The organism is Stenotrophomonas sp. STEN033, from assembly GCF_056856655.1.
Genome location: NZ_JBXFWM010000004.1, coordinates 57672 through 115342, shown reverse-complemented (window position 1 = coordinate 115342; position 57671 = coordinate 57672). Strand labels below are relative to the sequence as shown.

The 57671-nt window shown below is 63.4% G+C and carries 45 protein-coding genes and 1 pseudogene (2 of these 46 cut by a window edge); 26 read left to right on the top strand and 20 right to left on the bottom strand.

The window, feature by feature from the left end; translation table 11 throughout:
* The 7 genes from AC1VXC_RS02915 to AC1VXC_RS02885 all read left to right on the top strand — a co-directional run.
* Positions 1–1648, top strand: the 3' portion of a protein-coding gene (locus tag AC1VXC_RS02915) for an ArnT family glycosyltransferase (protein WP_481538464.1). It extends 620 nt beyond the left edge of the window; only the last 1648 of its 2268 coding nucleotides appear in the window; its start codon lies beyond the left edge, outside the window; it ends in the stop codon at positions 1646–1648.
* Position 1649: 1 nt separating this feature from the next.
* The gene (locus AC1VXC_RS02910; protein WP_481538463.1) at positions 1650–4724 is read left to right on the top strand and encodes a glycosyltransferase; all 3075 of its coding nucleotides are present in this window, start codon (positions 1650–1652) and stop codon (positions 4722–4724) included.
* A 140-nt stretch (positions 4725–4864) separates the two neighbouring features.
* The gene (locus AC1VXC_RS02905; protein ID WP_481538462.1) at positions 4865–5269 is read left to right on the top strand and encodes a hypothetical protein; all 405 of its coding nucleotides are present in this window, start codon (positions 4865–4867) and stop codon (positions 5267–5269) included.
* 75 nt (positions 5270–5344) lie between these two features.
* Entirely contained in the window at positions 5345–5713 is a 369-nt protein-coding gene (locus tag AC1VXC_RS02900; protein ID WP_481538461.1) for a GtrA family protein, read from the top strand.
* The gene (locus AC1VXC_RS02895) at positions 5710–6696 is read left to right on the top strand and encodes a glycosyltransferase family 2 protein (RefSeq protein WP_482994997.1); all 987 of its coding nucleotides are present in this window, start codon (positions 5710–5712) and stop codon (positions 6694–6696) included. The genes AC1VXC_RS02900 and AC1VXC_RS02895 overlap by 4 nt, the downstream gene beginning before the upstream one ends.
* A gap of 87 nt (positions 6697–6783) precedes the next feature.
* Positions 6784–7638 carry a GNAT family N-acetyltransferase gene (locus tag AC1VXC_RS02890; RefSeq protein ID WP_481538459.1) on the top strand — a complete coding sequence of 285 codons (855 nt, stop codon included), beginning with the start codon at positions 6784–6786 and terminating at the stop codon, positions 7636–7638.
* A complete protein-coding gene (locus AC1VXC_RS02885; RefSeq protein WP_481538458.1) occupies positions 7628–8389 on the top strand; it encodes a PIG-L family deacetylase in 762 nt (253 codons plus the stop codon). Before AC1VXC_RS02890 ends, AC1VXC_RS02885 begins: the two co-directional genes overlap by 11 nt.
* A 338-nt stretch (positions 8390–8727) precedes the next feature.
* Here the strand turns inward: AC1VXC_RS02885 and AC1VXC_RS02880 are convergent, their stop codons facing one another.
* Positions 8728–9663, bottom strand: coding sequence for an electron transfer flavoprotein subunit alpha/FixB family protein (locus AC1VXC_RS02880; protein ID WP_481538457.1), 936 nt, complete (start codon positions 9661–9663; stop codon positions 8728–8730).
* Positions 9663–10409, bottom strand: a complete 747-nt coding sequence (locus tag AC1VXC_RS02875) for an electron transfer flavoprotein subunit beta/FixA family protein (protein WP_481538456.1) — start codon at positions 10407–10409, stop codon at positions 9663–9665. The genes AC1VXC_RS02880 and AC1VXC_RS02875 overlap by 1 nt, the downstream gene beginning before the upstream one ends.
* 225 nt (positions 10410–10634) lie before the next feature.
* Between AC1VXC_RS02875 and AC1VXC_RS02870 the strand changes: the two genes are divergently transcribed.
* The 6 genes from AC1VXC_RS02870 (at position 10635) to rfbD (ending at position 15536) form a co-directional block, all read left to right on the top strand.
* The gene (locus tag AC1VXC_RS02870) at positions 10635–11009 is read left to right on the top strand and encodes an EamA family transporter (protein WP_481538455.1); all 375 of its coding nucleotides are present in this window, start codon (positions 10635–10637) and stop codon (positions 11007–11009) included.
* A gap of 206 nt (positions 11010–11215) precedes the next feature.
* Entirely contained in the window at positions 11216–11989 is a 774-nt protein-coding gene (locus tag AC1VXC_RS02865) for a class I SAM-dependent methyltransferase (RefSeq protein WP_481538454.1), read from the top strand.
* 102 nt (positions 11990–12091) lie between these two features.
* Positions 12092–13147 carry a dTDP-glucose 4,6-dehydratase gene (rfbB, locus tag AC1VXC_RS02860; RefSeq protein ID WP_481538453.1) on the top strand — a complete coding sequence of 352 codons (1056 nt, stop codon included), beginning with the start codon at positions 12092–12094 and terminating at the stop codon, positions 13145–13147.
* Positions 13148–13198: 51 nt separating this feature from the next.
* The gene (gene rfbA / locus AC1VXC_RS02855) at positions 13199–14086 is read left to right on the top strand and encodes a glucose-1-phosphate thymidylyltransferase RfbA (protein WP_481538452.1); all 888 of its coding nucleotides are present in this window, start codon (positions 13199–13201) and stop codon (positions 14084–14086) included.
* A complete protein-coding gene (rfbC, locus tag AC1VXC_RS02850) occupies positions 14083–14640 on the top strand; it encodes a dTDP-4-dehydrorhamnose 3,5-epimerase (protein ID WP_481538451.1) in 558 nt (185 codons plus the stop codon). The genes rfbA and rfbC overlap by 4 nt, the downstream gene beginning before the upstream one ends.
* Positions 14637–15536, top strand: coding sequence for a dTDP-4-dehydrorhamnose reductase (gene rfbD, locus AC1VXC_RS02845; RefSeq protein ID WP_481538450.1), 900 nt, complete (start codon positions 14637–14639; stop codon positions 15534–15536). The genes rfbC and rfbD overlap by 4 nt, the downstream gene beginning before the upstream one ends.
* A gap of 99 nt (positions 15537–15635) precedes the next feature.
* Here rfbD and AC1VXC_RS02840 read toward each other — a convergent pair whose 3' ends face one another.
* Complete coding sequence (locus AC1VXC_RS02840) at positions 15636–17039, bottom strand: mannose-1-phosphate guanylyltransferase/mannose-6-phosphate isomerase (RefSeq protein WP_481538449.1); 1404 nt, start codon at positions 17037–17039, stop codon at positions 15636–15638.
* 8 nt (positions 17040–17047) lie between these two features.
* Positions 17048–18394: a phosphohexomutase domain-containing protein gene (locus AC1VXC_RS02835; RefSeq protein ID WP_481538448.1), complete on the bottom strand. Its 1347-nt coding sequence runs from the start codon at positions 18392–18394 to the stop codon at positions 17048–17050.
* 172 nt (positions 18395–18566) lie between these two features.
* Between AC1VXC_RS02835 and AC1VXC_RS02830 the strand changes: the two genes are divergently transcribed.
* Together AC1VXC_RS02830 and AC1VXC_RS02825 are read left to right on the top strand one after the other, a co-directional pair.
* Positions 18567–19298 carry a CoA transferase subunit A gene (locus AC1VXC_RS02830; protein ID WP_481538447.1) on the top strand — a complete coding sequence of 244 codons (732 nt, stop codon included), beginning with the start codon at positions 18567–18569 and terminating at the stop codon, positions 19296–19298.
* 1 nt (position 19299) lies between these two features.
* Positions 19300–19926: a CoA transferase subunit B gene (locus AC1VXC_RS02825; RefSeq protein ID WP_481538446.1), complete on the top strand. Its 627-nt coding sequence runs from the start codon at positions 19300–19302 to the stop codon at positions 19924–19926.
* An 18-nt stretch (positions 19927–19944) separates the two neighbouring features.
* On the opposite strand, the gene AC1VXC_RS02820 is transcribed toward AC1VXC_RS02825, so the two are convergent.
* The 6 genes from AC1VXC_RS02820 to AC1VXC_RS02795 all read right to left on the bottom strand — a co-directional run bounded on the left by AC1VXC_RS02820 (position 19945) and on the right by AC1VXC_RS02795 (position 27455).
* A complete protein-coding gene (locus tag AC1VXC_RS02820) occupies positions 19945–22020 on the bottom strand; it encodes a glycoside hydrolase family 99-like domain-containing protein (RefSeq protein WP_481538445.1) in 2076 nt (691 codons plus the stop codon).
* A 169-nt stretch (positions 22021–22189) separates the two neighbouring features.
* Entirely contained in the window at positions 22190–23371 is a 1182-nt protein-coding gene (locus AC1VXC_RS02815; RefSeq protein WP_481538444.1) for an FkbM family methyltransferase, read from the bottom strand.
* 579 nt (positions 23372–23950) lie between these two features.
* Complete coding sequence (locus AC1VXC_RS02810; protein WP_481538443.1) at positions 23951–24604, bottom strand: ABC-type transport auxiliary lipoprotein family protein; 654 nt, start codon at positions 24602–24604, stop codon at positions 23951–23953.
* A complete protein-coding gene (locus AC1VXC_RS02805) occupies positions 24601–25527 on the bottom strand; it encodes an MlaD family protein (protein ID WP_481538442.1) in 927 nt (308 codons plus the stop codon). Before AC1VXC_RS02805 ends, AC1VXC_RS02810 begins: the two co-directional genes overlap by 4 nt.
* Position 25528: 1 nt before the next feature.
* Positions 25529–26338: an ABC transporter ATP-binding protein gene (locus AC1VXC_RS02800; RefSeq protein ID WP_313172474.1), complete on the bottom strand. Its 810-nt coding sequence runs from the start codon at positions 26336–26338 to the stop codon at positions 25529–25531.
* 4 nt (positions 26339–26342) lie between these two features.
* Positions 26343–27455, bottom strand: coding sequence for an ABC transporter permease (locus tag AC1VXC_RS02795; protein ID WP_313172473.1), 1113 nt, complete (start codon positions 27453–27455; stop codon positions 26343–26345).
* Between the two features lie 83 nt (positions 27456–27538).
* Between AC1VXC_RS02795 and AC1VXC_RS02790 the strand changes: the two genes are divergently transcribed.
* The gene (locus AC1VXC_RS02790; RefSeq protein ID WP_313172471.1) at positions 27539–28810 is read left to right on the top strand and encodes a threonine/serine exporter family protein; all 1272 of its coding nucleotides are present in this window, start codon (positions 27539–27541) and stop codon (positions 28808–28810) included.
* A gap of 294 nt (positions 28811–29104) precedes the next feature.
* On the opposite strand, the pseudogene AC1VXC_RS02785 reads toward AC1VXC_RS02790, so the two are convergent.
* From AC1VXC_RS02785 to AC1VXC_RS02775, 3 genes and pseudogenes are all read right to left on the bottom strand, one after another.
* Positions 29105–29482: pseudogene (locus tag AC1VXC_RS02785) on the bottom strand (H-NS histone family protein); the annotation flags it as partial.
* 162 nt (positions 29483–29644) lie between these two features.
* A complete protein-coding gene (locus AC1VXC_RS02780) occupies positions 29645–31339 on the bottom strand; it encodes a proline--tRNA ligase (protein WP_481538441.1) in 1695 nt (564 codons plus the stop codon).
* A 263-nt stretch (positions 31340–31602) separates the two neighbouring features.
* Entirely contained in the window at positions 31603–31992 is a 390-nt protein-coding gene (locus tag AC1VXC_RS02775; RefSeq protein WP_481538440.1) for a DUF4124 domain-containing protein, read from the bottom strand.
* An 82-nt stretch (positions 31993–32074) separates the two neighbouring features.
* Between AC1VXC_RS02775 and pssA the strand changes: the two genes are divergently transcribed.
* The 3 genes from pssA to rimI are packed head-to-tail and all read left to right on the top strand — an operon-like array spanning position 32075 to position 33812.
* The gene (gene pssA / locus AC1VXC_RS02770; protein WP_313172666.1) at positions 32075–32854 is read left to right on the top strand and encodes a CDP-diacylglycerol--serine O-phosphatidyltransferase; all 780 of its coding nucleotides are present in this window, start codon (positions 32075–32077) and stop codon (positions 32852–32854) included.
* A gap of 56 nt (positions 32855–32910) precedes the next feature.
* Positions 32911–33330, top strand: coding sequence for an alanine acetyltransferase (locus AC1VXC_RS02765; protein ID WP_481538477.1), 420 nt, complete (start codon positions 32911–32913; stop codon positions 33328–33330).
* Positions 33318–33812 carry a ribosomal protein S18-alanine N-acetyltransferase gene (gene rimI, locus AC1VXC_RS02760; RefSeq protein ID WP_313172663.1) on the top strand — a complete coding sequence of 165 codons (495 nt, stop codon included), beginning with the start codon at positions 33318–33320 and terminating at the stop codon, positions 33810–33812. The genes AC1VXC_RS02765 and rimI overlap by 13 nt, the downstream gene beginning before the upstream one ends.
* Positions 33813–33834: 22 nt before the next feature.
* On the opposite strand, the gene AC1VXC_RS02755 is transcribed toward rimI, so the two are convergent.
* The 5 genes from AC1VXC_RS02755 to AC1VXC_RS02735 form a co-directional block, all read right to left on the bottom strand.
* A complete protein-coding gene (locus AC1VXC_RS02755) occupies positions 33835–34659 on the bottom strand; it encodes an EamA family transporter (RefSeq protein ID WP_481538439.1) in 825 nt (274 codons plus the stop codon).
* A gap of 598 nt (positions 34660–35257) precedes the next feature.
* Positions 35258–38113 carry a valine--tRNA ligase gene (locus tag AC1VXC_RS02750; protein ID WP_481538438.1) on the bottom strand — a complete coding sequence of 952 codons (2856 nt, stop codon included), beginning with the start codon at positions 38111–38113 and terminating at the stop codon, positions 35258–35260.
* A gap of 72 nt (positions 38114–38185) precedes the next feature.
* Positions 38186–38335 carry a YqaE/Pmp3 family membrane protein gene (locus AC1VXC_RS02745; RefSeq protein WP_481538437.1) on the bottom strand — a complete coding sequence of 50 codons (150 nt, stop codon included), beginning with the start codon at positions 38333–38335 and terminating at the stop codon, positions 38186–38188.
* A 12-nt stretch (positions 38336–38347) separates the two neighbouring features.
* Positions 38348–38773 carry a DNA polymerase III subunit chi gene (locus tag AC1VXC_RS02740; protein WP_313495938.1) on the bottom strand — a complete coding sequence of 142 codons (426 nt, stop codon included), beginning with the start codon at positions 38771–38773 and terminating at the stop codon, positions 38348–38350.
* 120 nt (positions 38774–38893) lie between these two features.
* Positions 38894–40366 (bottom strand): leucyl aminopeptidase, encoded by a 1473-nt coding sequence (locus tag AC1VXC_RS02735; RefSeq protein ID WP_313172460.1) that lies wholly within the window; start codon positions 40364–40366, stop codon positions 38894–38896.
* Positions 40367–40471: 105 nt separating this feature from the next.
* Between AC1VXC_RS02735 and lptF the strand changes: the two genes are divergently transcribed.
* The gene (lptF, locus tag AC1VXC_RS02730) at positions 40472–41557 is read left to right on the top strand and encodes an LPS export ABC transporter permease LptF (protein ID WP_313172458.1); all 1086 of its coding nucleotides are present in this window, start codon (positions 40472–40474) and stop codon (positions 41555–41557) included.
* On the top strand, positions 41554–42660 hold the full coding sequence (gene lptG / locus AC1VXC_RS02725) for an LPS export ABC transporter permease LptG (protein ID WP_313172456.1): 1107 nt from the start codon (positions 41554–41556) through the stop codon (positions 42658–42660). The genes lptF and lptG overlap by 4 nt, the downstream gene beginning before the upstream one ends.
* Positions 42661–42830: 170 nt before the next feature.
* Here lptG and AC1VXC_RS02720 read toward each other — a convergent pair whose 3' ends face one another.
* Complete coding sequence (locus AC1VXC_RS02720; protein WP_481528031.1) at positions 42831–43292, bottom strand: RDD family protein; 462 nt, start codon at positions 43290–43292, stop codon at positions 42831–42833.
* 70 nt (positions 43293–43362) lie between these two features.
* Between AC1VXC_RS02720 and xerD the strand changes: the two genes are divergently transcribed.
* Entirely contained in the window at positions 43363–44340 is a 978-nt protein-coding gene (gene xerD / locus AC1VXC_RS02715; RefSeq protein ID WP_482994996.1) for a site-specific tyrosine recombinase XerD, read from the top strand.
* 174 nt (positions 44341–44514) lie between these two features.
* Positions 44515–45294: a DsbC family protein gene (locus tag AC1VXC_RS02710; RefSeq protein WP_481528029.1), complete on the top strand. Its 780-nt coding sequence runs from the start codon at positions 44515–44517 to the stop codon at positions 45292–45294.
* A 76-nt stretch (positions 45295–45370) separates the two neighbouring features.
* On the opposite strand, the gene AC1VXC_RS02705 is transcribed toward AC1VXC_RS02710, so the two are convergent.
* Positions 45371–47524 carry a glycosyl hydrolase family 18 protein gene (locus AC1VXC_RS02705; RefSeq protein ID WP_481538799.1) on the bottom strand — a complete coding sequence of 718 codons (2154 nt, stop codon included), beginning with the start codon at positions 47522–47524 and terminating at the stop codon, positions 45371–45373.
* A gap of 320 nt (positions 47525–47844) precedes the next feature.
* On the opposite strand from AC1VXC_RS02705, the gene purL reads away from it, so the two are divergent.
* The 3 genes from purL to AC1VXC_RS02690 form a co-directional block, all read left to right on the top strand.
* Positions 47845–51726 (top strand): phosphoribosylformylglycinamidine synthase, encoded by a 3882-nt coding sequence (gene purL, locus AC1VXC_RS02700; RefSeq protein WP_481538798.1) that lies wholly within the window; start codon positions 47845–47847, stop codon positions 51724–51726.
* A gap of 33 nt (positions 51727–51759) precedes the next feature.
* Positions 51760–51903: a hypothetical protein gene (locus AC1VXC_RS02695; protein WP_482994995.1), complete on the top strand. Its 144-nt coding sequence runs from the start codon at positions 51760–51762 to the stop codon at positions 51901–51903.
* A 259-nt stretch (positions 51904–52162) separates the two neighbouring features.
* Positions 52163–57671 carry the 5' portion of an ESPR-type extended signal peptide-containing protein gene (locus tag AC1VXC_RS02690; protein WP_481538797.1) on the top strand. It continues 599 nt past the right edge of the window, so the window shows 5509 of its 6108 coding nt (coding positions 1–5509); its start codon is at positions 52163–52165; its stop codon lies beyond the right edge, outside the window.

Genomic DNA, 57671 nt, shown 5'->3' with positions numbered 1-57671 from the left:
AATTCCGATTCCGTGGGGGCTGCTGTGCGCCCTGTGGTTCGGTGCCACGCTGCTGCGCTACGTGGCGGCCCAGATGCTGCCGTACTGGTCCGGTGACGAGTACGTGTACAAGATGATCGCGTCGGGAATCTGGGCTGGCGGTGGGCGCGCCGGGATTCCGCACCCGGACCAGATCCAGCACGCGACCAACCTGCCCAATATGCTGTACCCGTATCTGATCGCTCCGGGCTTCGTGTTCGGTGAAGCCTTCTATTCAGGGGTCCGGCTGATCAACGCGCTCGTCGTTACCGCCGGGTTGATCCCAACGTACTTGATGGCAAGGCGTTTGGTGGGGACACGCCTGAGTCTGATCATCGCCTGCATGGCCGTGGCGCTTCCCGGTGTGTTCATCTCGGCCTTTGCAGTGACCGAGGTGTTGTACTTCCCGCTCTATTTGTGGGCCGCCTGGGCGGGCCTGCGTTGCCTGGAGCGGCCGGCTTCGATCACGGCGGCGGTCTTCTTTGGTGCGTGGATTGGTCTGCTGCTCAACGTCAGACTCAATGGTGTGACCTTGCTCATTGCGCTGCTTCTGGCCATGGCAGTGATCGCGTTGCGCGAAGGCAAGGTTCGGCAGTTCTTGGCGCGGCCTACCTGGCTGCTGGCTCCAGTTGTCGCCTACCTTGTGTTCAAGTTCGTCAGTCTTAGCATTTCCGCGCCGGATACCAGTGGTCTGGGTATGTATGGCAATCTCCTGCACGGATGGCGGCACACCATCATGTCGGATCTGCGTGGGGCAGCGGGATTGTTTCTGGGTCATCTGACCATCCTGTCGATTCCCTTCGCCTTGGCATTGGCCGGGGCTGTGGGCCTGCTCCTCCCCTGGCGCAATCAGCGGCACGAAGCGCAGGTCTGGAACGCGACTTTGTTCCTGCTACTGGCAACAGCTGGCGCGGTTGGTATGGCGATCGTGTTCACTGTTGGAGTCTCGCCAATTGACCTGGGCGGATTGGGACGTTGGCACAGCCGCTACTACTTCTCGTCCTTCCCGTTGTTGCTGATCCTGCTGTTCCTGCCGCGGCCGCTTCGTGGGTCATCCACCTTGGCCTGTTACAGCTATGTCGGTGTCGTTATGGCTGTGCTGGGGGCAGCAGCCATGTTTGTAATTGTGCTCAAACTGCACGCTTCGCCGTGGTTCGGTGCAACCGTCGACAGTATGGAGGCGCAATGGTATCGCTTGAGCCGCTGGTGGCTGGTTGTGTTCTCGGCGCTGGTCCTTGCCATTGCAGCTGCAAAAGAGGGCTGGTTGCGACGGACCCTGCAGCTGCTTCTTCTGGCAAGCTGGCTGGCAGTAGCGAACTCGGCGACTTGGCATGAACTTCGCAATGGTCCTGGTGCTTACGACTCTGGCTGCGGCACTCTTGCGCAGGAGATCGTGGCCCACGACCCGGGCGGAATCGCAGTGATTGCCAGCAACCGTCGTGAGCTTGTCGACAACGCCTTCTTTCTTCCGAGCCTTCCCGTGGTCATGCGCATGCTGCCTGACGGGGGCAAGGTCGACGGCCGTTCCTTGGTCGGCGCACGCTATGTGCTTGCCGACGAGCGAATCGAAGTGACCCATGCAACCCGTCTCCCTGACACGGGTACCTGTAGCCTTTACAAGGTGGAATGACATGAGCAACAAGAACCGCAGCGCCGACGCTCCCGTCGCATTGCCCGCCCACCCGCGCCCCGTGACGGTTGTCATTCTGACTTGGAACGGTTTGGAGCTCACCAAGCCCTGTCTTGACAGCGTTCTGAGGAATACCGACACCACGCAGGTGGAGGTTATCGTCGTCGACAATGGCAGCACCGACGGCACGGTCGAGTACCTGAGCAAGATCGCGGGCATTTCTACCGTCTTCAATGGTGAGAACCTGGGCTTTGTGCGCGGCAACAATGCAGCGCTGCGCCTGATCGATGCCGATCGCGACGTGATCCTGCTCAACAACGACACCGAGATTGATGATTCCGATTGGATCGAACGGTTGCAGGCCACCGCTTTCAGCGGAGACAAGGTGGGTGTGGTCGGCTGCCGTATCCGCCGCCTTGATGGCAATGATTTCCAGCATGCTGGTACCTACATCCCCGACCGCAGCTATTGGGGTCAGCAACTGGGCTCAGGTGAGAAGGACATCAACCAATACGCTTTCGATCGCGAAGTCGAAGGTGTGGTGTTCGCGTGCGTGTACATCCGTCGCGAGGTGATGGATGCGGTCGGCTTCCTGGATGAAGACTTCTTCTCGTACTACGAGGATACCGATTATTGCCTAAAGGCGCGTACGGCAGGATTCAAGGTGCTTAACTGTGGTTCGCTGACCATTCGTCACCGCGAGCACGGTTCCACTTCGGTCAACAAAGTCAGCCACAACGACATGTTCCTCAAGTCCAAGGAAACTTTTCTTGGCAAGTGGAAGGACGTGCTCGATGCCCGCTACCAGTACAAGCTGCATCTGCATTCGACCTTGTTCCGGCCTGTAGGGTATGCCATGACTGCGCGGCAGATCGCATTCGGCTTGGATAACGCCGGTGTCTCGGTGTCATACGAGTACTTGTACGGTCTGGATAGTGTGTTGCCCATCGCTGAGTCAAAAAACCAGAACACCGGCATTTACTCGCTCGAGGTCATCAAGCAGCGCGAAGAGCCGGGGCTTGATGTCCCGCGCCTCATCTACGGGCAGGCCGATGCCTTTGACCGGGTCAAGCACGGCTATCGCATCGGTTACACCATGCTGGAAACCACGGGCGTCCCCGTCGAGTGGGTGAATGGCTGCAACACGGTTGACGAGCTCTGGGTGCCAACCGAGTTCAATAAGTGGACCTTCCAGCGCAGTGGTGTCACTGTGCCGGTTCAGGTGATGCCGTTGTCGCTGATCGACACCGACCACTTCAACACGCGAATCCGCGGAATGAAGATCGAAGGCATGTTCACATTCCTGTCGATCTTTGAGTGGGGTGAGCGTAAATCGCCGGAGATCCTGTTGCGGGCCTTCAACCGTGCCTTCCGCAGTACCGACCCGGTGGTGCTGATCTGCAAGTACTCCAACAGCGATCCGGGCGTCGACCCGGAAGCCATCATCAGGAGTCTGCAGCTGGATCCCGACGGTGGGCGCATCGTGTATTCGGTCAACGAGTCGGTGCCTTACTACCAAGTCGCGCAGCTGTATCGCTCCGCAGATTGTTTTGTACTGCCCACGCGCGGTGAAGGATGGGGCATGCCGCTGCTGGAGGCCATGGCGTGCGGCATCCCCGTGATCGCCAGTTACTGGAGCGCGCAGCAGGCCTTCATGGATGCCGACAACAGCTTCCCGTTGCAGGTCTCGCTGACTCCAGCTGAGGCAAAGTGCCCTTACTACACAGGATTCCAATGGGCACTGCCCGATGAGGATCACTTGGTGTCGCTGCTGCGCAGCGCCTTCGAGAACCAGGAGCAAACCCGCGCCAAGGGGGCGCAGGCGGCGCGGGACGTTGTCGACTTCTGGTCGTTGGAGCGTGCTGCCGAGCGCATGCGGGCCCGTGTTGCTGCGTTGAATCCCCAAGGCAGTGTGTTGCCGGCGATACCTGCCGCAATCCGTAGTCGCATCGGTGTAGATGTCTCACGTGCAATGGGCGGAGAAGTATCAGGCGTCGGCCGTTACGCTGCGATGCTGGTCAAGGGTTTGTCAGAGCATCAGGCCAATGAGGGGCGCGAGCACGACTTCCTGTTGCTGCCCGGGTTCGCCGATTTCGTCCATCCCGACTACTCTCCAACCAAGCCCTCGGGCCTGCAGACCCAGCCCGGTTCGGGCATGACCCTGTACCGTGGACCTTTGCCGGCCTTCAAGGATGCCGACCACTTTGTGCCTGGACTCGACCTTGTCTACTGCGCCGGAAATGTGTTTCCAGAAGGTGTCGGCTCCAATGCCCTGATGGTTGTTCACGACACAACTTTCCTGTCCCATCCGCAGTTTCATACCGCCGAGAATATTGCCCTGTGTTCGGACAATTTCGCACGAGCGGTTAAGGCAGGGGCAAGCTTCGTGGCGGTTTCAGAGAATTCGCGCCGCGACTTCATTGCCCACTACAACGTCGCGCCGGAGCGCGTGCACACCATTCATTGCGGGATCGATCCGACCATCTTCCATCCGGCATCGCGTTCGCAGAAGCATAGCGTCTCCCAGCGTTATGACCTGCCGGAGAAGTTCTTCCTGTACGTGGGCAGCATTGAACCGCGTAAGAACCTCAAAACGCTGCTGAAGGCGATGCTTGAGTACAAGGGGGAGGAGACTCTGGTGGTGGTTGGTGCCTCGGGCTGGCTCAACGACGACCTGCGCAAGCTGATGAAGTCGGCCGCGAGCCGAGTGAAGGTGCTCGGCTACGTGCCGATCGAAGATTTGCCGGCGCTGTACAGTCGTGCCACTGCCTTTGTTTATCCCTCGCTCTACGAAGGGTTCGGCCTGCCGGTTGTGGAGGCCATGGCCTGCGGCGTGCCGGTGATAACCTCGGCAAACAGTTCGCTGCAGGAAATCGGCGAAGGAGCAGCGCTGTTGCTTCAGGATCCGCTGGACGTTGTCGAGATGGTCAGTGCGCTTCAGCGGGTCGCAGGCAATGCGGACTATGCACAGGAACTGGTTCAGATCGGTAACGAGCGCGCCCGTCACTACAGCCTGCAACGCCAGGTCGCTGCACACGTGGCGCTTTTCCAGACACTACTGCAGGAGTCACGATGAAACGAGGGATATGCAGCGCATTGCTGTTGAGCGCTCTGGCTGGATGCAGCGCAACGGACATGCCACCCAGCATGACACCCGAGGGGGCAGTGGAAGTCACGCCGGCGGACGGGCACCCCCTCGCGCCGTTTCCTGATTGGATGGCTTCGGCCAGCCAGGATCCTGCGCTGGTGTGCTATCTGGATGCCGTGGAGGGGGGCGACCCTGTTCAGAATGGCTGGCAGGCGCGCGCCGGCGCATCCATCCACATCGCGGGTTGGGCGGTGGAGTCCGGTGCGCGGGTGCAGCGTGATGCCTCCATCCGGCTGCGTTCAATGGAAGCTGGCGGGAAGGATTTCTATTTCTCTGCCGCGCGTTCCGAGCGCGCCGATGTCACTGCAGCGCCACAGTTCGCGCAGACCCCGCCGGCAAATGCAGGGCTGACAGCGACGCTGCGTCTGGATGGTGTCGTGCCAGGCAGGTATGAAATCGTGTTCGTGATAGGTGACGAGCACCGGCCTTTGGGTTGTGGCTTGGGGCCAGCCCGGTCGTTGGTGGTGCATTGATTCATGCCGGCTAGACTGCAGTTCTCGGAGCGATTGCCTGATGGGGCGATCTTGGGCGGTCTGAGGTCGCCCGTGATGCAGATATGCAAGTTCGGCTTCGTCGGCGGGGTACAGCTACTCGTGGATTGTGCGCTCTTCGTGCTGATGACCTGGCTGGGTCTTGGTGTGGTTCTGTCCAGCCTCGTGTCGCGGTCGGGCGGGGCAGCATTGGGATTCTGGTTGAACGGCAAGTACACCTTTGCCGGGAACGGCAGCCGGCTCGGCAGTGGCCAGATGATCCGTTTCCTCGTCACGTTGCTGCTGATGGCGGTGACGAGTTCGTCAATTGTATGGATCGTGGCGCACAGCGCGGGACTGGGTTGGGCGTGGCTCGTCAAGCCGGCCGCCGATGCAATGCTGGCTCTGTTGAGCTTCTTCATTTCAAAAAACTGGATTTATCGATGATCGCTCCCGCCACTTCTCATCGCATCGCTGTGGTCATTCCCAGCTACAAGGTTGTCCGGCATATCGCTACCGTCGTCGCCGCCGTTGGCCAGGAAGTGGAGCTGATCTACTGCGTGGATGACGCTTGTCCGGAAGGCAGTGGTGATTTCATCGAGGCGAATATCACCGACTCTCGAGTGCGCGTGCTTCGCCACGCGGTCAATCAGGGTGTCGGTGGGGCGGTAATGACCGGCTATCGTCAGGCGATTGCCGATGGGGCGACGGTAGTAGTCAAGATCGACGGAGACGGGCAGATGGATCCCTCTCTATTACCGCAGTTCATCGCGCCCATCCTGCGCGGCGAGGCTGATTACACCAAAGGCAATCGATTCTGGGATCTGCGCCAGATCAAGCAGATGCCGTTGCTGCGTCGGATCGGCAACCTTGGCCTGAGCTTCATGTCCAAGGCTTCCACGGGTTACTGGGACCTGTTCGATCCGACCAATGGCTACACCGCGATCAGCTGCTCCGTCGCCAGTCATCTGCCGATGGAGCAGATCAGCAAGCGCTACTTCTTCGAAACCGACATCCTGTTTCGTCTCAACACGATGCGTGCCGTCGTTGTCGATGTTCCGATGGATGCCCGCTACGGCGACGAAGAAAGTGGCTTGAAGGTCGGGAAGATTCTGGGTGAGTTCGTCTTCAAACATGTGCGCAATGCATTCAAACGCATTGTCTACAATTACTTCCTGCGCGACCTGTCGTTGGCTTCATTCGAGTTGCTTGCTGCCATCGGCCTGCTGCTGCTGGCGACGACTTTCGGTGGTTGGCACTGGTGGCAATCAGCGCAGTATGGTGTTTCTACACCGCTGGGCACGGTGATGATCGCCACGGTCGCGACAGTGTCGGGGCTCCAGTTCCTCTTGGCATTCCTTGGTTATGACATTGCTTCGGTGCCCCGTCGTCCGCTCACCGGTCTGCTTGTCCCGCGTCGCCAAGCTTGAGTCGTGAGTCTATACTTTGGCGATCGAGCCCCCTGCATGGCCGGAGGGTCCCCGCGCGCTAATTGCTGAACTGTATTGGAGACAACGTTGGATATCCGACCGTCCGGTGCCACGCCCGAACTGCTGCGTCATTACCAGTCAATCTTTGCCAAGTGCTTTCCGCAGGCCACGCATTTGGATGCGCGCTACTTGGACTGGCTTTACGCGAAAAATCCGGCTGGTCCGGTAATCGGCCTGGATGCATGGGATGGTGATCGCCTTGCGGCACACTATGCTTGCATTCCAGCCAAGGCCATCGTCAGCGGCACTGCTTGCCGTGTGATGCTCTCGCTCAATACAGCGACTGACCCCGATTACCAGGGGCGGGGGCTATTCACCAAACTCGCGGAGGGAACCTATGCCGCTGGAGCGGCGCAGGGTATGGCGGGCATTTACGGCGTTGCCAATGCCAATTCCACACCAGGTTTTCTGCGCAAGCTTGGCTTTACTCTGATCTGTCCCCTGGATGCCAAGATCGGTATGGGCTCAATGCTCCCAGAGGCGTCGTCCGACGCATTGGGTGACCTGCAGTTTCGCCGTGATTGGGATGCCCGGTCGTTGCGCTGGCGTTGTGATAATCCACATCGCGCTTACCGTTTGGCGCATTCCTCGACGGGTGGAATCATTGCCCGGGCTCCTACCGGAAAGCCGTTGCTGTCGGCCTTCGCCGAGCTGCCGGGGGCGGTGGAGGGACTGAGTGGACATTCAGCGGGCATAGGCATGCGTCTGCACTTGGGGCTGGTGCCGCGATCGATGGGCGTGCTCAAGGGGGCTTGGATTGAGTTGCCAGCTAAGCTGCGTAGCAGCCCGTTGAACCTTATCTATCGCGCGCTTGACGAAAGAGTTAAGACGCCGTCTGCCGACGCAGTGCTGTTCAATGTGCTCGATTTCGATGCGTTCTGAGCGCGGCCCGATCTTCTTTTTACTGGCACACCCGGATGACGAGTTCGGCGTTTTTCCGTGGATCGAGCGCGCGCTCGCACAAGGCCGGATAGTGCATTGCGTATGGATGACCGACGGTGGTTGGGGTGGTCAGGACATCGGTGTGCGCCAACGCGAGAGTGAAAAAGTGCTCGCCGCGATGGGCGTGTCAACGAGCAGCATGTGTTTTCTTGGAGGTGAGCACGGAATCGCCGACGGTGACCTTTGGAACCAATTGGACCCGGTGATCGCCGCACTTCAGGCGCATTACGCGTCAGTGGTTCCGGCCGAGGTGGTGGTGCCGGCTTGGGAAGGTGGACACCATGACCATGATGCGTGCCATCTAGCCGGTCTTGCGTTCGCAGCGGTGCATGGTGCACAGGTGCTTCAGTACACGCTGTACCAGGGGAAGGGTCTGCCAGGGCCAGCATTCCGGGTGCTCTCGCCTATGGTCGAGAATGGCCCTCGGATTCTGGTGGGCGTCAGCTTCAGCCAGCGGCTGCGCTACATCTTGGCGTGCCTGGGTTTCCGTTCGCAGTGGAAGAGTTTCGTCGGTCTGCTGCCCTTCTACGCGTTGAAGTTGTGTTTCACGCGACATCCATTTGTGTTGCAGCCTGTATTGGCGGAACGAACGGCGGAGAAACCGCATTCCGGTCTGCTGTTGTATGAACGCCGTGGTGGCCCAAGCTGGGAGGCCTTTGCTGCGCGCACTGCGCCGTACCGTAATTCGTAGGCTTGTATTGCCAGGAACGGATGCCTTTATTGATCGGGTCTTTGGTAAACGGCACACGATGGGCCCTGCGGTGTGCGTCAGCTCAGCTATAGGAAGCGCGCTCTATCGGCATCGCTTACTGGCCGCGGCCTTTGTGGTCGTAAACGCCTGCTAGTCCGCCATGGCCAAGTCCTCCAGGTTCACCGGCGCGACCAGCGAGGTGCTATTGCAGCGTAGTGGCGGGACGCTTCTCGATGGGCATCGACCCTATCGACGTCCTCTCAGCAGACGGTTACGGATACTGGACATGAAAAAGCCGCGCTCGCCCTAAGGCACCGCGCGGCTTGGTTATGTGCCGCTTACAGTGCTGCGGCCAGCTCTGGCAGCAGCGTGAACAAATCCCCTACCAATCCAATATCGGCAATCTCAAAGATCGGCGCATCGCCGTCCTTGTTGATGGCGACAATCGTGCCGGCGTCCTTGATGCCGGTCAGATGCTGGATCGCGCCAGAGATGCCTACGGCGATATACAGCTCCGGTGCGATGATCTTGCCGGTCTGGCCGACCTGCATGTCGCTGGGCACATAGCCTGCGTCCACCGCGGCGCGCGAGGCGCCAACGCCCGCACCGAGCTTGTCGGCCAGCGCGTAGATCACCTTGAAGTTATCTTCCGAACCGACGCCACGGCCACCGGAGACCACGCGCTTGGCGCTCTGCAGGTCCGGGCGGTCGCTCTTGCCGGCGGCAAGGCCGATGAAGCGGGTGTGGCCCGGCAGGGCTGCATCGACGCTCAGGGCCTCGACCGGGGCGTTGTTGCCCTTGGCCGCTTCCTGCCAGGAGGCGGCGCGCACGGTGGCGACGACGACCTGGTCGGCGGGCACCTCGACGGTGATGATCGCGTTGCCTGCGTAGATCGGGCGCTTGAAGGTATGGGCGCCTTCGACCGACATCAGGTCAGAGACCTGGTTGACGCCGAGCAGGGCGGCCACGGCCGGCATTACATCCTTGCCGGTGGTGGTCGACGGGCCGAATACATGGCTGTAGCCGGCAGCGGCTTTGGCGATCTGCGGTGCCTGTACCTGTGCCAGCGCGTGCTCATTGGCCGGGTTGGCGATGGTCAGCACCTTGCTGACGCCGGCGATCTGCGCGGCTTCGGCAGCGATGGCGGCCGGGTCGGCGGCCAGCACCAGCACGTGGATGTCGCCGCCCACTGCGGTTGCTGCCGACACCGTCTTGGCGACGGCGCTGTTGAGCTTGCCGTCCAAGTGTTCGGCGATGACGAGAATCTTGGCCATTACAGCAACCCCTTCTGCTTGAGTGCGGCTACCAGTTCGGCAGCATCCTTCACCATCACGCCCTTGCTGCGCTTGGATGGCGCCGCGTACTGGGTGGTCTTGAACGTGTCGGCGGCTTCAACGCCGAGGTCGGCCAGCTGCAGGGTTTCCAGCGGCTTGGCCTTGGCCTTCATGATGTCCGGCAGCTTGATGAAGCGCGGCTCGTTCAGGCGCAGGTCGGTGGTGATCACCGCCGGCAGGTCGACTTCCAGCGTTTCCAGGCCGGCGTCGACTTCACGAGTGACCGTGGCCTTGCCGTCGGCGATCTCGACCTTGGAGGCAAAGGTGGCCTGCGGACGTGCCCACAGCGTGGCCAGCATCTGACCGGTCTGGTTGGCATCGTCGTCGATGGCCTGCTTGCCGAGGATGACCAGGTCTGGCTGTTCCTTCTCGACCAGCTTGAGCAGGGTGCGGGCGGCGGTCAGCGGCTGGATGGCCTGGTCGGTGACCACGTGGATGGCGCGGTTGGCGCCCATGGCCAGGCCGTTGCGCAGGTGCGCCTGGGCATCGGCAGGGGCGATGGTGGCCACGATCACATCCGTGGCGATGCCCTTGTCGCGCAGGCGCAGGGCTTCTTCCAGGGCGATCTCATCGAACGGGTTCGGCGAGAGCTTGACGCCGTCGGTGACTACGCCGGAACCGTCCGGTTTTACCTGAATGCGGACGTTGTAGTCCACCACGCGCTTGTACGCGACGAGGATTTTCATCTGGCGCTAGATCCTTGTAATGCCGACCAGGGTCGGTTCACTGTAAACGGGAACGTCCGGAGCCGAGAACGGCAGCCGGTTCGGGGGTGGGATCTGGATTCTAACTGTCTCTACGTGATCGTGTGAATGTGCCTGGTATGCAGCCATAGCAGGCATCAAGCCGCACACCCGCCCCAATTCGCATCCTTGCAGGGTATGCTGGACAGTCAGGTCCAGGAGCTCACTATGCCGCGTTCGGCTGCCACACTCACCCCCACTGTCATCGCGATGATCCTTGTCACGCTGGCAATGCTGGCGTGTGGCCAAGTGCTATTCAAGCAAGCGTCAACGCAGGTCTCATTCGCACGCCCTGCCAGTTTCCTGTCCGCGACGTTGATCATCGCGTTGTTCGTCTACGGTGCGGCAACCTTGCTCTGGCTGGCAGTACTTTCGCGCGTGCCACTATCGTTGGCGTTTCCGTTCTATGGGCTGTCGTTCCTTCTGGTACCCGCGTTCGCATGGTGGCTGTTGCACGAGCCGATCCGGCCGCATACTTGGATCGGTGGCATCGTCATTCTGGCAGGTGTGGTGATCGCATCGTTGGGCGATAGACCGCAGTGAAATGAATCGCGGTGGCATTGCGAGTGCCATTCAGACAAAATGCGGTTCGCGGTATAGGACATGGCGCACTGGAGGGGGAAGTGACTGGATCGGATTTGGCTACGTTCCAGGTGGGGGAACAATGTCCTGCCTGTTTTAAGATGATGCGTGCGGGGCTCACTTCATGGCACCGTGTCTGTGCAAACTGCGGCTACGAAGGTAGTACGTTGCTGGTTGACATCGACGTCTTGGGGGTCAAGGACGTGATCGATGAAACCATGCGTGAGGAGGGGTTGAATGACTTGCGCCAGCGCAATTTCGCCGCGCTGGAGTCTGATCTGGCTGATAGGGTGACTGCTGCTGTCGGAGCGCGGCCGCGCATGCTCGACGTCGGCTGCGCACACGGTTGGTTCTTGGAGGCCAGCAGGGATGATTTCGAAGTCACTGGCATAGAGCCAGACGTACGGGTCGCCGATGCTGCCGCTGCGCGAGGATTGACCATTCGAAACGGATTCTTCCCCGACGCGCTGGGCACAGACGAGCGCTTCGACGTCATCGTATTCAACGACGTGCTCGAGCATATCCCGGATATTGGCGCAGCGTTGCGTGCTTGTGGGGAGCGCCTGCAGCCCGGCGGTTGGGTGGTGGTCAATGCGCCTGCGCGAACCGGCGTGCTTTACCAGATATCCGTATTGATGGCGCGGTTGGGTCTGCCAGCATCGTTCGATCGCATGTGGCAGAAGGGTTTTCTTTCACCGCATGTGCATTACTTGGACGACGCCAGCATGCAGGCCATCGCCGTCCATGCCGGCCTGACTGTCGCGGACGTACGTACGCTGCCATCGCTGAGCACGCGGGGACTGTATGCGCGTATTCGCGCCGATCGCGGCGTCTCCTTTGCAAAGGCTGCGGGGGTGGCTTCATTGCTGACCTTGGCAAGCCCTGTCCTCAAAATGCTACCGGCCGACATCAAGGTGTGGATGCTTCGGGCTGGTAGCTGAACGGCCGATACGCCTCCTGCACAGCGTCGTTGTATGCTTTCAAACTGACGTCGGGCGGCTTTCAGGCCGCCCGCTGACGCAATTTGAACAGGAGAGCAGGTAGTGCCTACATGGTTTGTCACCGGCGGTGCCGGATTCATTGGCGGTAACTTCGTATTGGAGGCTGTCGCCAAAGGTATGCGTGTCGTCAACCTGGACGCGCTGACCTATGCGGGTAACCTGAAGACTTTGGCTCCGCTAGAGGGCAACCCTGATCACGTCTTCGTTCAGGGCGACATCGGCGACCAGTCGTTGGTTGCTCGGATGCTGGCCGAGCACCGCCCTGACGCGGTCCTGAATTTTGCCGCCGAAAGTCATGTCGATCGTTCCATTGACGGTCCAGGTGCCTTCATCCAGACCAACGTGGTTGGAACCCTGGGCCTGCTGGAGGCGGTGCGCGATTACTGGAAGTCACTTCCGGCTGACAAGGCTGGTGCATTCCGCTTCCTGCATGTCTCCACCGACGAGGTCTATGGCACGCTGGGCGAGACCGGCAAGTTCACCGAAACCACGCCGTATGCTCCAAATTCCCCGTACTCTGCCTCTAAGGCGGCCTCCGACCATCTGGTGCGTGCCTTCCACCACACTTATGGTTTGCCGGTGTTGACCACCAATTGTTCCAACAACTACGGCCCGTATCACTTCCCGGAAAAACTCATCCCGCTGGTCATCGCCAAGGCGCTTGCTGGTGAAGCGCTGCCGGTCTACGGCGACGGCAAGCAGGTGCGTGACTGGCTGTTTGTCGCCGATCATTGTGAAGCGATCCGCACCGTGCTGGCCAAGGGCAAGGTGGGAGAGACCTACAACGTGGGCGGCAACTCGGAAAGGCAGAACATCGAGGTGGTGCAGGCCATCTGTGCGCTGCTGGATGCGCGTCGTCCGCGCGCCGACGGCAAGCCACGCAGCGAGCAGATCACCTATGTCACCGATCGACCAGGCCACGATCGCCGCTACGCCATTGATGCTTCCAAGCTGAAGGACGAACTGGGCTGGGAGCCGAAGTACAGCTTCGAGCAGGGTATTGCCTTCACCGTGGACTGGTATCTGGATAACCAGCAATGGGTGAAGAGTGTGCTGGACGGTAGCTATCGCTTGCAGCGGATCGGCACTGACGCCTGACATCGACGATCCAGTGCTCGCAATATTCTGCGGGCAAACAAAGGAACAACCATGACGCAACGTAAGGGCATCATCCTGGCTGGCGGCTCGGGTACACGGCTGTATCCGATCACCAAGGGAGTCAGCAAGCAGTTGTTGCCGGTCTATGACAAACCAATGATCTACTACCCGCTGAGCGTGTTGATGCTGGCGGGTATCCGCGAAGTGCTGATCATCAACACGCCGCACGAGCAGGCCTTGTTCCAGCAGCTGTTGGGAGATGGTTCGCAGTGGGGTATGGACATCCAGTACGCGGTGCAACCGAGCCCGGATGGTTTGGCGCAGGCGTACCTGATTGGCCGCGATTTCGTCGACGGCAAGCCCAGCTGTTTGGTGTTGGGTGACAATATTTTCCACGGTACCGGCCTGCGCGAGGTGCTCAGGCGTGCCGACGCGCGCGATACCGGCGCGACGGTATTCGGCTATTGGGTCAACGATCCGGAGCGCTACGGCGTGGCCGAATTCAACAAGGACGGAAAAGTTGTTGGTTTGGTGGAAAAACCAACCGAGCCACGTTCCAACTATGCAGTGACCGGCCTGTACTTCTACGATGGCAATGCCAGTGACTATGCCGCAGCATTGAAGCCCTCGCCGCGCGGAGAGCTGGAGATCACCGATCTCAACCAGCGTTACCTGGATGAAGGTACGTTGCAGCTGGAGCCGATGGGCCGTGGCTATGCATGGTTGGATACCGGCACGCACCAGTCCTTGCTGGAGGCCTCCAACTTCATCGAAACCATCCAGACCCGGCAGGGCCTGCAAGTCTGCTGCCCTGAAGAGATTGCCTATGGCCAGGGCTGGATCACGGCGGAGCAGCTCGAAGCATTGGCTGCGCCTCTGTCCAAGAATGGTTATGGACAATATCTGCAGAAGCTCGTCCAGCGAGGAATCGTTCCGTGAAAGTGATTGAAACCGCGATGCCCGGCTGTGTCGTCATCGAGCCAGCGGTGTTTGGCGATGAGCGCGGCTTCTTCTTCGAGACGTGGAACGCAGAGCGCTTCAAGGCGCAGGGGCTGCCTGACAAATTCGTCCAGAGCAATGTATCGGCATCGAGCAGGGGCGTCCTTCGTGGCCTGCACTACCAGTGGCCGCGTCCGCAGGGCAAGCTGGTCAGTGTGCTGGAAGGCGAGGTGTATGACGTGGCGGTGGATATCCGCCGAGGTTCGCCAACCTTCGGCAAATGGGAGGCCGTTGTCCTGAGTGCCGAGAACAAGCGCCAGTTCTGGATTCCAGAAGGCTTCGCACACGGTTTCGCCGTGCTGTCCGAGCGTGCGGTATTCAGCTACCTGTGCACGGAGGTGTATCTGAAGGACTTCGATGCGGGTGTTCGCTGGAATGATGCCGATATCGGCGTGGACTGGCCGATCAGCGCTCCGATCCTGTCCGGCAAGGACGAGAACGCGCCGTTCCTGAAGGACATTGCCGGAGACCGCCTGCCGGTTTATATCCCGTGACCCTGCTGGTTCTTGGCGGAAATGGTCAGGTCGGGCAGGAGCTGCTGCGCGCGCTTGCGCCGCTTGGACTTGTCGTTGCGACCACCCGCACTGGCAAGCTGGCCGACGGCAGTGACTGCGAGATCGCGGACTTCGATGCGCCCGAAAGCCTGCCTGACTTGCTGGACCGGCTGCGGCCGTCGGTGGTGATCAATGCAGCCGCCTATACTGCGGTGGACAAGGCCGAGCAGGAGCCCGAGGCGGCGTTCCGGGCCAATGCACAAGCGCCCGCGGTAATCGCCCGGTGGTGCGCCGCGCATGGCGTGCCGATGGTGCACTACTCAACGGACTATGTATTCAACGGGCAGGGCACAGCTGCCTACGTGGAAGACGAAGCCACCGCGCCGCTGGGTGTCTATGGCCGCAGCAAGCGTGATGGTGAAGTCGCCATTCGTGATGCTGGTGGTCGTCATCTGATTTTCCGCACCGCGTGGGTCTACGCCTCGCACGGCGGCAACTTCCTGCGCACGATGCTGCGAGTCGGTGCCGAACGCGACGAACTGCGGGTAGTGGCCGACCAAGTGGGGACGCCGACACCGGCTGCCTTGATTGCCGATGTCACCGCACAGGTGTTGCAGCATCCAGGGCAGTTGTCGGGGACTTGGCATCTGACGGCATCGGGCCAGACCAGCTGGCATGGTTTCGCCGAAGCGATCTTTGCCGAGGCCGTTGCCGCAGGCGTGCTGGCCAAAGTGCCCGCCGTGCAGGCGATCTCCAGCTCGGAGTACCCAACCCCGGCAAAGCGTCCAGCCTGGTCGGTACTGGACAATCGCAGGCTACAGCAGGACTTCGGCATCATCCTGCCAAGCTGGCAGGATGGGCTGCGTCGGGTAGTGGGTGAAATAGCGGCGGCATGATCTTCTGTTCCTGGCGTCGTGATGGGTTGCCGGAACATTGCCAGTACAACAAAAAACCCCGGTTTTCGCCGGGTTTTTTTTGTTGGCCGCATGGTGGCATCAAGTGCGTCCGTAGGTATCCTCGAAGCGCACGATGTCATCCTCGCCCAGATAGCTGCCCGACTGGACTTCGATCAGTTCAAGGGGGAGCTTGCCGGGATTGCGCAGGCGGTGGGTGACGCCTAGCGGAATGTAGGTGCTCTGGTTCTCGGTAAGCAACAGTACTTCATCGCCACGGGTGACTTCCGCCGTGCCACTGACCACGATCCAGTGTTCGGCACGGTGATGATGCATCTGCAGGCTAAGCGTGCCGCCGGGCTTGACGGTGATGCGCTTGACCTGGAAACGGTCGCCTTGGTCGATGGAGTCATATGCGCCCCACGGGCGGTAGACCTTGCGGTGCCAGGCGGCCTCGCTGCGGCCATCGGCCTTCAGGCGGGCCACGACATCCTTTACTTCCTGCATGCGGTCGGATCTGCCCACGAGTACAGCATCGTCGGTCTCGACCACGATCACATCGTCAAGGCCAACCATTGCGATCAGGCGTTCGCCATAGGCGAACGTGTCATGGCAATCGATGGCGATGACATCGCCGCGATGGGCGTTGCCGTTCGCATCCTGCTCGGAGACATCACGCAGCGCGGTCCACGAACCAACATCGCTCCAGCCGGCATCGAGTGGTACGACTGCCGCGTCTGCTGTTTTTTCCATCACCGCGTAGTCGATGGAATCGGACGGACTGGCCTTGAATGCGTCCGCATCCAGACGGATGAAGTCGGCATCACGGCGGGCTTTGTCCCATGAAGCACGGCAGGCAGCAAGAATCTGCGGTTGCAGGCGTTCCAGTTCCTGCAGGTAGCGAGAGGCGCGGAACAGGAACATGCCGCTGTTCCAGTAGTACTCGCCAGTTGCGATATAGGCCTGCGCGGTTGCCAGGTCGGGTTTCTCGACGAATCGCTCGATTGCCCGGGTACCCTCACCAGCGATGGCCTTGATATAGCCATACCCGGTTTCCGGTGCGGTCGGCTGGATGCCGAAAGTAACCAGCTTGCCCTGCTCGGCGACAGCAGCAGCATCAAGAATCGCGCGGTGGAAATGCGCGACGTCATGTATCAAATGATCTGACGGCAACACTAGCAGCAGCGGATCGGCACCATCGCGGCAGGCCTCCAAAGCGGCCGCGGCGATGGCCGGAGCGGTATTGCGTCCGATCGGTTCCAGCAGGATGGCCGACGGCGTGGTACCCGCCTGCTGCAACTGCTCGGCGGCGATGAAACGGTGCGCTTCGTTTGCCACCACGATGGGGGGCTGGGTTGCGACATCGGCTACCCGTAGCCAAGTGGATTGCAACATGCTGTTTGCGCCAGCGAGCTGCAGGAACTGTTTGGGGTAGGCCTCGCGTGACAATGGCCACAGACGCGTGCCGGAACCGCCGGAGAGGATAACTGGAAGGATGTGGCTCATGTGATTACTCAGGCAGTAAGTAGGTCGGAGATCTCGGTGGTGCGTTCGGCCAGCAAGGCCGCATCGCCTCGGGTCTCAACATTCAAGCGCAGCAATGGTTCTGTGTTGGAGCTGCGCAGATTGAAGCGCCAGCTGCCGAAATCTGCGCTGATGCCGTCTGTGTGATCCAGCTCCGGTGAGAGTGCTGCGAAGTGTGCCATTACCCGGGCCACGGCCGCCTTGGCGTCGGCGACCTTGAAGTTGATTTCACCGCTGCACGGGAAGCGCGCCATGCGATCCTCAACCAGTTCGGCCAGCGATTGACCGCTGTTGGAGACCTGAACGGCAATCAACAGCCAAGGGATCATGCCCGAGTCGGCATAGGCGAATTCGCGGAAGTAGTGGTGGGCACTCATCTCACCGCCATAGACGGCGTTCTCGGCGCGCATCTTTTCCTTGATGAAGGCGTGACCACTCTTGCACAGTACCGGCACGCCGCCGGCGGCTTCAACCATCTCGACCGTGTTCCAGGTCAGGCGCGGGTCGTGGATGATCTTGCCGCCCGGGTTGCGGGCGAGGATGGCCTGGGCCAGCAGACCGACCAGGTAATAGCCTTCGATGAAGCGGCCGTTGTGGTCGAAGAAGAAGCAGCGGTCGAAGTCGCCGTCCCACGCGATACCGAAGTCAGCACCGTGCTCACGCACCGCCTTGGCGGTGGCTTCGCGGTTCTCCGGCAAGAGTGGATTGGGGATACCGTTGGGGAAGCTGCCATCGGGCTCGTGGCAGATACGCACGAACTCCAGCGGCAGATGCGGCGCCAGCAGGTCGACGATGGCGCCGGCGCCGCCGTTGCCGGCATTGACTACCAGCTTCAGGGGCTTGAGCTGGCTGGGATCGATGTAGCTGAGCAGGTGCTGGATGTAGGCCGCCTTGTCATGCTGGGCGGTCTGGTCGCCGCGTGCAGGCTGCGGCTGCGATTCATCGACGGCCACCGCATCGGAAATGGCAAACAGGCCGGTATCCGAGCTGATCGGGCGCGCTTGTTCGCGCACCAGCTTCATGCCGTTGTAGTCCATCGGGTTGTGGCTGGCGGTGACCATCACGCCGCCGGCCGCCTGCAGGTGGCCGGTCTGGAAGTAGACCTCTTCGGTGCCGCACAAGCCGATGTCGATGACGTCACGGCCTTCCCCGCGCAAGCCAGCGGCCAGCGCGTCCTGCAGCGCCGGGCTGGTCAGGCGTACGTCATGGCCGAGCACCACCGGCCCCGCGCCGAGTTCGGCAGCCAAGGCCTTGCCGATCTTGCGGGCCATGTCTTCGTTGAGCTCTTCAGGCACGCGGCCGCGGATGTCGTAGGCCTTGAACGCGGGGAGGGGCATGCATGCATCCTGCTGGGTTAAAGATTCCCTAGTTTAGTCCGGTACGCGTTCATTGGCTGTCTGTACGCTGGCTGGCTGTTTCCCCGGAAGGCTTGCTGGCCGAAGGTCCAAGGGGGTTGACCCTGCGGTATGGCTAGAATACGGGCATCTTCAGCACTGTGAGCGTGATGCGATGAGCGATCTCTCCCCGACCCGGCAGCGCGGCAAGGTTTTTGCCAGCGCCGCCGACGCCCTGGCCGGCATCGTGGCCGATGGGCAAACCCTTGCCGTTGGTGGCTTTGGCCTGTGTGGCATCCCCGAGGCACTGATTGCCGCGCTGCGCGATAGCGGGGTCAAGGGTCTGACCGCGATCTCCAATAATGCCGGCGTCGATGGCTTCGGCCTGGGCCAGTTGTTGGAAACCCGCCAGATCAAGAAGATGATTTCCTCTTACGTTGGCGAGAACAAGGAATTCGAGCGCCAGTACCTGGCCGGTGAGCTGGAGCTGGAATTCAACCCGCAAGGCACCCTGGCCGAGCGCCTGCGCGCCGGCGGTGCCGGTATCCCGGCGTTCTTTACCGCTACCGGCTACGGCACCATCGTTGCCGAAGGCAAGGAGACCCGTGAGATCGACGGCAAGCACTACGTGCTGGAAACCGCGCTGAAGGCCGACGTTTCGCTGATCAAGGCGTGGAAGGCCGATGAGGCCGGCAATCTGCTGTTCCGCAAGACCGCGCGCAACTTCAACCCGGCCTGCGCGATGGCCGGCAAGGTCTGCGTGGTGGAAGTGGAAGAGATCGTGCCGGTGGGCACCATCGATCCGGACCAGGTGCACCTGCCGGGCATCTACGTCGATCGCATCGTATTGAACGCAACGCCGGAGAAGCGCATCGAACAGCGCACCGTGCGTCAGGAGGGGAACTGAGATGGCCTGGACCCGTGACGAAATGGCACAGCGCGCCGCGCGCGAGCTGACCGATGGCGCCTATGTGAACCTGGGCATCGGCTTGCCGACGCTGGTGGCCAACCACATCCCCGAAGGCGTCGACGTGTGGTTGCAGTCCGAAAATGGCCTGCTCGGCATCGGCCCGTTCCCGACCGAAGCGGAAGTGGATGCCGACCTGATCAACGCCGGCAAGCAGACCGTCACCGCGCGTGCGGGTGCCAGCTACTTCGGCAGCCACGACTCGTTCGCGATGATCCGCGGCGGCCACATCAACCTGGCCATCCTTGGCGCCATGCAGGTCACCGACAAGGGTGATCTGGCCAACTGGATGGTGCCGGGCAAAATGGTCAAGGGTATGGGCGGTGCGATGGACCTGGTCGCCGGCGTGCAGCGCGTGGTGGTGCTGATGGAGCACACCGCCAAGAATGGCGAGCACAAGATCCTGCCGGACTGCACCCTTCCGCTGACGGGCGTGGGCGTGGTCAATCGCATCATCACCGACCTGGCGGTGTTCGATGTGACAGAAACCGGGCTGAAGCTGATCGAGGCTGCTCCGGATGTCAGTGTCGATGAGTTGAAGGAAAAAACGGGCGTCCAGTTCAGCTGAGGCGACAATCCGAAGTGGTCAGTCCTTGCGTGCGTACGCGTAGGGCTGGCCATCGTCGAACGGGCGGCCCAGCACCTGCGCCGCTGTCTGTTGCTGCGCACCGGAGTAACGTACCACGAGTCCGATAATGCGCTCGATGGCATGGGCCCGTGTCCCGTCCACCTGACCCGCTTCGGATTCAAACAGTGATGGCAGCAGATGCGCGTCGAGCAGCGGTCGAAGGGCCGCCAATCGGACCCAGAACATGCTGCCAGCCACAAAGGTATCGCGGCCGATATCCGCAGGTGGCAAGCCGATCTGTGCCAACAGTGCGCCCACATTGCGTTCGTTCGCTCCCCAGAAGTAATCCAGCGGCTGCACATGGCCTTCCGGTGCAACCAGTCCCAGTTTGGGGTCCTGCTTGAACGCTTCGAAGATGGCTCCGGCGCGATCGGCATCGAGCAGGCGACCAGTGAGTTCGCGGCGCCAGTTTTCTCCATCGCGACGATGGATCGAGCGCTTGGTGTGCAACTTCAGCACCACATGCTCTCCTTGTTGATACAGGGTTTCCGCGATCTGCAGGAACGGCAGGATGTCGCGACCCTGATTGGCGAAGATCTCAACCTCAGCCAACATTCCAGCCACGCTGACCGTGCGTTCAACATCAGCCTGCTTCTCGGCTGTGGTTGTGATGACGATACGCCAAGCTAAAGCCGCACTGCGCAGATCTGCCAGCAGTTCTGCAAGGACATCCATGTACCAGGCATGGATCACGACGCACGGGCGCATTGGCGCAGCTACCTGCAACGGTGTCAGGAGCGCCTGCCGCGTTGCTTCCAGATACGCATGCCCCAGGCGCATGTCTGGCTCAAGCACCGCACCCTCAGCCCATTCATTCCATGCATTGATGAACACCAGCTTCCGTGCAGGTGGCATCGATGCCATGCGTCTGTGCACCGTGGTGGACAACCAATCGCGATAGCCGCGTGGCGAGGCATGCAAGTACACGCGGCCCTTGCCGGACCGCCGCGCCTCGTTGTCCCAGCCAGGATTCACCCCCGGATACAGTGGATAGTCCGGCAGTGGCCGTGCGCTGATCTCCGCCGCCAGCTCGCGCCAATCGCGCACGTCGCCTTCGAACGCTGGATTGATCAGATACTGCTCGGCGGTGAGCGAACTAGGGTTGCTCATGTTCGGTGGAAACTCCACTGCTGCATCGAAGCCGATATCACGCGGATCAGGGCGTTCGAAGCCCTGTACGTAGGCCAGGTGGATCTCGCCGATGTCGTGTTCACGACACCATTGCCGCCAGCGCTGCGAAGTGGCGCATGCATCGGGCAGCAGGTGCGGGCGATACACCAGCAGCATCGGCTTGCCGTCCACTTTGAGGGCGCGGCGGTCTCGCAGGTAGTCAGCGACGTGTGCGATGAAGGCCAGGTCATCTTCGGCACTGTGTTGCTGGCCAATCAGAATGTCCTCGTTGCGTCCATCCCAGCGCCTGGCCCAGTTCTCATTGGCCCAGCAAAGGCAAAACGGCAGGTCAATGCTGTCGTCGGCCAACCATTGGCGCAGTGGTGCTTCCAGCAGTGTGGTGCCGTTGAACCAGTAGAAGTAGAAGCAGAACGCGCCGATTCCATACTCGCGAGCCAGTTGGGCCTGGTCACGCATTACCTGCGGGTTGCGCAGATCGTAGAAACCCAGGTCGGCCGGCAGGCGTGGCTGAACATGGCCTTCGAACTGAGGCAACGCCCGGCTGACGTTGCGCCATTCCGTGAAGCCCTTTCCCCACCATGCGTCATTTTGCTCGATGGGATGGAATTGCGGTAGATAGAACGCCACCAAGGTGGCCGACAATGTAGCCGGCAACTCGCCTGAGCGGTAAGGTACATGGCCGATCGCGGCCTCGTCGGCGCGCTGCAGTGGTCGGCCTGTGGTACCGCTTTCCGCAACATCATCCATTCGCCCCCGCTGCGGTGGTGGTACCCAATCCGCATGAGTGTCCATGAAACGTCCCCTCAGGCGATCGCGTTGCCCGTCAGACAGAGGAAGCGCCCGGAAGCCAGCACGCAGCACCCGATACACCGCATGGCGCAAGCGATCTTTCAGCAAGGTCATGAACGGCGGCCTCGAACCCGGGTGGACGCAACAACGAACATGCAGACTCCAGCACAACGGCAGTAGTCGTCATTCTCGATGTTTGTCCGGGAAGCGGCAAATTTCCTACCACGGCATCGTAGCGTTGCACGCTAGCTGCACCCGCTTATGGATGAAATGCGGAACTCTCTCACGTCTCGACCTGCACCTTTGCCTCATCCAACATAAGGCCTCGGTCTTCCAGCCAAGCTACACCCTCCTGCACCAGGCTGGGCAGTAAACGGTAGGTTCCGGGTACTTCAGGGGCCACCACGTCGATGTTCACGTAAGGGGTTGATCCGCTTGCAAATCCGGCGGGGGGGGCTGGAGTGCGCATGCCGTCGAACACAACGACGTTGCCTTCGGCGTCCAGCCAATGATAGGAAAGATTCAGCGGGTACAAGGGGGTTCCATACCAATGCTGATCACTTTGGTTCTCGATCTTGACCTGGACACGAAATGCTCGCCGCACTAGCACGCTGTCGGGCGCTTCGATAATCGCGGCAGTTCCCGTGGCATCGGCAATGGGGGGCGCTTGGCAGCGCTTCACGAGGTCTGCGAGCCTGTACAGGATGCGCTCGTCGAAACCACCAACCAGATTTGGATAGCGGTTGTGCATGACATGCTCATGCATCACCGAGTATGCCTGGCTTTCGTCGTGCATGTTGCCGATGCGTAAGTTGTCGGTGTCTACTGCATAAAGATGCGGGAACACCCCGCGCAGAAAATCCAGATAGTCCGGGACTGATTTTCGATGAAGTATGTTCAGGCATCCGTGGTTGAGCTCCATGACGACCACGGCTTTCCTGCGAGCCAATACGTCGGCCCCGCCGCGCAGCACGGCTTCTTCGAAGCCCTCCACATCGATCTTGATGAAGTTTGGATCGATGCCTCGATTACTGCAGATCGTATCCAGCGTATCCAGGGAAATGGATTCAGAAACATGTCCGGATATGCGTGTAGCAGCATTGGACACGAATGCGCCGGATCGATTGTCTTGCGCCCGCGTTATTAATGCCGTGCCAGCTTCGGTTCCCAGTCCAACATTGTAGGTAACAACATTGGCCACGTTTCCCGCACCGAGGTTGCGCTCAAGGATCGCATGGGTGCTGGGGCTGGGCTCGAAAACGTGAACTTCGCGGGCGAGTGCGGAGAACAGCAAGGCAGTCAGACCGATATTGCCGCCGATATCCACTACCACCATATCTGGTTCGATGAAGGACCTAAACAACTCGACCATGGCCGGCTCGAACTCTCGACCGATGGATGTCAGATATGTGTCGTCGGATTCAACCAGGAAATCCTTGTCCCCTATGCGGACCGTGCTCTTCATGCGTCTTCCTCATCGAGTGGATAGGAGTAGCCGTGCTGCGCAGCATAACCGGAGCCCAGACAGACGCAACAATGACCGTTCGCAACCATTACTGCCGCAGCTGAACCAGCTGATGGCCCGTTGCGGCTCATGCGTTCAATAGCGGCGCACCGTTCCGCAGTTGCCGGACTGGTCAGAGTCGCGTGGTTTGGTACAGCGACAATGAGCTGGCGCTCGATCCAGCTCAGCTGGTTGCGTCAGTCAGTCCGGGTGCGGCATGTCGCTTCGCCTTTCCGCATTATCGACAAGCACAAGGCGAAGTCACGATGGCCCATCGCGATGTGCTTCTACTGGACGGAGCTACATCGGCACACCCTGCGGAAAGGCGCATGACTGCCGGGGTTCCGCCGGATCGGGTCTTGGGGGTGAGCAATCTGGACAGTGCACGTAGATGCGGTCAGCAGATCACCATGCGCGGGTGGCTGACAGCATGACTTCGGGACGCGATTTGTTGCGTGTAGCTTCGACCAGGGTGGATGCCTCGCCACCGCCGAGGGGGGACCATTGCTCGGAGGTGGGAAGGCCACGCTGAGAGTGGCGCTAGGGCCGGGCTGGAATGGCCTTGCCGCGTTGGGAATCCGCTTGGCCGCTGAGCAGGGTCCAGCCGATCAGTTCGCTGCTGGTCTTGTGCAACGCGGTTTCGAAGGCAGCGGCGACGCTGCTGATCTCGGCGCCGGTAGCCGGTTCGGCAACGACGAAGGTGCGGGCGGCAACCACGCGCTGGTCCAGGCTGTGGATGAGCTTTGCGTTGAGTTCGATGGTGGCCGCCGGCACGTCGCCGCCGCGGTAATCCGATTCGAAGCGGCGCAGGTCGGTGGTCAGCTTGTAGTCCGAGCGGATGCCGGTGGCGATGCGCGCAACGGCCTCGATCTTTCCCGAATCCTCGAAGCCGCGTAGCAAGGTGTCTTCCAGGATATCGGTGGCCGGCTGCGACCAGGTCGCGCCACGATAGACCTCCAGTTCGCCCGGCGTCGGCCGCACGTTGATGCGTGGGCTGTCGATCAGGCGGGCGGCGCTGGGCTTGGCGACGGCCAGCTGCCAGCTCACCTGCGGCCACGCCGGATCGGCCTGTACTCGCACCTGCGGCGCGTAGATGGTGGTGGACTGGCGGTCACCGCCGGCCAATACCGAGCAGCCGGCCAGGGCCAGCAGGCAGACGGGTGCGAGCAGCTTGATCAGGGGAATGCGCTTCATTTGGGTTCGAACTCCTTCGGGGCATCGCGGCCGAGCAGGTAGCGTGCCGGATTGTTCTCCAGCCGGTCACTGACCCGGCGCAGGTCGCGGATCAGGCCGCGCAGTTCGGTCAGGGTCGGGCCGAGCTGGGCCAGGCCATCATTGGCAAAACTGTTGATGGCCGCGCGGTTCTCGCCAAGGATGGCATCGGCATTGCCGGCCGCCGAGTCGAGCTTGGCCAGGCTGGCATCCAGCTTGTCCATGGTCGCCGGCAGTTCCCGCAGCACGTTCTCGTCCAGGTTCTTGATGGCGCCATTGGCCGAACCCAGGGTGACGTTGAGGTTGCGCGCCGCATCGCGGGCTTCGATGAGCAGGGCCTGGGTGCCTTCGTCGCGATCGGCCAGACCGCCGCTGATGGTTTCCAGATGGGCAAGCGTGGTGGTGATCTTGCGGACGTTCTCATCGCTGAGCAGTTCGTCCATGCGCTCGACTACGCGGTTGGCGACGTCGGTGATGTTCTGCAGGGCCGAGGGCGCGGCGGCGATGGTCGGCACCGGCTCTTTGCTGACCGCGGTGAGCGCGGCAGCCTGCGGCGTGCCGCCGCTGAGCTGGATGATCGACGGACCGGTCAGGCTGGTGATGGCCAGCTTGGCGCGGGTATCGGTCTTCACCGGGGTGGTGGAGTTGAGCCGCAGCTTGGCCACCACCTTGCGCGGGTCATCCGGGGCCAGCGTCAGCTCGGTGATCGAGCCAACCGCGATGCCGTTGTATTGCACCGGGCTGCCCACTGACAGGCCGGTTACCGCCTCGGTGAATACCACCCGGTATTCCTGCCAGGTGCGGTCGGAAGAGTATTTGGCCGCCCATAGTCCAAAGGCGAGCAGGGCAACGCCGATGAGCAGGGTGAAGGCACCGATCAGGACGTAGTTGGCTTTGGTTTCCATATCAAGCGGGCTCGTGCTGGAGGCCGCGCGCGGCGCGGGCGCGGGGGCCGTGGAAGTATTCGCGTATCCACGGGTGGTCGAGTTGTTCAATCTCGGGCAATGGGGCGTTGGCGATGACCTTGTGGTCGGCCAGTACCGCGACGCGGTCGCAGATGGCGTAGAGCGTGTCCAGGTCGTGGGTGATCAGGAACACGGTCAGGCCCAGCGCTTCCTGCAGGGTCTTGATCAGGTGGTCGAACGCGGCCGCACCTATCGGGTCGAGGCCGGCGGTGGGTTCGTCCAGGAACAGCAGCGGCGGATCCAGCGCCAGCGCACGGGCAAGCCCGGCGCGCTTGCGCATGCCGCCGGAGAGTTGCGAGGGCAGTTTGCTGATGGCATCGGCGGGCAGGCCTGCCAGTTTCACTTTCAGCAGGGCCAGTTCGTAATGCCAGCGCTCGCTGAGTTCGGGATGGTGCTCCTTCAGCGGCACCTGCACGTTCTCGCCCACCGTCAGCGAGGAAAACAGCGCGCCGTCCTGGAACAGCACGCCGGTATTGCGCTCGATGCGCAGGCGGTCGGCGGGATTGCCCGAACGCGCATCCACGCCCAGCACCTCGATCTGCCCGGCATCGGGCGTGCGCAGGCCGAGGATGGAGCGCATCAACACCGATTTGCCGGTGCCCGAGCCGCCAACCACGCCGAGGATTTCGCCGCGGCGGACGTCCAGATCCAGGCCGTCGTGCACGGTCTGGCTGCCAAAGCGATTGACCAGCCCGCGCACGCGGATGGCCAGGTCGCTGCTGCCGGTGGTGGCGTCTTCGGTCGTGTCCATCGCCTTACCAGCCCATATGCATGAACCACAACGCGGCCAGCGCGTCGAGGATGATGACCAGCGAGATCGTCTGCACCACGCTGGAGGTGGTACGTTCGCCCACCGATTGCGCCGTGCCTTCCACCTTCAGGCCTTCCAGGCAGCCGATCAGGGCGATGATCAACGCGAACACCGGCGCCTTGGACAGGCCAACCAGCATGTGCCGCACTTCGATGGTGTCGTGCATGCGCGCCAGGTACATCTGCGGCGGGATATCCAGGTCGAACGCGCCAACGGTGACGCCGCCGGCCAGGCCGGCGATCATCGCGATGAAGGTCAGCAAGGGCAGCATGATCAGCAAGGCAACCACGCGTGGCAGCACCAGCAGGTCGATCGGGTCCAGGCCCAGGGTCTGGATGGCATCGATTTCCTCGCGTGCCTTCATCGCACCGATCTGCGCGGTGAAGGCGCTGGCGGTGCGGCCGGCCAGCACGATGGCGGTGAGCAGTACCGCGAACTCGCGCAGGAAGGCGATGGAGACCAGCTCCACCACGTAGATCTCGGCGCCGAAGTCGCGCAGGATGGTGGAGCCGAGGAAGGCGATCACCGCACCCACCAGATACGACAGCAAGGCCACCAGCGGCACTGCGTTCAGGCCGACCTCTTCCATCTGGTTGACCGCCGCGGTGAGCCGGAAGCGCCGTGGCTGGCGGATCAGCCTTGCCAGTTTGGCCAGGTTCTCACCAAGGAAATTGACCAGCACGACGATGTTGCCGGCGATGGCATGCACCGAGCGGCCAAGACGGTCCAGCGCTGCGGCCACGCCGAAGTCACGCTGCGGCTTGGGCCGTTCGTCGGCGACTTCCTCGATGGTGCAGACCAGCGCCTGGTGGTCGGCGCGGAACTGCAGCGCATCATCCGGCAACCCCAGCTTGTGCGCATAGCGCAGCAACAACAGCACCCCGGCCGAGTCGAGGCGATCGATCCCGCGCGCATCGATGCCGGTCACGGCCCCGGTCTGCGCGTGCAGTATCTCGCCCGAACGCAGCGCGGTGGCCAAGGTCCAGTTGCCGGAAAGCCTGAGCAGGCCATCCGCGTCGGCGGGGAGTACGCAATTGGGCGGGGGAATGTCTTTCATGGTGACCATTGGCTACGGAGAATAACACGCCAGCCCTTCAAGCCGGATGAGTATTTCATCCGCTTCAGGTGATACTAGCGGCCATGTCTGCCGAAACCCTTGCCGCCGTCCCGGCCACTGCTTCCAACCGCGCTACCTACGCGCAACGTGTGGCCTTCGTTTCGGAGATGGCCGGGCGCCTGCACAGTTATGGCACAACCGCCCAGCGTCTGGAGGCGGCGGTGGTAGCGCTGGCGCAACAGCTGGACCTGGACTGCGAGCCGTGGTCGAACCCGACCGGTTTGATCCTCAGTTTCAGCGATCCGACCCGCGCCATCGGTTCCAGCGACATTACCCGCGTTATCCGGCTGGGGCCGGGCGACACCAATCTGCACAAACTGGCGATGGCCGACCAGATCGCCGACGCGGTCTCAGCCGGGCAGATGTCGATCGCGCAGGGGCATACCGCACTGCGACAGCTCGACAAGGACGGCGGGCTGCGCAGCAAGATCCAACTGCTGGCGTCCTTCACCCTGGGCTCGGCGGGCGTGGCCGGCTTGTGGCGGCTGCCGTGGCTGGACATCGCCACCGCGGGTATTACCGGCCTGCTGATCGGCCTGATGCTGTTCTATACCGACCGCCGGGTGGCCACGCGCGAGGCCGGCGAAGCCCTGGCGGCGTTGTTGGCGGGTTTCGTGGCGGTGCTGGTGGCCAGCTTCATCGGGCCGTTGAACATGAATTCCACCATCATCGCCTCGCTGGTGGTGCTGCTGCCCGGCATGGCGTTGACCAACTCGGTCAACGAACTGGCCAGTGGCCATTGGGTATCCGGCACGGCACGCTTTGCCGGTGCACTGACCACCATCATGAAACTGACGGTGGGGGCGATGATCGCGGTGACCATCGCCAATTCCATCGGTCTGGAACCGGTGATCCGTGCCTCGCGGCCACAATCCAACTGGGTGGAATGGGGCTCGGTGCTCGTCGCTTCGTTTGCGTTTGCGATGTTGTTCCGCGCCAGCAAGCGCGATTACCCATGGGTCATGGCCGCCTCGGTGGCCGGCTACGCCATTTCCCGTTATGGCGGGCAGTTGTGGGGCGCGCCTGCGGGCATCTTTCTGGCGGCGATGACGGTGACGGCCGCAGGCAATCTGTTCGGGCGCATCGTGCAGCGCCCCGGTGCCATCGTGCGCCTGCCCGGCATCATCATGCTGGTGCCGGGCAGTACCAGCCTGCGTGGGGTCTTGAGCCTGATCCAGCAGCAGAATGTGAGTGCCGGCGAATCGGCGCTGTTGACCGTGGTCAATGTAGTGATGGCCCTGGTGGCAGGCCTGTTGTTCGGCAACCTGCTGGTGCCGGCGCGCAAGAATCTGTAACGGCTGGAAGGCGTGGCTGGGCTAATTGAGAGGCGTTGCCAGCAGCCACTGTGCTGGCTGCATGCACCTGTGCAGTGCGGGTAAGCGCAGCGCGGCCGGCGCTGTTCGCGGATTACCTGCAGGACCAATCGAACCGGTTTTCCCGGGTGCGCTGCGCTTGCCCGCGCTGCTTTGTTGTTCGTTGCGCTGCGGTTGCAGGCAGAAATGCGTTTGTAACTAGTGGGGTTACCCAAATTGCAATAAGAAAACGCCGGCAGTTGCCGGCGTCTTGTAATCCATATTCCAGAGTTATTACTTCTGGATCAGGAAATCTTCAACCTTGCGGCCAGCCTTGGTGTATTCGGCCAACCAGCGCGGCTGCTTGCCCCGGCCGGTCCAGGTCTCGGCGGCATTGGCCGGGTTGCGGTACTTCGGCTCAACCTTCGGCAGCTTGCGGCCGGTCTTGGCGGCGCCCTTGCTGGCCTTGGCACCACGCGGGGCCTTCACTGCGGCGGCAGCGCCGGTACCGAACAGCTCTTCGACGGTATAACCAGCCTTCTTGGCGGCAGCGGCTACCAGGGCGCGGGCCTTGGCAATCGGCTGGCGCTTGGCGACAACGGTCTTGCGCTTCTGTGCGTCGCGGATCAGAACGGCCAGCTCTTTGGCCGACAGCTGGGACAGGTCAATACTCATCGAATAACTACTCCGGATAATGGGTTGGGGGTGTATGCCATTCCGTGGCAGCGCGGCAAAGCATAGCGGGCTGATAACGGGAATGACAAATTAATAGCGTTTTACATGTTATCCGGAAATGAAAACGCCGGGACAATGTCCCGGCGTTATAAGCGATCAATCTCAGCCGATGATCCTGCTGATCGCCGCGGCCTTATCCAGATTCTCTGCTTCGCTGGCATTGCGTGCGCGGTACTCGACGGTTCCTGCCGCCAGGCCGCGCTCGGATACCACGATGCGATGCGGGATGCCGATCAGCTCCATGTCGGCGAACATCTGGCCCGGGCGCAGGCCGCGGTCGTCCAGCGCGGCATCCACGCCGGCGGCCTGCAGTTCGGCCAGCAGCGCCTCGGCAGCGGCGCTGACCGCCGGGTCCTGTTTCGGGTTGATCATGCAGACCACCGCTTGCCACGGTGCCATGCTGACCGGCCAGATAATGCCGGCGTCGTCGTGGTTCTGCTCGATGGCGGCGGCGACGATGCGCGATACCCCGATGCCATAACAGCCCATCGCCATCACCGCGGCCTTGCCGTTCTGATCCAGTACGGTCGCCTTCAATGCCTGTGCATATTGGCGGCCCAACTGGAATACGTGGCCGACTTCGATGCCGCGGGTAATCTTCAACTCGCCGCCATCACGGGCGCGGTCGCCGGCCTTGACGTTGCGGATATCGGCTACTTCCGGCTCTGCCAGGTCGCGGCCCCAGTTGACGCCGGCAATATGCAGACCTTTCTCATTGGCGCCGACGACAAAATCGGCCATGGCCGCAACTTCACGGTCTGCCACCACGCGGATCGGCTTGCGCGCATTCAACGGTCCCAGGAAACCGGGCTCGCTGCCGAGATAATCGGCAATCTCGGCCTCGCTGGCCATGCGGTAATCGGCCAGGCCAGCCACCTTGGCCAGTTTGATTTCGTTGACCTCATGGTCGCCGCGGACTAGGGCCAGTACGAATTCATTCTTGGTGGTCATCAGTGCAATCGACTTGACCGTGCGCAGCAGGGCGATCCCCATCAGCGCGGCCACTTCCTCGCAGGTCTTCTGGGTGGGGGTGTCGATCTTGCGCAGTTCCTCGCTGGCGGCGCCGCGCGCTGCCGGGTCGGCGGCAATCGCCGCTTCCACGTTGGCCGCGTAATCCGAGCCGGTGGAAAACACGAGTGCGTCTTCGCCCGAATCAGCGATGACATGGAATTCCTGCGAGGCATCGCCACCGATGGCGCCCGAGTCGGCCTGCACTGCGCGGAACTCCAGGCCCAGGCGGGTGAAGATGCGGCTGTAGGCGGCCTTCATGTTTTCATATTCGGCGACCAGGCTGGCGTCGTCCAGATGGAAGGAATAGGCATCCTTCATCAGAAACTCGCGCGAGCGCATCACACCAAAACGCGGGCGGATTTCGTCACGGAACTTGGTCTGCACCTGGTAGAAATTGACCGGCAGCTGCTTGTAGCTGGACAGTTCCTGGCGGGCGAAGTCGGTAATGGCCTCTTCCGCGGTGGGGCTGTAGCAGTATTCCTGCTCCTTGCGGTCCTTGATTTTCAGCAACTGGCCGCCGAATTTCTCCCAGCGACCGGTTTCTTCCCACAGTTCCTTGGGCTGGATGGTCGGCAGCTGCAGCTCCACCGCACCGGCGCGGTTCATTTCCTCGCGGACGATGGTTTCCACCTTGCGCAGCACCCGCAGGCCCAGCGGCGACCAGGTATACAGGCCCGATGCCAGCTTGCGGATCATGCCCGCGCGCAGCATCAGCCGGTGGCTGACCAGTTCGGCGTCGGCGGGGGTTTCCTTGGTGGTATGCAGGTGGAAGCGGGAAAGGCGCATGGCAGGGGGGCTTCGCAAAACGGACGATCCCCTATTTTGCCAGCCTTGCAGCCCACTCGCACCGCCACCAACGGGGTAGGGCGGCAGGGCGTAGTGCCGAGCCATGCTCGGCAGGGGCCTTGCCAGGGGCCCATCAGCGCTGTGGAAGCCGCGAAGCTGCGAGAAACTCGCGTTGCCAGATAACGCTGGCGGCGGCGGGGCGATGGGCGTCGCGGCTTGTGCCGCTGGCATCCCATAACCCCGTCAGCCCCGGTCCCGAAGGCTTACTTCTTCGGTGCAGGCTTGCAATAGGCGGCCGCCGCCGCCTCGGCCAGCTGCTTCTGCGCACCGCGCTGGGTGTCGTCCAGCGCGGTATCGGGCTTGCCGTCACCATCGGTATCGTGCATGACCGGGGCGCTGCCGTTCAGCAGCTCCAGGTTCCTGCGCGCGCCCAGGCACTGTTCCGATTCGGCGGATTCGGCGGCTGCGGCAGGCTCGGCGGTAGAAGCGCCGCTGGCGGTGATGCGGCGGGTCTCGTACTGCTTGCCGGTCGGCGGCCGTTCCGAGTACTGGGTGACGCCATTGGCGTCCTTCCACTTGTACAGATTTGCGGCGCTGGCTGTGGCAGCGGTGCCGAGCAGGAGCAGGCAGCAGAGGCGGGGCAGGGTGAGCATGGTAACTCCAGACGCCGGAACGGGGCAGGGGCCGATTGCAGCACCCGGTGACGTGGCTGGCAAGTCGATTAAACTGGTCGGTATGGACGAATTGAGACCACCACCGCGTTCGCGCAGCATCTACCTGCTCCCGAACCTGTTCACCACTGCCGGCCTGTTTGCCGGGTTTTACGCGATCATTGCCGCTTCCAACGGCCAGTTCGTCAACGCCAGCGTCGCCGTGTTCGTGGCGGCGGTGATGGACGGGCTGGACGGCCGGGTTGCGCGCTTGACCGGTACCAGCAGCGAATTCGGCGTGCAGTACGACTCCCTGGCCGACCTGGTCAGCTTCGGCATGGCGCCGGCGCTGGTCATGTACCACTGGGCGCTGTCCTCGTTGAAGTTCGATGGCGACGTGCTGGGTCGGGTCGGCTGGTCGGCGGCTTTCCTGTATGCGGCCTGCGCGGCACTGCGCCTGGCCCGTTTCAATACCCAGGTGGGCACGGTCGACAAGCGCTGGTTTGTCGGCCTGGCCAGCCCGGCCGCCGCCGGTTTGATGATGTCCTTCGTCTGGGCCTTCGCCGATGGCGGGCTTGGCTGGAGTGGCGATGAGCTGCGTTACGTGGCGCTGGGCGTGACCATCGTGGCGGGCCTGCTGATGGTCAGCCGGATCCGTTTCTGGAGCTTCAAGGGCGGTGGCGAGAAGGGCCCGCGCTCTGAGCGCGTCCCCTTCGTGGTGCTGGCCCTGGTGCCCATTGTGATTTCCATCGTGGTGCTGGACCCGGCACGTACCTTGTTGGTGGTCGGTGTGATCTACGCGCTGTCCGGTCCGGTGATGTGGCTGTTGCAGCGCTGGCGGCAGCCGGCCGGCAAGGTGCAGTGATCGGTTTCTCGCCCGCACCGGCGTGGACGCCTGAGCAGCAGGCATGGCTGCAGGCGATGGGCTATACGGTCTATCTCGAGGGCGGGGCGCTGGATGCGCCGCCGGCCGCGGCTGCGCCAGGCATTGACGCCGGTCCGGTAGCGGTCGAACCGGCGCCGCCACATGTGCTGCCGGCGCAGCCGGCCGCGGCTGCGGCGCCGCGTGAAATGGCAAGCAAGCCACCGCCGGCACCGAGTACCGCGCCAGCGCCGGTGTTTGCCGCCAGCACGACCGCCGGTGTTCGTCGCAGTGGCGGCCTGCGCATGCCGGATCGGTTGCAGATTGCCCTGTTGCGCGCTTCCGGCTGCAATCCGAATGACCCGCAGACGCGGGCGCTGATGGACAGTTGGCCCCTGGCCGAGCTGCGCGCCAACCCCGCGGCCAAGCGCGCGCTGTGGCCGCAACTGCGTGCGTTGCGGCGGAAATCACGGCAATGAGCGCCTCGGGGTCGGTCCTGCGTCCGATGTACGAGGGGGATCTGGACGCGGTGATGGAGGTGGAACTGCGCGCCTATCCCTTCCCGTGGACGCGCGGCATCTTCCAGGATTGCCTGCGTGCGGACTATCCCAGCCGGGTGCTGGTGCAAGGGACCGACATCGTCGGCTACGCCGTGCTGAGTCTTGCCGCCGATGAGGCGCATGTACTCAACGTGTGCGTGGACCCGCTGTGCCAGTCACGCGGCCATGGCCGCCGGTTGTTGCGCGAGTTGGTGCGTATCGCCCGCCAGCGCGGCGCGTTGCGCGTGTTCCTGGAAGTGCGGCCCTCCAATGCTCCGGCCATTGCGCTGTATCACAGCGAGGGCTTCAACGAGATTGGCCGGCGCCCGCGTTACTACCCGCTGGTGAGTGGGCGTGAGGACGCGCTGGTGATGGCGATGGAGCTGGTGGACGACGACATCAGCGTGATGCCGCCGCTCTGAGCATCAGCGGGTACAGGTGTGCCTACGCCAGCCGCAACAGCACCACACCGGCAATGATCAGCAACGCGGCAAGCAATCGCCTGCGGCTGATGTGTTCTTTGAGCAGCAACGCGGAAATCAGCAGCGCGAACAGGATGGAGGTTTCGCGCAGTGCGGCGATGACGGCGACCGGCGCCCGTGTCATTGCCCACAGCGCGATTGCATACGAGGCGGTCGTGCCGAAGCCGCCCACCAGCCCGCGCTGCCAGTTGCCGCGCAGATAGCCCTGCAACTGCTGGCGACGGGCGAACAAGGCCCAGATTGGCAGCGGCAGGCCGGACAGCAGGAACAGCCACAGCGTATAGCTCAGCGCATTGCCGGACAGGCGCGCGCCCTGCGCGTCGACCAGGGTGTAGGTGGCGATGACCATGGCGATGCACAGGGGCAGGCGGATGCTGTGTGCCTTGCTGGCGCCGGCCATGCACAGGATGCCGGTACTGATCAGGGCGATGCCGGCCCAGGCAGTGGTAGGCAACCGCTCGTCGAACAACCACGTGCCGGCGATGGCGACCAGCAGCGGTGTGCAGCCGCGCATCAAGGGGTAGGACAGGCTCATGTCGGCGCTGTGGTAGGCGCGGGCGACCAACAGGTAGTAGCCGGTCTGCAGCGCGGCAGAGGCTGCGAGCCAAGGCCAGCTGTCCGTTGCCGGTAGTGGCAACCAGGGCAGGACGGTGGCTGAGAGCACCGCGGCCCAGCCGGTGACCAGGATGGTGGTCAGCAGCTTGTCGCCGCCCAGTTTGACGATGGCGTTCCAACTGGCATGGAGCAGGGCGGCGAACAGGACGGCGCAGAAGATGCCCAGGGACATGGTGGGTGATGGCTTGGGTGTTGGGGGAGGGTAGCTGGGATCGGGGGGAGCAAAAAGGCAAAAGGCAAAAGGCAGAAGGCAAAAGGCAAAAGGCAGAAGGCAGAAGGCAGAAGCCCCCTCATCCGCCCTGACGGGCACCTTCTCCCGCAAGCGGGAGAAGGGACAACAACGATTTGTGCGCTGTGATGGGTTCGCCGTGCGATCACGCGCGAGCTAAAGCCAAAGCCAAAGCCAAAGCCAAAGCCAAAGCACGTAAAGCCGATTGCTCAGTGACACCGCAGAAGTGCATGGTGCATTGCATTCCCTTCTCCCGCCTGCGGGAGAAGGGACAGCAACGAGTTGAGCGCTGTGATGTGGTCGTCGCGCGATCACGTGCGAGCCAAAGCCAAAGCCAAAGCCAAAGCACGTAAAGCCGGTTGCTCAGTGACACCGCAGAAGTGCATGGTGCATTGCATTCCCTTCTCCCGCCTGCGGGAGAAGGTGCCCGACCGGGCGGATGAGGGCGCTCTTCGCTCTGGGCAGGGTGCTTGCCAGCACCCAACAAGCACAAAAGAAAACGCCGCCCGAAGGCGGCGTTTCTCAAGACAAACAACAAGCCTTACAGCTTCGCACGCTGTTCCTGCAGGCCTGCCAGCTGGCTGTTCCAGTCGAGCAGGCGCACGCGCTCCTGTTCAACCACCGCTGCCGGCACCTTGTCGGTGAACTTGGACAGCTTGGTCTCGCTCTTTTCCTTCTCGGCGGACACGCGGGCGATTTCCTTGTCCAGGCGCGCACGCTCGGCATCCAGATCGACCAGGCCTTCCAACGGCACCAGCAACTTGAGCTCACCGACAATCGCGGCCGCGGCCGGCGGCGTCACTGCATCGCCGGCCAACCAATCAATGCTTTCCAGCTTGAGCAGGAAGCGCAGCTGCGACGCGAAGCGTTCGACACGTGCACGATCCGCCGCCTGGCCACCCTGCAGCAACAGGCGTACCTGCTTGGATGGCGGCACGTTCAACTCGCTGCGCACGCGGCGCAGGGCGCTGACCATGGTCTTGAACCACTCCACGTCGGCTTCGGCCTGCGCGTAGTCGCCGGCAAATTCCTCTGCGGTCGGGTAGCTGCGCAGCGACAGCGAGTCGGCTGCAATGCCAAGACGCGGTGCCACCTGCTGCCACAGTTGCTCGGTGACGAACGGGGTCAGCGGGTGCAGCAGGCGCAGCACCGCTTCCAGCACGTACAGCAGGGTGTGGCGGGTGCTGGCTGCATCCTCGGCGTTGTCGCCGTTGAGCGCCGGCTTGGTCAGCTCCAGGAACCAATCGCAGAACTCGTTCCAGACGAATTCGTACAAGGCCTGCGACAGCAGATCGAAGCGGTAGTCGGCGAAGTGCTGCTGCGCTTCGGCGGCGACCTTGGCCAGGCGCGCCAAGATCCACTTCTCGGCATCGGTGCTTGCAGCAGGCACACCCTCACCCCCAGCCGCTCTCCCGGTGGGAGAGGGGAGCACGAAGCCCTCGGTGTTCATCAGGGTGAAGCGGCTGGCGTTCCACAGCTTGTTGCAGAAGTTCTTGTAGCCCTCGGCGCGGCTCATGTCGAACTTGATGTCGCGGCCATGGGTGGCCAGCGCGGCAATGGTGAAGCGCAGCGCATCGGCACCGTGGGCGATGATGCCGTCCGGGAATTCCTTGCGCGTGGCCTTTTCGATCTTCTCGGCCATCTTCGGCTGCATCAGGCCGTGGGTGCGCTTGGCCACCAGGTCGTCGATGCTGATGCCGTCGATGATGTCCAGCGGATCGAGCACATTGCCCTTGGACTTGGACATCTTCTGGCCCTGGCCGTCGCGTATCAGGCCGGTGATGTAGACGTCCTTGAACGGGATATGGCCGGTGAAGCTGTCGGTGGCCATGATCATGCGCGCCACCCAGAAGAAGATGATGTCGAAGCCGGTGATCAGCACGTTCGACGGCAGGTAGCGCTCAAAGCCACGCTCGGCCATCGCCGCTTCATTCGGCCAACCCAGGGTGGAGAACGGCCACAGCTGCGAGGAGAACCAGGTCTCCAGCACGTCGCTGTCCTGGGTCAGCGCCACGTCGGCGCCCAGCCCGGCCTTGGCGCGGGCCTCGGCTTCGTTGCGGCCCACGTAGCAGTTGCCCGCTTCGTCGAACCACGCCGGGATGCGATGGCCCCACCACAGCTGGCGGCTGATGCACCAATCCTGGATGTTCTCCATCCAGTGGCGGTAGGTGTTGATCCAGTTGCCCGGCACGAACTTGATGCTGCCGTTCTCAACCAATTCCAGGCCGCGCTTGGCCAGCCCGTCCATCTTCACGAACCACTGGTCGGTGAGGTAGGGCTCGATCACCTGGCCGGTGCGGTCGCCGCGCGGCACCTGCAGCTTGTGCGCCTTGGTTTCGACCAGGATGCCCAGGTCTTCCAGTTCGGCCAGGATCAGCTTGCGCGCCTCGTAACGGTCCAGGCCACGGTATTTTTCCGGGGCGTTCTCGTTGAGCGTGGCGGTGGTGGTGAACAGGTTGATCATCGGCAGGCTGTGACGCACGCCGACCTGGTAATCGTTGAAGTCATGCGCCGGGGTTACCTTGACCACGCCGGTGCCGAAGGCCTTGTCGACGTAGTCGTCGCCGATCACCGGCACGCTGCGGCCGGTCAGCGGCAGAGTCACGCGCTTGCCGATCAGGTGCGCGTAGCGGCTGTCTTCCGGGTGCACCATCACCGCGGTGTCGCCCAGCAGGGTTTCCGGGCGGGTGGTGGCCACGACCAGGGAGGTGCGGGTTTCGCGCAGGGTCTCGTTGCCGTCGGCATCCACCTCGACGTGCTCGTAGCTGGCGCCGTCTTCCAGCGCGTAGGCAATCGACCACATGAAGCCGTCTTCTTCCACGCTCTCCACTTCCAGGTCGGAAATGGCGGTCTTCAGCACCGGGTCCCAATTGACCAGACGCTGGCCACGGTAGATCAGGCCCTGCTCGTGCCAGCGGATGAAGGACTCGATCACCGCCTCGCTCGGGCCCGGGTCCATGGTGAAGGTGCTGCGCGACCAGTCGGCGGAGGTGCCGAGGCGGCGCATCTGGCCTTCGATCACGTTGCCCGAATGTGCCTTCCACTCCCACACCTTGCCGATGAAGCCATCGCGGCCCAGCGAGTCGCGGGTTTCACCCTTGCCTTCCAGCGCCAGGTTACGGCTGACGACCATCTCGGTGGCGATGCCGGCGTGGTCGGTACCCACCTGCCACAGCGTGTCGTAGCCACGCATGCGGTGGTAACGGATCAGCGCATCCATCAGCGTCTGCTGGAAGGCGTGGCCCATGTGCAGGGTGCCGGTGACGTTTGGCGGCGGCAGCAGGATGGTGTAGGGCTCGCCCTTGCCGGACGGCTTGAACAGGCCGGCCTTCTCCCACGACTCGTAGAGCGCGGTTTCAAAGGATTTGGGGTCGTAGCTGGAGGCGAGTTGGGTCATGCGGGGAAAACCGGAAAGTGCGGGAGGAGGGGATCAGCGCGCCAGTGCGCGCTTGATCTTCTGGTCGGTGTGCTACTGGCTGACCGCGTATGCAGCCCAGATGGCGCCGGGCAGCCAACCGATCAAGGTGATCTGCAGGATGAGACAGACAATGCCGGAAATCGGACGACCAATGGTGAAAAAGGCCAGCCACGGCAGCAGGATGGCAATCAGCAGGCGCATGCGTGTCTTCCTTTACATGTCGTACTTGTTGAGCGTGTAGTTGGCGGCCTTGTACTGGCGCCAGCGTTCACGCAGCGGTTCGCGTGCGGCCGGGTCGGCCGGCACCACTTCCAGCACCCGCTCGCAGGCACCCAGGTAGGGTTCGTCGCGCAGGTTGATCACCAGCGGTCGCTCCGGCGCGTCGGCACCGGGCGTGGCGATCAGCACGATGGCCTCTTCCTCGTCCACGTCCTCGCCGATGATCTGGTGCGGGATGTAGGCGTCCGGGTCGAACGACCACAGCAGCTCGTCCAGCTCCTCGGCCTGGGCCTGGTCGCGGGCCAGCACCAGCGTGTACAGACCGCCGTCATTGGCCTTGCGGGCAAGCTCACACACCAGTTTCAACGGTTCGGTGAGAAAACGCGGCTTGGCGATCAGGTAGAAGTCGGCACGCATCAGGTCACAAGAAAGTAGAAGGGGATTGGAAAACCGGGGTGAGCGTGAGGGGGTTTTGGGGCGGAAACCACCCCGACCACCCCCCGGCGACGCCCCCCCCGGTTCTCCAACCCCGGATATAACTCAGGCAACGCGATCCAGCAGCCACTGGGTCAGCAGGCCCACCGGGCGACCGGTGGCCATGCCGCGCTTGCCTTCGTCGCTGGCAACGCCGGCGATATCCAGGTGCGCCCAGCGCTGGCCTTCGGTGAAGCGCGACAGGAAGCAGCCTGCGGTGATGGCACCGGCCCAGCGGCCGCCGATGTTGTAGACGTCGGCGAAGCTGGAATCCAGCATGCCCTGGTACTCGTCCCACAGCGGCAGGCGCCAGGCGCGGTCGAACACGTGCTCGCCGGCGGCGGTCAGCTCGTTGGCCAGGTCGTCGTGCTTGCTCATCAGGCCGGCGGTCTGGTGGCCCAGGGCCACCATGCAGGCACCGGTGAGGGTGGCCACGTCGATCAGTGCGGCCGGCTCGAAGCGCTGCGCATAGGTCAGCGCATCGCACAGGATCAGGCGGCCTTCGGCGTCGGTATTGCCCACTTCGATGGTCTTGCCCGACATCGAGGTGATCACGTCGGACGGGCGGTAGGCGTTGCCGTCGATGGCGTTTTCCACCGCCGGCACCACCACCACCAGGTTCAACGGCAGCTTGGCCTTGACCGTGGCGACGAAGGTACCGATGACGTTGGCGCCACCGCACATGTCGTACTTCATTTCCTCGATGCCGCCCTGGGTCTTCAGGTTGACGCCACCGGTGTCGAAGGTGATGCCCTTGCCGACCAGCACGTAGGGCTTGGCGTCACCGCCGTTGTTCCACTTCAGCACCACCAGCTTGGGGCGGTTGGCCGAGCCACGGGCCACGGCCAGCAGCGAGCCCATGCCCAGCGCTTCCATCTGCGCCTCGTCCAGGATCTCGGCCTCGGCGCCTTCGTGCTCGGCGGCAAACTTGACCGAGGATTCGGCCAGGTAGGCCGGGGTGCAGTAGTTCGGCGGCAGGTTGCCCAGCTCGCGGGCGTATTCCACGCCGGCGGCAATGGCCTGGCCCTGCAGCAGCGCGGTTTCGTCGTTGCTGGCGATGGCCAGCGATTCCAGGCCCGGGGCTTCCGGCTTCTTCTTGCCCAGGGTGGCGGTATAGCGGTAGCTGGCGTGGTTGGCGGTGATCACGGCCTGACGGACGTTCCAGGCGGCGTCGCGGTCCTTGATCGGCAGTTCGTTCAGGGTGAACAGCGCGCTACGGGTATTGCCGCTCTTCAGGGCGCGGGCGGCGTCACCGGCGGCCTTCAGGTACTGGGCCACGCCGAACTTGGCCGGGTCGCCGAGGCCAACCACCAGCACGCGGGCGGCGCTGACGCCGGCCAGGTCGTGCAGCAGGGTGGTGTTGCCGGTCTTGCCGCCAACATCGCCGCGCTCGACCAGGGCGGCCAGACGGCCACCGGAAGCGGCGTCCAGGGCCTGTGCAGCCGGGCTCAGCGTCTTGTCAGAGTAGGCGCCAACAATGACGCAATCCACCTCGGCGGAGACCGGGGCGGCGTGGTTCAGGGTGAATTCCAGAGACATTGATCAGATTCCGTTGCCAAATCCGTACAATCGCAGGCTGTATACGCGGGGCCATCGAGGCCGGGCGTTCTGCGGACTAAACCGAGAGTTTAAACCACCGACCCTATGGCGAAGCTTGACCGCTACCTTCTGAGTGACTTCCTCCAGAGCTTTCTGGCCACTTTGACCGTACTCCTGGTCGTCAGCATGGGTGGTGTGCTGGTCGATATCCTCGGCCGCATTGCCGACGGGCGCATCCCGGCCGGCTTGATGCTGTCCCAGCTGGGACTGCAGTTCATCGTCTATCTGCCCATCATCCTGCCCCTGGCCCTGATGCTGGGTCTGGCGCTGTCGATCGCGCGGCTGTACCGCGATTCGGAAATGGCAGTGCTGACCGGCGTCGGCGTCGGCCCCAAGCGCCTGCTCAAGCCGATTCTGCTGCTCACCGTGCCTATCGTGGCGCTGGTCGCGGCCTGTTCGCTGTGGCTGGGCCCCTGGGCTGATCGCAACGCCGAGCGCATGTTGCAGGACGCCAGCCGCAGCATGGTCGTCGCCGGGCTGGAACCGGGTCAGTTCACCCCGCTGGCCGGTGGTGGCGTGGTCTACCTGTCGTCGCTGGCCGGCGACGGCACCAGGATGGGCAAGGTGTTCATGCAGCGGCAGAAGGAAGGGCGTATCGACGTGGTATCGGCCAATAGCGGGGCGATGTTCTTCGAGGGCGAGCGCCAGCGCTACCTTCGGCTGGAAGACGGCTATCGGGTTGAAGGCCCGGAGAGCGGCACCCTGGATTACCGTTTGATGCGCTATGCCCGTAACGAAGTGGCGCTGCCGGACCGTGACGAAGTACGTGACCAGAATGATCCGGAAATGCTGTCCACCCGCCAACTGCTTGGCGATGGGCGGCCCGAGGCCAAGGCCCAACTGCACTGGCGCATCACCCCACCGTTGCTGGCGCTGGCCTTTGCCCTGCTGACCCTGCCGCTTGCGCGCAGCGCACCGCGGCAGCAGCGCTACGGCCGCATCATGGTGGCCTTCCTGGCCTACACGGTGGGGGTAAGCCTGAGCATCCTCGGCCGCCAGTGGCTGGCGGCGGGCAAGCTGCCGGTGGAGGCCGGCATGTGGTGGTTGACCTTGCCGTTGCTGTTGCTGGCGGTGTGGCTGTACTTCCGTGACGGGCGCCTGGGCCGTCGCCGGGCGGGGGCGACAGCATGAGGCTGCTGCCGCGGATTCATGACATCTACGTAGGCCGGACCGTGTTGTTCACGGTGCTGGTGGTGTGGATGGTGCTGCTCGGCCTGGATGCCATCATGGCCTTGTCCGGCGAGGCCGGGAAGATCGGCCAGGGGCATTACAGTTTCGGCCATGCGCTGGCGTGGGTGGCCTATACCTTGCCGCGCCGGGCCTATACCGTGTTCCCGATGGCGGCGGTGATCGGCGCGCTGATGGGCCTGGGCCAACTGGCGGCGACTTCGGAACTGACGGCATTGCGTGCGGTCGGCCTGTCGCGTCGGCGGATTGCGGTATCGGTGGCGATCTCGCTGTCGCTGCTGACCGCGTTGATGGTGATCAACGGCGAAACCCTGTCGCCGTGGGCGCAGGGGCGCGCCGACGCGCTGAAGACCAGCGCCCGCTACAACACCGACATCGCCACCGCCCGCTACTCGGGTCTGTGGGCACGTGAAGGCGATACCTTCCTCAATGCACAGACCGGCGAAGAACAGCTCGCGGCGGACGGCCAGTCGACCTTGCTGCTGCACGATGTGCGGCTGTACCAGCTGGGCGAAGACGGCCGACTGTTGAGCCTGACCTATGCCAAGGCCGCACGCCACGACACCCAGGGCTGGGTGCTGGAAGGTGTGCGTCGCGATACCTTCGGCGAACGCTCGGTAACCCGTCAGGAACTGGCCAGCGAGCAGTGGGCCTCCAAGTTGGATGCCGCTGCCCTGGCATCGGGCCTGGCCAAGCCGCGCAACCTCAGTGCCGGTGAGCTGAAGACCAGCATCGACTACCGCAAGCGCAACGGGTTGGATGCACGCGAGTACGAAGATACCTACTGGAGCCGCTGGTTCTACCCCTTGAACGTGCTGGCGCTGTGCCTGGCGGCAGTGCCGTTCGCGTTCGGCTCGCTGCGCAGTGGCGGCATGGGCAAGCGCTTGTTCCTGGGTATGTTGTTCGCGTTGGGCTTCCTGCTGCTGCAGATGTTCTTCGGGCGCATGGCAGGTGCGTTGAAGTTTGATTACCGCATTGCCTATGCCTTGCCACCGATCATGATGCTGGGGATCTCCGCGTGGCTATCGCGACGACGGGTAGGCTGAGTGTGGTAGTGCCGAGCCCTGCTCGGCAGACGCTTTACCGGTAATGCCCTTGCCGAGCATGGCTCGGCACTACAGGGCGGTTGGTTTGTTTGGAAAGCCCTTGCCGAGCATGGCTCGGCACTACCGGTGGTGGGTTTGTTCGGAAAGGCCCTGCCGAGCATGGCTCGGCACTACAGTTTGGTTAGCCTTGTGCCGCTGAGGCGGTCGTGCAGGGTCAGCCGTTCGCGATCGAACAGCGCCCAGATGAAGCCGACACCGGCCAGCAACAATGACAGCGTGCCCAGTGCATAGCGTTTCCACAGCAATGCACGGCTGGGTGCCTGCCCGTCGGCGGCCTGCAGGCGCAGGCGCCATGGGCGCATGCCCAGGGTCTGGCCACCGCGTCTCCAGCTTTCGGTGGCGTAGAGCCCTGCAACCAGCCAGCAGCTCAGCCACAACAGCCATTGCAGGGCGCTGAATGGGTGGATGTTGTCGCGGCTGGCGTGGCCAGCCAAGGTATAGCCCACCGTGAACAGTGCCGAGACCAGCATCCACAAGGCCAGTACCGGCCACAGGTCGTAGAACAGTGCGGCCAGGCGGCGCAGCAGCAGTGCGGAGGGGCGGGGCGTCGGGGCAGCGGCGGGTGGGCTCATGCGCCGAGCATACGATTGTGGCTGCCGGCGTGCATGGGCAGGCAGGGATGCAAGGCTTATCCTTGCGGCGATGTCCGTCGCCCTGACCCCCGCCGAACGCCGCCAGCTGGTACAGCAACTGCCGCCCCTGCGGGCGGATGATGAGCGGGTGATCCAGCGCTTCCTGGACGCGATCTGGGCCGAGCATGGCTTGGCGCGGGCTTCGCTGGACAGTTATCGGCGTGATCTGGAAGGCCTGGCGCGCTGGCGCGACGGGGCCAAAGGTGGCTTGGCCGGAGTGGATCGTGCCGGTCTGTTTGATTATCTGGCCTGGCGCACCCGCCACGGCTGGACCGCCCGTAGCAACGCGCGCCTGCTGTCGGTGCTGCGGGCCTTCTTTGCCCAGGCGCTCAAGCGCGGTGAGCGCAGCGAAGACCCTGCGGCCTTGCTGGAATCGCCGAAACTGCCGCGCTCGCTGCCCAAGGCGCTGGCCGAAAGCCAGGTCGAGGCCCTGCTGGCGGCGCCGGACGTGGACACCCCGGTCGGCCTGCGTGACCGTGCGATGCTGGAGCTGATGTATGCCGCCGGCCTGCGCGTCAGCGAACTGGTCAATCTGCCAGCAAACGCGGTCAACCTGCGCCAAGGCGTGCTGCGGGTGACCGGCAAGGGCAGCAAGGAACGGCTGGTGCCACTGGGGGAAGAGTCGCAGTACTGGCTGGAACGCTATCTGGCCTCCGCGCGGCCACTGCTGGCCGGTGGCAAGGCGGTTGCCGCCACACCGGATGGGCAGGTGCCGCTGTTTGTCGACGTGGACCGTACTCCGTTGAGCCGCCAGCAGTTCTGGGCGCTGGTGAAGGCCTGTGCCGCAGTAGCGGGTATCGACCCTGGCAAGATCAGCCCGCACGGCCTGCGCCACAGTTTTGCCACCCATCTGCTCAACCACGGCGCCGATCTGCGCGCGCTGCAGATGTTGCTGGGCCACAGCTCGCTGTCCACCACCCAGATCTACACCCTGGTGGCCCGCGAACACCTGCAGAAGTTGCACCGCAACCACCATCCGCGCGGCTGAGTCTCCCCGGCGCGGGGGCTGTTTTGTGGGAGCGGCGTCAGCCGCGAAGCCGAAGGGCCATGAGATTGCGGTGGGTGCCTGTATTCAGGCAGTCCGGGTTTCGCGGCTGACGCCGCTCCCACACTGATTCGGGCGGTGTGCGAGAATCCGGCTGTTCTCTTTCGATGGGTCGCCATGTTCCGATTTGCTATTGCCGCGCTGTTTGGCGCGCTCAGTCTTACCGCCTGCGCGCAGCAGCCCGCAGCATCCAAGACCGCTGCTACCGCCGCAGCTCCGGCCACCGATGCTGCAGTCGAAAAGCGGGTGCGTGACGCGCTCAAGGAACTGGATCCGAACTTCAAGCCGGATTACATCGGCGCGGCGCCGTTTGCCGGCTTCCGCGAGGTCATCGTGTCCGGGCAGGTGCTGTATGTCACCGACGACGGCCGCTACCTGCTGCAGACCACGCCGTATGACATCGCCAACAAGACCCAGGCCACCAGCCCGGGCCTGCTGGCCTATCGCCGCGGCCTGCTGGAAACCCTGCCGCACGCTGACCGCATCGTTTTCGCGCCGCCGAACGCCAAGCACACCATCAGCGTGTTCACGGATATCGAGTGCGGCTACTGCCGCAAGCTGCACCAGGACATCGCCGAGCTGAACCGCAATGGCATTGCGGTCGAATACCTGGCCTTCCCGCGCATGGGCCTGGCCAGCAAGGACGCCACCGACATGATCTCGGTCTGGTGTGCCAGCGACCGCAAGGCCGCGCTGACCGCCGCCAAGACCGGCCAGCCGGTCCCGGCCAGGAATTGCACCAATCCGGTGGCCATGCAGTACAACCTGGGCCAGCAGCTGGGCATCAACGGTACCCCGGCAATCTTTGCTGCCGATGGCAGCCAGCTCGGTGGCTACCTGCCGCCAGCACAGCTGAAGGCCGCGCTGGACCGTATCGAAGCTGGCGGCAGCCGCTGATAGCACTGCCCGCCAAGGTTTGAACAGACAACGCCCCTCCCGCTAACGCGAGGGGCGTTGTGGTTTTGGCAGCGGCTTACTTCAGGCCGCTGCTGACGCTGTTGACCAGGGTGCCCTGGGCATCGTCACCGCTGAATTCCCAGAAGAACGCGCCGCCCAGCCCTTGGGCTTTGACGTAGGCCATCTTGCGGCCGAGCATCTCCGGCGTATCCACGCTCCAGAAGGTATTGCCGTCATATAGCCAGGTGGCCTGTGCAAGCGGGTCGGTATACACCGGCCAGCCGAGGTTCTTCAGCACCTTCCAGTCCTTGATGCCGGCTTCGTACTTGCCTGCCGCTGGCCGCCCGCTCTGGTACAGACCGTTGTTGGTTCGCGCCACGCCCGTCCAGCCGCGGCCGTAGAAGCCGACGCCGAGATTCAGCTTGGCGGCCGGGACGCCGCGTTGCAGGTAGGCCTCGATGGCGTCGTTGCTGTTGTACAGGGCGGCGTCACCGGTTGAAGGATCTGCCGGGGAGTGGAACAGGGCGCTGTGGTGGTTGGTGGTGCCGGCCCAGGCGCCGTGGAAGTCGTAGGTCATCACGTTGATGAAATCCAGGTGGCGGTGATACGCGGCCGGATCGGTTGGGCGGATCTTGTCGATGCCGGCGCCGACCGCCACGGTCAGCAGCAGGCCAGGGCGCACGGCGTCCAATTGTCGGCGGAACTCGGCCAACAGGGCGGTGAAGTTGTCGCGGTCGGCCGGGGTGCCGCAGCCCAGGCCGCAGGCGGCCGGGTATTCCCAATCGATGTCGATGCCATCGAACACGCCTGCAGCTACCCCATTGCCGCCGGCATGGTCGGTGAACGGCAGATTGCCCTTGATGTAGGCATCAATGCAGGAGGCGACAAAGGCCTGGCGGTTCTCCGGGCGTGCGGCACTGGAGAAACCGCGTGACCAGGTCCAGCCGCCCAGCGAGATCAGCGTCTTCAGCTGCGGGTACTTGGCCTTGAGCTGCTTGAGCTGGTTCCAGTTGCCGCGCAGCGGCTGGTTCCATTGGTCGGCGACACCGCTGACGCTTTCGCTGGCGCCAAAGCTGCGGGTGTAATCGGCATAGGCGTCGCCGCCGGCGCCGCTGGCCGGATCGGCGGCCTGGGTGATGCCGACTTCGCAGCGGTTGTTGCGGACGTTGCCGAAGGCATAGTTGATATGGGTCAGGCGTGCCGCCGAACCGCTGCTGTCGATGTTCTTGACCCGGTAGTTGCGGCCATAGATGCCCCATTGGGTGAAGTAACCGATCACCCGCTTGCCGCTGGTGCCCGGGGTGCCGGGCCCGCCTGGTTTTCCTGGATCGGTGCCGCCGCCGGTGTCCTCGGTCAAGGTGCTGGTGCTGACGATGGCGCTGAGCGAGGAGGCGTTGCCTGCCTTGTCGCGGGCGCGCACGGCATAGCGATAACTGGTAGCTGGGGTCAGCGCGGTATCGGTATGCCCGGTGGCGGCAATCGAGGCGATCTGCGTACCGTCGCGGTACAGGTCATAGACGGCGATGCCGCTGCCGCCGGGGTTGTCGCTGGCAGTGTTCCAGCGCAGCGCGATGCTGGTCGGGGGGCGCGCCTGCACGCTGAGTCCGTCCGGGATCGACGGGGCAGTGCTGTCCTTGTCCGGGTCGGTAACCGTCACGCTGACCGTAGCCGAGGTGGTGCTGGCATTGCGGTCATCGGTGGCGACGGCACTGAGCAGGTAATTGCCGGCTGCGGCGTTGCGCCAGGCAAGGCTGTAGGGCGCGTTGCCGACGCTGCCCATGGAATGACCGTTGCGGAAGAACTCGACCTTGCGGATGCTGCCGTCGCTGTCGGTGGCAGCAGCATTGAAGGTGATGGTGCTGCCGGCGCTGAACGTGCTGCCTGCGCTGGGCGAGGTCAGGCGAACCTGCGGCGGCTGGTTGGCTGCCGGTGCGGTGTCATCGCAGCGGCCCAGGTTGTCGTAGTAGCGGCGGCCAGCGGGATGGTCCGGTGGTGCGTTCCAGATGGTCTGGCGTGCCTGATACAGCACGCCGTCCTTTTGCAGGGTATCGCCGGGCTGGTAGATGGTGGTTCCCAGCCAGGGCCTGACCCCTGCGCAGTTGGCGGCTTGTGCCGCCGGCAGGACGCTGGCTGACGCGAATACCAAGGCCAGTGTCCAGCCCAGTCGCGCGCTGTGGCGGTGCTGGCGGGTGTATCGGGGCCTTGCAGGGCCGGTGGGATGGTCCGTCATGGCGGGTTTCCTTCTGCGGTTGGCTAGTGCTTGTGCGGTGTCTTTTGGGGCACGCCTTCGGCAAGGCGGGCGCGCTTGCGCCCGGCCTTGGGACGGCGGGGAATGCTTGCTGGGCCCGGATCCGGGCTGCTGAACCGGCACGCAAGTACCGGCCGATTGAGGATAACGTTGTCAAAAAAGCCGGCACGATTTGGCATGCGCAGCGGGCTGTCGGTGTGAACCGCGTCATCCCTGAGGACTTCCGGTAGTCGGGCTGCTGAGGCTTGGGGCGGTCGAGTCCGGTACAATCGCGGGCCGATTCCCACCATGGTCTCCCGGACATGATCGTCCTCGAGGGCGCAGCTGCCCTTTCGCCGTTCCGCCGCGAACGTCTTGAATCCCGCCTGCAGTCCATTGCCGCCGATCTGCGCATTACCGGTGCCTGGCACGTCTATTTCACCCAAGCTGCCGATGCCGGCGCGGTCGACCAGACCACGCTGGGCCGCATCCTGCAGGGCCAGCCAGAGGCCGCCGAGCGCGCCGCTGGCGCGATCTCGCGCTATGTGGTGCCGCGCCTGGGCACCCTGTCGCCGTGGTCGAGCAAGGCCACCGAGCTGGTGCGCGGTGCCGGCCTGCCGATCCAGCGCGTCGAACGCGGCACCCGCATCGACCTGAGCGGCTGGCCGACCGATCCGGCCCAGCAAGCCGCACTGGCCAAGCTGCTGCACGATCCGATGACCCAGTCGCTGCTGGACGACATCAGTCAGGCCCAGGCGCTGTTCAACAACGTCGGCCGCGGCAGCCTGGAGCGCATCGCCCTGGACGATCTGGAAGGTGCCAACAAGCGCCTCGGTCTGGCCCTGGCCGATGACGAGATCGATTACCTGCGCCAGCGCTACAGCGAACTCGGCCGTGATCCGTCCGACGTCGAGCTGATGATGTTCGCGCAGGCCAATTCCGAGCACTGCCGGCACAAGATCTTCAATGCCAGCTGGACCATCGACGGCAACGCGCAGGACCGCTCGTTGTTCAAGATGATCAAGAACACCCACCAGCAGACCCCGCAGCACACGCTCAGCGCGTACAGCGACAATGCCGCGGTGATCGAAGGCGAGCCGGCCGCGCGTTATCGCCCGGACCCGGCCACCGGCAAGTACCGCAGCGAAGCGGTGGTGCCCAGCGCCTTCCAGATCAAGGTGGAAACGCATAACCACCCGACCGCGATCGCGCCGTTCCCGGGGGCCGCGACCGGCGCCGGTGGCGAGATCCGCGACGAAGGTGCCACCGGCCGTGGCGGCAAGCCCAAGGCCGGCCTGACCGGTTTCTCGGTCTCGCACCTGCGCATCCCGACCCTGCCGCAGCCGTGGGAAGCGCCGCGCGCGCTGAACCCGCGCATGGCACCGGCGCTGGACATCATGCTCGACGGCCCGCTCGGCGGCGCCGCGTTCAACAACGAATTCGGCCGCCCGAACCTGCTGGGCTATTTCCGCAGCTTCGAGCTGCCGGAAGAGGGCATCACCCGCGCCTACGACAAGCCGATCATGTTGGCCGGTGGCCTGGGCGCGATTGACCGCGTGCAGGTCGACAAGCTGCAGCTGCAGGCCGGCGACGCGGTGATCGTGCTCGGTGGCCCGGCCATGTTGATCGGTCTGGGCGGCGGTGCGGCCTCGTCGGTGGCCTCGGGCGAAAGCGCCGAAGACCTCGACTTCGCCAGCGTGCAGCGCGACAACCCGGAAATGGAACGCCGCTGCCAGGAAGTGATCGACCGTTGCGTGGCCATGGGCACCAATAACCCGATCAAGTTCTTCCACGACGTCGGCGCCGGTGGCCTGTCCAACGCCATCCCCGAACTGCTGCACGACTCCAAGGTTGGCGGCGTGATCGACCTGGGCAAGGTGCCCACCGACGATCCCTCGCTGTCGCCGCTGGAACTGTGGTGCAACGAGTCGCAGGAGCGCTATGTACTGGGTGTGGCGCAGGAGCGCCTGGCCGAGTTCGCCGCCATCTGCGCGCGCGAACGTTGCCCGTTTGCCGCGGTCGGCGTTGCAACGGCTGAAGAACACCTGGTCGTGGCCTATGGCGCGACCCCGGGCAATACCCCGGCCGATGCACCGATCGACCTGCCGATGGACGTGCTGTTCGGCAAGGCGCCGAAGATGCACCGTGACACTGCGCATCCGCCCGCAGCGCCGTGGCCGCAGCTCAAGACCGCCGGCATCGACCTGCGTGAGGCGGGCCTGCGCGTGCTGGCGCACCCGACCGTGGCGTCCAAGAACTTCCTGGTCACCATTGGTGACCGCAGCGTTGGCGGCCTGACCGCACGCGAGCAGATGATCGGCCCGTGGCAGCTGCCGATGGCCGACGTAGCCATCACCCTGGCCGGGTTTGACACCTATGCAGGTGAGGCGATGTCGCTCGGCGAGCGCACCCCGCTGGCACTGCTGAACGCTGCCGCATCGGCACGCATGGCGGTGGGCGAAGCCATCACCAACCTGTGCGCCGCACCGGTAACCGCGCTGGATACGATAAAGCTGTCGGCCAACTGGATGGCCGCCTGCGGCCACAATGGCGAAGATGCGCTGCTGTATGACGCGGTCAAGGCGGTGGGTATGGAGCTGTGCCCGCAGTTGGACATCAGCATCCCGGTGGGCAAGGACTCGCTGTCGATGCAGGCGCAGTGGCAGGCCGATGGCCAGACCGAGAAGTCGGTATCGCCGGTGTCGCTGGTGATCACCGCGTTCGCGCCGGTCAGCGATGCCCGCCAGCAGCTGACCCCGCTGCTCGACCGCGAAACCGAAAGCGAGCTGTGGTTGATTGGCCTGGGCGCTGGCAAGCAGCGTCTGGGCGGCTCGATCCTGGCGCAGACCCAGGCCGACCACGGTGCATTGCCGGCCTTTGCTGGTGAAGTTCCGGATCTGGATGACCCGCAGCGCCTGCGTGCGTTCTTTGAATTGATCCGTGATGCACGTGCGTCCGGCCTGTTGCTGGCCTACCACGACCGCAGCGACGGCGGCGCCTTTGCCGCGCTGTGTGAAATGGCGTTTGCCTCGCGCATGGGCCTGGACATCGTGCTCGACGCCTGGGGCGACGATCCGTTCCGCAGCCTGTTCAACGAAGAACTGGGCGCCGTGGTGCAGATCGCCAAGGAAGACCGTGCCGCCTTCGCCGATCTGGTCGAGCGCCACGCGTTGACCGAATGCGCGCAGCGCATTGCCCGCCCGACCACCGCGCCGGTGGTGCGCGTGCAACTGGCTGGCGACAGCGTGGTGGAATGGCGCTGGGAAGAACTGTTCGATGCCTGGTGGTCGGTCACACACGCCATGCAGAAGCTGCGTGACAACCCGGATGCGGCTGACCAGGAGCGTGCGATTGCGCGCAACTTCAACGCCCCGGGCCTGAAGCCGAAGCTGGCATTTGATCCGGCCGACGACGTCGCCGCTCCGTTCATCGCCAGCGGCAAGCGTCCGAAGGTGGCAATCCTGCGCGAGCAGGGCGTCAACGGCCAGATCGAAATGGCCAACATCTTCGAGCGCGTCGGCTTCGACGCCTACGACGTGCACATGAGCGACCTGATCGAAGGCCGCGTGCAGCTCGCCGACTTCCGCGGCATCGCCGCCTGCGGCGGTTTCAGCTACGGCGACGTGCTGGGTGCCGGCCGTGGCTGGGCAACCTCCATCCTCGAGCGCCCGGCGCTGCGTGAGGTCTTTGCGGCCTTCTTCGCCCGCCCGGATACCTTCGCGCTGGGCGTGTGCAACGGCTGCCAGATGATGAGCCAGCTCAAGGACATCATCCCCGGTGCCGAGCACTGGCCGAAGTTCCTGCGCAATGCCGGCGAGCAGTTCGAAGCCCGCACTGCGTTGCTTGAGGTCGTTGAATCGCCGTCGATCCTGCTGCGTGGCATGGCCGGCTCGCGCCTGCCGGTTGCCGTGGCACACGGCGAAGGCCGCGCCGAGTTCGACAGCGCGGTGGACCAGGCGGCTGCCAGCATCGCCCTGCGTTACGTTGATGGCGATGGCCGCGTGGCCACCCAGTACCCGCTCAATCCGAACGGCTCGCCGGACGGCATCACCGGCCTGACCAGCAGCGATGGCCGCGTCACCATCCTGATGCCGCACCCGGAACGTACCCCGCGCACGGTCAACCTGAGCTGGGCACCGACGAGCTGGGGCGAAGATTCGCCGTGGCTGCGGATGTTCCGCAACGCAAGAGTATGGTGCGGCTGAACAGGCGAAAGCACCGAAAGCCAGTTTCAGTACATGAAAAACCGAAGAAGCCCGCAGGCCAACGCCTGCGGGCTTTTTCCGTTCTGCATGGCGGATTTCCGTCTGTTCGCTGTGCTGTATCCGGACATTGCAGAACAGAGCTGTTTATCAAAAAAAAATGATGATGCAATTCAATGAACAGCGCGTTTTCCCCGCTGTATCCGGCGGTTTTCAGGTCCAGTCGGCAACTTGACGTTCAAAACTCCGGGCTTTGAAACTCGCGCCGCGCAACAGGTACGGCTGCTTATTGCAGCGCGCTGCCAGCGATGGGCGTGAGCCCGACGCACGCACGCAACAAAGGGGAGGCACGTAGAAAACGTCAACCGAAAAATCGTCGATGCCGCATCAGCGAGCAACGCCTGCGGCGAAGGCGTAGTCCACTTCAGGAGCAGATTCGATGAATCGGATTTATCGCAAGGTGTGGAACAAGGCACTCGGGCAGTTGGTGGTGGCATCGGAACTGGCCAGATGCAGTAGCTCAGGGCGTGTGGTGGACAAGCGCACAACGGCGTCCCATCGGCTGCAACTGCTGGTGACCGCGATTGCACTGGGATTGGGGTTGGGCACGCAGGCGTTGCCGCTGCAGGCGCAATCAGTAGCGGTGGGGGGCAATGCCAAATGTATTGTGCTGGGCAGCGCCAATCTGGCCGATTGCGCATTGCAGGGGGATGCAAACGCGGCCGGTGCCAATGCCGTGGCCATGGGCGCGCAAAGCCTTGCCTCGGCAGAAGGTAGCGTGGCCTTGGGCAATGCCGCGATCGCGCAGGGCCGCAACAGCATCGCCCTGGGTGCCAATACGGTGGCGGCGCGCGACAACGTGTTGTCGGTGGGTGATGTCGGTAGCGAGCGGCAGATCAGCAATGTCGCCGCCGGTAGCGAGGATACCGATGCGGTGAATCTGGCCCAGCTCAACGCAGTGGCAGGCGAAGCCGCGCAGACCCGTCGCTACTTCACCGCCAACGGCGCCAACGATGGCAGTGATGACGCGCTTGCCAGTGGTGCCGGCGCAACAGCGGCGGGCGTGGGGGCGGTGGCCAGTGGCGCGGAGAGCGTGGCCGTAGGTAGCTACAGCAGCGCCACCGGTGATTACGCGAGCGCGCTTGGCTACGTGAACACTGCAACCGGCGTGAACAGTTCCGCGGTCGGCAACTTCAATCAGGTTGATGGCAGTGATGGCAGCGCTTTTGGTTTCGCCAACTTCGTTGGCGGCGACAACGCGCTGGCGGTTGGCAGCAACAGCGTTGCGATGGCTGCGGCCAGTGTTGCCATCGGTGATGGTGCGCTGGCCGACAGTGTTTCCGGTGTGGCGCTCGGCCAGACCGCGCTGGCTTCGGGTATCAATGCGATTGCACTGGGCAAGAATGCTGCCGCCACGCATGACAATAGCGTCGCGCTGGGTTCCGGCTCGCTGACCGGCCGCGACAACAGCGTGGCCGTGGGTGACGTGGGCAGTGAGCGCCAGCTCACCAACCTTGCCGCTGGCACCGAAGCTACCGATGCGGTGAACAAAACGCAGTTGGACGAAGTGGCGGCTGTCGCACAGACCACGGACAAGTATTTCAAGGCAGCCGGCATGCTTGCTAGCGACGTGGGCGCATTGGCTGCGGGCGCCGGTGCGGTGGCCGCTGGCGAGGCTGCCGCTGCTGCCGGTGACTACAGTGTGGCGCTTGGTGCGCAGACTTCAGCCGCCGGGGCCGGTGCGGTTGCGCTTGGCGGTCCGGCACTGTTGTCGGCGGACCTCGGTGATTACATCGCAACCAGCGCCAGCGGGGATGCTGCCACTGCGATCGGAGCCGGAGCCAACGCCAGTGCGCAGTTCGCGCTGGCCGTGGGTGCGCTGAGCCAGGCGCAGGCGGTGGCTACCACGGCTGTTGGCAGCGAGGCACGCGCATCGCGGCTCAATGCCAGCGCCTTTGGTGCATCCAGTTGGGCGGCCGGTGACAACAGCACCGCGTTGGGCCACCAAAGCGTAAGTCGTGGCCGTAACGCCACGGCGCTGGGCGCGGATGCCCAGGCTATCGCTGCCAACAGTGTGGCGCTGGGGTCTGGTTCTCCGGCTGATCGCGCCAACACCGTGTCAGTTGGCAATGAAGATGCGGAACGCCAGGTCGTGAATGTCGCTGCCGGCACCGCGGGAACAGATGCCGTCAATCTGGATCAGCTGGAAGCGGTCGCCGCGGTCGCCAACGATACGAACAAGTTCTTCAAGGCGACAGGGCCTGATGGTCAGGCTACTGGTGCCTATGTTGAGGGGCCTTCTGCTACTGCGGCGGGCGAACGTTCACGGGCAATCGGCGAAGGAGCGGCGGCCTTCGGTGCGGCAGCTAGCGCCGCCAAGTATGGTGCCGCCTTTGGTCCCACTGCCAAAGCAGCTGATTATGGGTCTGCCTTTGGCGGCGGTGCCAGCGCACTTTCATGGGGAACAGCAATCGGTGCTCTCTCTCGGGCCGGGGAAGAAGGCGTCGCAGTGGGAGCCCGCGCTAAAGCAGCGGCATCAGGTATAGCGCTAGGACCGTTGGCCGATGCTAGCGGAGTTGAGGCCGTTGCTTTGGGAGCCGGAGCTGTGGCGATGGCGGAAAATGCGGTGGCCATCGGCGCCGGTTCCCTGGCTGATCGCAGTAATAGCGTATCCCTTGGTGACAAAGTGGCGAAGCGCCAGCTTGTCAATGTGGCCGCGGGCACCGAGCTGACCGATGCGGTCAATCTGGAGCAACTTGAATCCGTCAAAGCCGTGGCGGATGCGGTAAGCAAGTACTTCACTGCAACAGCCAGCGCTACGAGTGCCGCCGGAGCATACAGCGAGGGTGATGGTGCCCTGGCCGGAGGTGAGGCGGCCAATGCCATTGGTGCAGGAAGTGTCGCGCTGGGGAATGCCGCCACGGTGGTGGCCGATGGCGCGATTGCGATAGGCAAAGATGCCTTTTCCGGTGCGGCGAACGCGGTTGCGCTTGGGTCGGGCTCGATCGCTGATCGCGACAATGTGGTGTCGGTCGGTAGCGTGGGGGCGGAGCGTCAGATCAGCAATGTGGCTGCTGGCACCGCGGGAACGGATGCCGTCAATCTGGATCAGCTGGAAGCGGTCGCCGCGGTCGCCAACGATACGAACAAGTTCTTCAAGGCGACAGGGCCTGATGGTCAGGCTACTGGTGCCTATGTTGAGGGGCCTTCTGCTACTGCGGCGGGCGAACGTTCACGGGCAATCGGCGAAGGAGCGGCGGCCTTCGGTGCGGCAGCTAGCGCCGCCAAGTATGGTGCCGCCTTTGGTCCCACTGCCAAAGCAGCTGATTATGGGTCTGCCTTTGGCGGCGGTGCCAGCGCACTTTCATGGGGAACAGCAATCGGTGCTCTCTCTCGGGCCGGGGAAGAAGGCGTCGCAGTGGGAGCCCGCGCTAAAGCAGCGGCATCAGGTATAGCGCTAGGACCGTTGGCCGATGCTAGCGGAGTTGAGGCCGTTGCTTTGGGAGCCGGAGCTGTGGCGATGGCGGAAAATGCGGTGGCCATCGGCGCCGGTTCCCTGGCTGATCGCAGTAATAGCGTATCCCTTGGTGACAAAGTGGCGAAGCGCCAGCTTGTCAATGTGGCCGCGGGCACCGAGCTGACCGATGCGGTCAATCTGGAGCAACTTGAATCCGTCAAAGCCGTGGCGGATGCGGTAAGCAAGTACTTCACTGCAACAGCCAGCGCTACGAGTGCCGCCGGAGCATACAGCGAGGGTGATGGTGCCCTGGCCGGAGGTGAGGCGGCCAATGCCATTGGTGCAGGAAGTGTCGCGCTGGGGAATGCCGCCACGGTGGTGGCCGATGGCGCGATTGCGATAGGCAAAGATGCCTTTTCCGGTGCGGCGAACGCGGTTGCGCTTGGGTCGGGCTCGATCGCTGATCGCGACAATGTGGTGTCGATCGGTAGCGTGGGGGCGGAGCGGCAGATCAGCAATGTGGCTGCCGGCACCGCGGGAACGGATGCGGTCAATCTGGATCAGCTCAACGCAGTCGCTGATGCGGGCCAGCAGACCAGCCGCTATTTTGTCGCCAGTGGAGCGGCCGATGGCAGCGATGATGCCCTCGCCAGCGGCGCTGGCGCCACTGCGGCGGGTGTGGGCACGTTGGCCAGCGGTGCGCAGAGTACCTCCGTTGGCAGCTACAACGTTGCGGGCGGCGACTACAGTACTGCCCTGGGTTACGTGAACACCGCGAATGCGACCAACAGCACGGCGGTCGGCAATTTCAACCAGGTGGATGGCGCCGACAGCAGTGCCTTCGGCTTCGCCAATTTCGTGGAAGGCAATGGTGCTACGGCGATAGGCAGCAACAGTTTTGCCGCTGGCGATCGGAGTTTCGCGGGAGGGTTTGAAGCGGTCGCCGGTGGCCTGGCTACGGTAGCGCTGGGCAGTGCTTCCGTCGCATCTGCTGAGCAGGCTGTCGCCATTGGTGGGGGGGCAACGGCCCAGGGCGAGGATAGCTTGGCCGTTGGTGCGCGCAGTACTGCATCCAGCGTCGGCGCCGTAGCCATCGGGCGTGGGGCCAACGCCGGTGCGGACGGGGCCACCGCAGTTGGCGCCAATGCACAGGCGAGTGCGCTGGGTAGCACCGCATTGGGTAGCTCCGCGGTGGCGTCTGCATCGAACAGCGTAGCGCTGGGCGTTGGTGCGGTGGCCAATCGCAGCGATAGCGTGTCTGTGGGCATGGCTGGCGCGGAGCGACAGATCACCAATGTTGCCGCCGGCACCGAAAGTACCGATGCGGTCAACAAAGCGCAGCTGGATGCTGTCGCGGATGTTGCGGGTGAAGCCAGCGAGAGTAGTCAGTACTTCAAGGGTAGTGGCGCGGGGGCAGCAACTGCCAGCGCTGGCAACGCAGTTGCGGCAGGTGCTGCTGCAGTTGCCAGTGCTGAGCGGGGTACCGCGGTAGGTGCTGCCAGCACCGCTGCCGCTGTCGGAGCTACTGCAATCGGTGCCGACGCAGCGGCACGCGGAAACAATAGTTCGGTGCTGGGTAGGCAGGCGTCCGCTACGGCAGCGGGTGGTGTGGCACTTGGCTACACAGCGTTTGCCAGCAATGGCGTCAATGGTGTTGCCATCGGTGCAGCGGCAGGCGTATCCGGCGCCAACTCCGTTGCCTTGGGCGCCGGCTCGCGTGCGACCGAAGCCAATGTGGTGTCTGTAGGCGGTGGTAACGGGACCAATGGACCGGCGACGCGACGGATCATCAATGTCGCCGCGGGCCGCATCATTGAAGGCGGCACCGATGCAGTCAATGGTGGTCAGCTCTATAGCACCAATCAGCGTGTGGGGGCGGTGGAGACACGCGTGAACGACATCGATGATCGGATCGGTGAGGTGGAGACTGTCACGGCCAATGTTGTTTCCTACGACGATGGCGATCGCAGTGCGGTGACGTTTGCGGGTATGCAAGGCAGCATCCTGGACAACGTGGCTGCTGGAAACATCACCGTCGACAGCATGCAGGCAATCAATGGTGGGCAACTGCACCAGTCGCTCAGTTCCATCGCTGGTATTTTGGGCGGTGGTGCTGCGTTGGGCATGCAGGGCTTGTTTGTCGCGCCAAGTTATGTGGTCCAGGGCGCCAGCTTCGCCAACGTGGGGGATGCACTGGCCGCGCTGGATACGCAGATAACCGTAATCAATACGCAGTTGTCGGGGATTGATGCGGGCGTTGGTGGAACGCCGGGCGGCGGCGATCCAGGCGATGGCATGAGTACTAGCGGCGGCGTGGCGCTTGGCGATGATGCGAAGGCGCCGGATCAAGCCGGCACTGGGATCGGTCATGGCGCGCATGCAGCAGGGATGAACGATACCGCGTTGGGTAGCAACTCGAGCGTCTTGGCCGATGGCAGTACGGCGGTGGGTGCCAACGCTTCGGTCACCGCTACGGCGACCGATGCGGTGG

Coding starts and splice junctions, on each gene's coding strand:
- AC1VXC_RS02815 (WP_481538444.1), bottom strand. CDS start 23,371: ATGAAGAGCACGGTCCGCATAGGGGACAAGGATTTCCTGGTTGAATCC.
- AC1VXC_RS02800 (WP_313172474.1), bottom strand. CDS start 26,338: ATGGACACGACCGAAGACGCCACCACCGGCAGCAGCGACCTGGCCATC.
- AC1VXC_RS02780 (WP_481538441.1), bottom strand. CDS start 31,339: ATGCGCCTTTCCCGCTTCCACCTGCATACCACCAAGGAAACCCCCGCC.
- lptG (WP_313172456.1), top strand. CDS start 41,554: ATGAGGCTGCTGCCGCGGATTCATGACATCTACGTAGGCCGGACCGTG.
- AC1VXC_RS02775 (WP_481538440.1), bottom strand. CDS start 31,992: ATGCTCACCCTGCCCCGCCTCTGCTGCCTGCTCCTGCTCGGCACCGCT.
- AC1VXC_RS02825 (WP_481538446.1), top strand. CDS start 19,300: ATGGCCTGGACCCGTGACGAAATGGCACAGCGCGCCGCGCGCGAGCTG.
- AC1VXC_RS02840 (WP_481538449.1), bottom strand. CDS start 17,039: ATGAGCCACATCCTTCCAGTTATCCTCTCCGGCGGTTCCGGCACGCGT.
- rfbA (WP_481538452.1), top strand. CDS start 13,199: ATGACGCAACGTAAGGGCATCATCCTGGCTGGCGGCTCGGGTACACGG.
- AC1VXC_RS02755 (WP_481538439.1), bottom strand. CDS start 34,659: ATGTCCCTGGGCATCTTCTGCGCCGTCCTGTTCGCCGCCCTGCTCCAT.
- lptF (WP_313172458.1), top strand. CDS start 40,472: ATGGCGAAGCTTGACCGCTACCTTCTGAGTGACTTCCTCCAGAGCTTT.
- AC1VXC_RS02900 (WP_481538461.1), top strand. CDS start 5,345: ATGCAGATATGCAAGTTCGGCTTCGTCGGCGGGGTACAGCTACTCGTG.
- AC1VXC_RS02905 (WP_481538462.1), top strand. CDS start 4,865: ATGGCTTCGGCCAGCCAGGATCCTGCGCTGGTGTGCTATCTGGATGCC.
- AC1VXC_RS02830 (WP_481538447.1), top strand. CDS start 18,567: ATGAGCGATCTCTCCCCGACCCGGCAGCGCGGCAAGGTTTTTGCCAGC.
- AC1VXC_RS02795 (WP_313172473.1), bottom strand. CDS start 27,455: ATGAAAGACATTCCCCCGCCCAATTGCGTACTCCCCGCCGACGCGGAT.
- xerD (WP_482994996.1), top strand. CDS start 43,363: ATGTCCGTCGCCCTGACCCCCGCCGAACGCCGCCAGCTGGTACAGCAA.
- AC1VXC_RS02805 (WP_481538442.1), bottom strand. CDS start 25,527: ATGGAAACCAAAGCCAACTACGTCCTGATCGGTGCCTTCACCCTGCTC.
- AC1VXC_RS02880 (WP_481538457.1), bottom strand. CDS start 9,663: ATGGCCAAGATTCTCGTCATCGCCGAACACTTGGACGGCAAGCTCAAC.
- AC1VXC_RS02745 (WP_481538437.1), bottom strand. CDS start 38,335: ATGCGCCTGCTGATTGCCATCCTGCTGCCGTGGCTGGCCTTTTTCACC.
- AC1VXC_RS02820 (WP_481538445.1), bottom strand. CDS start 22,020: ATGACCTTGCTGAAAGATCGCTTGCGCCATGCGGTGTATCGGGTGCTG.
- AC1VXC_RS02710 (WP_481528029.1), top strand. CDS start 44,515: ATGTTCCGATTTGCTATTGCCGCGCTGTTTGGCGCGCTCAGTCTTACC.
- AC1VXC_RS02875 (WP_481538456.1), bottom strand. CDS start 10,409: ATGAAAATCCTCGTCGCGTACAAGCGCGTGGTGGACTACAACGTCCGC.
- AC1VXC_RS02790 (WP_313172471.1), top strand. CDS start 27,539: ATGTCTGCCGAAACCCTTGCCGCCGTCCCGGCCACTGCTTCCAACCGC.
- AC1VXC_RS02750 (WP_481538438.1), bottom strand. CDS start 38,113: ATGACCCAACTCGCCTCCAGCTACGACCCCAAATCCTTTGAAACCGCG.
- AC1VXC_RS02720 (WP_481528031.1), bottom strand. CDS start 43,292: ATGAGCCCACCCGCCGCTGCCCCGACGCCCCGCCCCTCCGCACTGCTG.
- AC1VXC_RS02885 (WP_481538458.1), top strand. CDS start 7,628: ATGCGTTCTGAGCGCGGCCCGATCTTCTTTTTACTGGCACACCCGGAT.
- AC1VXC_RS02870 (WP_481538455.1), top strand. CDS start 10,635: ATGCCGCGTTCGGCTGCCACACTCACCCCCACTGTCATCGCGATGATC.
- purL (WP_481538798.1), top strand. CDS start 47,845: ATGATCGTCCTCGAGGGCGCAGCTGCCCTTTCGCCGTTCCGCCGCGAA.
- AC1VXC_RS02810 (WP_481538443.1), bottom strand. CDS start 24,604: ATGAAGCGCATTCCCCTGATCAAGCTGCTCGCACCCGTCTGCCTGCTG.
- AC1VXC_RS02735 (WP_313172460.1), bottom strand. CDS start 40,366: ATGTCTCTGGAATTCACCCTGAACCACGCCGCCCCGGTCTCCGCCGAG.
- pssA (WP_313172666.1), top strand. CDS start 32,075: ATGGACGAATTGAGACCACCACCGCGTTCGCGCAGCATCTACCTGCTC.
- AC1VXC_RS02705 (WP_481538799.1), bottom strand. CDS start 47,524: ATGACGGACCATCCCACCGGCCCTGCAAGGCCCCGATACACCCGCCAG.
- AC1VXC_RS02895 (WP_482994997.1), top strand. CDS start 5,710: ATGATCGCTCCCGCCACTTCTCATCGCATCGCTGTGGTCATTCCCAGC.
- AC1VXC_RS02910 (WP_481538463.1), top strand. CDS start 1,650: ATGAGCAACAAGAACCGCAGCGCCGACGCTCCCGTCGCATTGCCCGCC.
- AC1VXC_RS02695 (WP_482994995.1), top strand. CDS start 51,760: ATGAAAAACCGAAGAAGCCCGCAGGCCAACGCCTGCGGGCTTTTTCCG.
- AC1VXC_RS02835 (WP_481538448.1), bottom strand. CDS start 18,394: ATGCCCCTCCCCGCGTTCAAGGCCTACGACATCCGCGGCCGCGTGCCT.
- AC1VXC_RS02765 (WP_481538477.1), top strand. CDS start 32,911: ATGGGCTATACGGTCTATCTCGAGGGCGGGGCGCTGGATGCGCCGCCG.